Source organism: Pseudomonas sp. KU43P (genome assembly GCF_033095865.1).
Taxonomy (GTDB): Bacteria; Pseudomonadota; Gammaproteobacteria; order Pseudomonadales; family Pseudomonadaceae; genus Aquipseudomonas.
In genome coordinates, this window is the sequence record NZ_AP019365.1 from 2,477,887 (window position 1) to 2,534,501 (window position 56,615).

Annotated in this window: 49 protein-coding genes and 2 pseudogenes (2 of these 51 only partly in view); 19 read left to right on the forward strand and 32 right to left on the reverse strand. The window is 62.3% G+C overall.

Going from position 1 to position 56,615, the window contains the following annotated elements:
• On the reverse strand, window positions 1-795 hold the 5' portion of the coding sequence (locus KU43P_RS11190; RefSeq protein ID WP_317663079.1) for a zinc-dependent alcohol dehydrogenase family protein. Its footprint begins 213 nt before the window's first position; only the first 795 of its 1,008 coding nucleotides appear in the window; its start codon is at window positions 793-795; the stop codon falls past the left edge of the window.
• Between the two features lie 198 nt (window positions 796-993).
• Between KU43P_RS11190 and KU43P_RS11195 the strand changes: the two genes are divergently transcribed.
• The 4 genes and pseudogenes from KU43P_RS11195 (at window position 994) to KU43P_RS11210 (ending at window position 5,539) form a co-directional block, all read left to right on the forward strand.
• Window positions 994-1,752, forward strand: a complete 759-nt coding sequence (locus KU43P_RS11195; protein ID WP_317663080.1) for an SDR family NAD(P)-dependent oxidoreductase — start codon at window positions 994-996, stop codon at window positions 1,750-1,752.
• Window positions 1,753-2,106: 354 nt separating this feature from the next.
• Window positions 2,107-3,924: pseudogene (locus tag KU43P_RS11200) on the forward strand (phospholipase D-like domain-containing protein).
• A 107-nt stretch (window positions 3,925-4,031) separates the two neighbouring features.
• Window positions 4,032-5,183 carry a sel1 repeat family protein gene (locus KU43P_RS11205; protein WP_317663081.1) on the forward strand — a complete coding sequence of 384 codons (1,152 nt, stop codon included), beginning with the start codon at window positions 4,032-4,034 and terminating at the stop codon, window positions 5,181-5,183.
• Window positions 5,184-5,347: 164 nt separating this feature from the next.
• On the forward strand, window positions 5,348-5,539 hold the full coding sequence (locus KU43P_RS11210; protein WP_317663780.1) for an SDR family oxidoreductase: 192 nt from the start codon (window positions 5,348-5,350) through the stop codon (window positions 5,537-5,539).
• A 144-nt stretch (window positions 5,540-5,683) separates the two neighbouring features.
• Here the strand turns inward: KU43P_RS11210 and KU43P_RS11215 are convergent, their stop codons facing one another.
• Window positions 5,684-6,682: an AraC family transcriptional regulator gene (locus KU43P_RS11215; RefSeq protein ID WP_317663082.1), complete on the reverse strand. Its 999-nt coding sequence runs from the start codon at window positions 6,680-6,682 to the stop codon at window positions 5,684-5,686.
• A gap of 110 nt (window positions 6,683-6,792) precedes the next feature.
• Here KU43P_RS11215 and KU43P_RS11220 point away from each other — a divergent pair, with 110 nt between their 5' ends.
• The 5 genes from KU43P_RS11220 to KU43P_RS11240 all read left to right on the forward strand — a co-directional run bounded on the left by KU43P_RS11220 (window position 6,793) and on the right by KU43P_RS11240 (window position 11,770).
• Window positions 6,793-7,188 (forward strand): carboxymuconolactone decarboxylase family protein, encoded by a 396-nt coding sequence (locus tag KU43P_RS11220; RefSeq protein ID WP_317663084.1) that lies wholly within the window; start codon window positions 6,793-6,795, stop codon window positions 7,186-7,188.
• A 50-nt stretch (window positions 7,189-7,238) separates the two neighbouring features.
• Window positions 7,239-8,306, forward strand: a complete 1,068-nt coding sequence (locus KU43P_RS11225) for a 3-keto-5-aminohexanoate cleavage protein (protein ID WP_317663086.1) — start codon at window positions 7,239-7,241, stop codon at window positions 8,304-8,306.
• Window positions 8,307-8,407: 101 nt separating this feature from the next.
• Window positions 8,408-9,733 (forward strand): MFS transporter, encoded by a 1,326-nt coding sequence (locus KU43P_RS11230; RefSeq protein WP_317663088.1) that lies wholly within the window; start codon window positions 8,408-8,410, stop codon window positions 9,731-9,733.
• A gap of 11 nt (window positions 9,734-9,744) precedes the next feature.
• Entirely contained in the window at window positions 9,745-10,680 is a 936-nt protein-coding gene (locus KU43P_RS11235; RefSeq protein WP_317663090.1) for a 3-keto-5-aminohexanoate cleavage protein, read from the forward strand.
• A gap of 31 nt (window positions 10,681-10,711) precedes the next feature.
• Window positions 10,712-11,770 (forward strand): AraC family transcriptional regulator, encoded by a 1,059-nt coding sequence (locus KU43P_RS11240; RefSeq protein ID WP_317663092.1) that lies wholly within the window; start codon window positions 10,712-10,714, stop codon window positions 11,768-11,770.
• A gap of 252 nt (window positions 11,771-12,022) precedes the next feature.
• Here KU43P_RS11240 and KU43P_RS11245 read toward each other — a convergent pair whose 3' ends face one another.
• The 3 genes from KU43P_RS11245 to KU43P_RS11255 all read right to left on the reverse strand — a co-directional run bounded on the left by KU43P_RS11245 (window position 12,023) and on the right by KU43P_RS11255 (window position 14,515).
• Window positions 12,023-12,478, reverse strand: a complete 456-nt coding sequence (locus KU43P_RS11245; protein ID WP_317663782.1) for an REP-associated tyrosine transposase — start codon at window positions 12,476-12,478, stop codon at window positions 12,023-12,025.
• A gap of 193 nt (window positions 12,479-12,671) precedes the next feature.
• Entirely contained in the window at window positions 12,672-13,520 is an 849-nt protein-coding gene (locus KU43P_RS11250; protein WP_317663094.1) for a TauD/TfdA dioxygenase family protein, read from the reverse strand.
• Between the two features lie 14 nt (window positions 13,521-13,534).
• The gene (locus KU43P_RS11255; protein ID WP_317663096.1) at window positions 13,535-14,515 is read right to left on the reverse strand and encodes a quinone oxidoreductase family protein; all 981 of its coding nucleotides are present in this window, start codon (window positions 14,513-14,515) and stop codon (window positions 13,535-13,537) included.
• A 208-nt stretch (window positions 14,516-14,723) separates the two neighbouring features.
• Here KU43P_RS11255 and KU43P_RS11260 point away from each other — a divergent pair, with 208 nt between their 5' ends.
• Window positions 14,724-15,449, forward strand: a complete 726-nt coding sequence (locus tag KU43P_RS11260; protein WP_317663098.1) for a hypothetical protein — start codon at window positions 14,724-14,726, stop codon at window positions 15,447-15,449.
• Between the two features lie 198 nt (window positions 15,450-15,647).
• Here the strand turns inward: KU43P_RS11260 and KU43P_RS11265 are convergent, their stop codons facing one another.
• From KU43P_RS11265 to KU43P_RS11275, 3 genes are all read right to left on the reverse strand, one after another.
• Window positions 15,648-15,908, reverse strand: coding sequence for a hypothetical protein (locus tag KU43P_RS11265; RefSeq protein WP_317663100.1), 261 nt, complete (start codon window positions 15,906-15,908; stop codon window positions 15,648-15,650).
• 285 nt (window positions 15,909-16,193) lie between these two features.
• A complete protein-coding gene (locus KU43P_RS11270; protein WP_317663102.1) occupies window positions 16,194-18,047 on the reverse strand; it encodes an ABC transporter ATP-binding protein in 1,854 nt (617 codons plus the stop codon).
• A gap of 208 nt (window positions 18,048-18,255) precedes the next feature.
• Window positions 18,256-18,756, reverse strand: a complete 501-nt coding sequence (locus KU43P_RS11275) for a DUF4142 domain-containing protein (protein ID WP_317663104.1) — start codon at window positions 18,754-18,756, stop codon at window positions 18,256-18,258.
• A gap of 169 nt (window positions 18,757-18,925) precedes the next feature.
• Between KU43P_RS11275 and KU43P_RS11280 the strand changes: the two genes are divergently transcribed.
• From KU43P_RS11280 to KU43P_RS11290, 3 genes are read left to right on the forward strand one after another with little or no spacing between them, the layout of a single operon-like run.
• On the forward strand, window positions 18,926-20,260 hold the full coding sequence (locus KU43P_RS11280; RefSeq protein WP_317663106.1) for an iron-containing redox enzyme family protein: 1,335 nt from the start codon (window positions 18,926-18,928) through the stop codon (window positions 20,258-20,260).
• On the forward strand, window positions 20,260-21,213 hold the full coding sequence (locus tag KU43P_RS11285; protein WP_317663108.1) for a class I SAM-dependent methyltransferase: 954 nt from the start codon (window positions 20,260-20,262) through the stop codon (window positions 21,211-21,213). Before KU43P_RS11280 ends, KU43P_RS11285 begins: the two co-directional genes overlap by 1 nt.
• Window positions 21,214-21,220: 7 nt before the next feature.
• Window positions 21,221-22,336: a carboxylate-amine ligase gene (locus KU43P_RS11290; protein WP_317663109.1), complete on the forward strand. Its 1,116-nt coding sequence runs from the start codon at window positions 21,221-21,223 to the stop codon at window positions 22,334-22,336.
• An 82-nt stretch (window positions 22,337-22,418) separates the two neighbouring features.
• On the opposite strand, the gene KU43P_RS11295 is transcribed toward KU43P_RS11290, so the two are convergent.
• Window positions 22,419-23,747 carry a methyl-accepting chemotaxis protein gene (locus KU43P_RS11295; protein ID WP_317663110.1) on the reverse strand — a complete coding sequence of 443 codons (1,329 nt, stop codon included), beginning with the start codon at window positions 23,745-23,747 and terminating at the stop codon, window positions 22,419-22,421.
• 77 nt (window positions 23,748-23,824) lie between these two features.
• Window positions 23,825-24,535: a cache domain-containing protein gene (locus KU43P_RS11300; protein ID WP_317663112.1), complete on the reverse strand. Its 711-nt coding sequence runs from the start codon at window positions 24,533-24,535 to the stop codon at window positions 23,825-23,827.
• Window positions 24,536-24,886: 351 nt separating this feature from the next.
• On the opposite strand from KU43P_RS11300, the gene KU43P_RS11305 reads away from it, so the two are divergent.
• Window positions 24,887-26,089: an MFS transporter gene (locus tag KU43P_RS11305; RefSeq protein ID WP_317663114.1), complete on the forward strand. Its 1,203-nt coding sequence runs from the start codon at window positions 24,887-24,889 to the stop codon at window positions 26,087-26,089.
• 413 nt (window positions 26,090-26,502) lie between these two features.
• Window positions 26,503-28,011 carry an APC family permease gene (locus KU43P_RS11310; protein WP_317663116.1) on the forward strand — a complete coding sequence of 503 codons (1,509 nt, stop codon included), beginning with the start codon at window positions 26,503-26,505 and terminating at the stop codon, window positions 28,009-28,011.
• A gap of 51 nt (window positions 28,012-28,062) precedes the next feature.
• On the opposite strand, the gene KU43P_RS11315 is transcribed toward KU43P_RS11310, so the two are convergent.
• From KU43P_RS11315 to KU43P_RS11350, 8 genes are all read right to left on the reverse strand, one after another.
• A complete protein-coding gene (locus KU43P_RS11315; protein WP_317663118.1) occupies window positions 28,063-28,842 on the reverse strand; it encodes a cache domain-containing protein in 780 nt (259 codons plus the stop codon).
• 85 nt (window positions 28,843-28,927) lie between these two features.
• Window positions 28,928-29,677 carry a FadR/GntR family transcriptional regulator gene (locus KU43P_RS11320; protein ID WP_317663120.1) on the reverse strand — a complete coding sequence of 250 codons (750 nt, stop codon included), beginning with the start codon at window positions 29,675-29,677 and terminating at the stop codon, window positions 28,928-28,930.
• Between the two features lie 194 nt (window positions 29,678-29,871).
• Window positions 29,872-30,585, reverse strand: coding sequence for a substrate-binding periplasmic protein (locus KU43P_RS11325; RefSeq protein WP_317663121.1), 714 nt, complete (start codon window positions 30,583-30,585; stop codon window positions 29,872-29,874).
• Window positions 30,582-31,955 carry a glutamine synthetase family protein gene (locus KU43P_RS11330; protein WP_317663123.1) on the reverse strand — a complete coding sequence of 458 codons (1,374 nt, stop codon included), beginning with the start codon at window positions 31,953-31,955 and terminating at the stop codon, window positions 30,582-30,584. The genes KU43P_RS11325 and KU43P_RS11330 overlap by 4 nt, the downstream gene beginning before the upstream one ends.
• A 139-nt stretch (window positions 31,956-32,094) precedes the next feature.
• On the reverse strand, window positions 32,095-32,850 hold the full coding sequence (locus KU43P_RS11335) for a type 1 glutamine amidotransferase (protein ID WP_317663125.1): 756 nt from the start codon (window positions 32,848-32,850) through the stop codon (window positions 32,095-32,097).
• 30 nt (window positions 32,851-32,880) lie between these two features.
• Window positions 32,881-33,321: a flavodoxin domain-containing protein gene (locus KU43P_RS11340; RefSeq protein ID WP_317663126.1), complete on the reverse strand. Its 441-nt coding sequence runs from the start codon at window positions 33,319-33,321 to the stop codon at window positions 32,881-32,883.
• Window positions 33,318-34,595 (reverse strand): FAD-dependent oxidoreductase, encoded by a 1,278-nt coding sequence (locus KU43P_RS11345; RefSeq protein WP_317663128.1) that lies wholly within the window; start codon window positions 34,593-34,595, stop codon window positions 33,318-33,320. Before KU43P_RS11345 ends, KU43P_RS11340 begins: the two co-directional genes overlap by 4 nt.
• Before the next feature lies 1 nt (window position 34,596).
• Window positions 34,597-35,808, reverse strand: coding sequence for a cytochrome P450 (locus tag KU43P_RS11350; protein ID WP_317663130.1), 1,212 nt, complete (start codon window positions 35,806-35,808; stop codon window positions 34,597-34,599).
• 324 nt (window positions 35,809-36,132) lie between these two features.
• Here KU43P_RS11350 and KU43P_RS11355 point away from each other — a divergent pair, with 324 nt between their 5' ends.
• The 4 genes and pseudogenes from KU43P_RS11355 (at window position 36,133) to KU43P_RS11370 (ending at window position 40,410) form a co-directional block, all read left to right on the forward strand.
• A complete protein-coding gene (locus tag KU43P_RS11355; RefSeq protein WP_317663131.1) occupies window positions 36,133-36,813 on the forward strand; it encodes a type 1 glutamine amidotransferase in 681 nt (226 codons plus the stop codon).
• 69 nt (window positions 36,814-36,882) lie between these two features.
• Window positions 36,883-38,376, forward strand: a complete 1,494-nt coding sequence (locus tag KU43P_RS11360) for an aldehyde dehydrogenase (protein ID WP_317663133.1) — start codon at window positions 36,883-36,885, stop codon at window positions 38,374-38,376.
• Between the two features lie 68 nt (window positions 38,377-38,444).
• Window positions 38,445-39,857, forward strand: coding sequence for an aspartate aminotransferase family protein (locus KU43P_RS11365; protein WP_317663134.1), 1,413 nt, complete (start codon window positions 38,445-38,447; stop codon window positions 39,855-39,857).
• 290 nt (window positions 39,858-40,147) lie between these two features.
• Window positions 40,148-40,410: pseudogene (locus KU43P_RS11370) on the forward strand (DUF3077 domain-containing protein).
• A 47-nt stretch (window positions 40,411-40,457) separates the two neighbouring features.
• Here KU43P_RS11370 and KU43P_RS11375 read toward each other — a convergent pair.
• The 14 genes from KU43P_RS11375 to phnD form a co-directional block, all read right to left on the reverse strand.
• Window positions 40,458-41,258 (reverse strand): aminoglycoside phosphotransferase family protein, encoded by an 801-nt coding sequence (locus tag KU43P_RS11375; RefSeq protein ID WP_317663136.1) that lies wholly within the window; start codon window positions 41,256-41,258, stop codon window positions 40,458-40,460.
• The gene (locus KU43P_RS11380; protein WP_317663139.1) at window positions 41,251-41,658 is read right to left on the reverse strand and encodes an ASCH domain-containing protein; all 408 of its coding nucleotides are present in this window, start codon (window positions 41,656-41,658) and stop codon (window positions 41,251-41,253) included. Before KU43P_RS11380 ends, KU43P_RS11375 begins: the two co-directional genes overlap by 8 nt.
• Window positions 41,659-41,692: 34 nt before the next feature.
• Window positions 41,693-47,680 carry a putative Ig domain-containing protein gene (locus KU43P_RS11385; protein ID WP_317663141.1) on the reverse strand — a complete coding sequence of 1,996 codons (5,988 nt, stop codon included), beginning with the start codon at window positions 47,678-47,680 and terminating at the stop codon, window positions 41,693-41,695.
• A gap of 141 nt (window positions 47,681-47,821) precedes the next feature.
• A complete protein-coding gene (locus KU43P_RS11390) occupies window positions 47,822-48,334 on the reverse strand; it encodes a GNAT family N-acetyltransferase (RefSeq protein WP_317663142.1) in 513 nt (170 codons plus the stop codon).
• A gap of 8 nt (window positions 48,335-48,342) precedes the next feature.
• Window positions 48,343-48,882 (reverse strand): phage tail protein, encoded by a 540-nt coding sequence (locus KU43P_RS11395; RefSeq protein ID WP_317663143.1) that lies wholly within the window; start codon window positions 48,880-48,882, stop codon window positions 48,343-48,345.
• 38 nt (window positions 48,883-48,920) lie between these two features.
• Window positions 48,921-49,490, reverse strand: a complete 570-nt coding sequence (locus KU43P_RS11400; protein WP_317663145.1) for a phage tail protein — start codon at window positions 49,488-49,490, stop codon at window positions 48,921-48,923.
• A gap of 31 nt (window positions 49,491-49,521) precedes the next feature.
• Window positions 49,522-50,046 carry a phage tail protein gene (locus KU43P_RS11405; RefSeq protein WP_317663146.1) on the reverse strand — a complete coding sequence of 175 codons (525 nt, stop codon included), beginning with the start codon at window positions 50,044-50,046 and terminating at the stop codon, window positions 49,522-49,524.
• A gap of 329 nt (window positions 50,047-50,375) precedes the next feature.
• Window positions 50,376-51,236 carry a LysR substrate-binding domain-containing protein gene (locus tag KU43P_RS11410; RefSeq protein ID WP_317663148.1) on the reverse strand — a complete coding sequence of 287 codons (861 nt, stop codon included), beginning with the start codon at window positions 51,234-51,236 and terminating at the stop codon, window positions 50,376-50,378.
• Between the two features lie 107 nt (window positions 51,237-51,343).
• Window positions 51,344-52,171 carry a phosphonoacetaldehyde hydrolase gene (phnX, locus tag KU43P_RS11415; protein ID WP_317663150.1) on the reverse strand — a complete coding sequence of 276 codons (828 nt, stop codon included), beginning with the start codon at window positions 52,169-52,171 and terminating at the stop codon, window positions 51,344-51,346.
• 46 nt (window positions 52,172-52,217) lie between these two features.
• Window positions 52,218-53,510 carry an MFS transporter gene (locus KU43P_RS11420; RefSeq protein ID WP_317663152.1) on the reverse strand — a complete coding sequence of 431 codons (1,293 nt, stop codon included), beginning with the start codon at window positions 53,508-53,510 and terminating at the stop codon, window positions 52,218-52,220.
• 111 nt (window positions 53,511-53,621) lie between these two features.
• Window positions 53,622-54,713, reverse strand: a complete 1,092-nt coding sequence (gene psrA, locus KU43P_RS11425) for an iron-containing alcohol dehydrogenase PsrA (RefSeq protein WP_317663154.1) — start codon at window positions 54,711-54,713, stop codon at window positions 53,622-53,624.
• A 159-nt stretch (window positions 54,714-54,872) separates the two neighbouring features.
• A complete protein-coding gene (phnE, locus tag KU43P_RS11430; RefSeq protein WP_317663156.1) occupies window positions 54,873-55,691 on the reverse strand; it encodes a phosphonate ABC transporter, permease protein PhnE in 819 nt (272 codons plus the stop codon).
• 2 nt (window positions 55,692-55,693) lie between these two features.
• Window positions 55,694-56,482 carry a phosphonate ABC transporter ATP-binding protein gene (phnC, locus tag KU43P_RS11435; RefSeq protein WP_317663157.1) on the reverse strand — a complete coding sequence of 263 codons (789 nt, stop codon included), beginning with the start codon at window positions 56,480-56,482 and terminating at the stop codon, window positions 55,694-55,696.
• Window positions 56,479-56,615, reverse strand: the 3' portion of a protein-coding gene (gene phnD / locus KU43P_RS11440) for a phosphonate ABC transporter substrate-binding protein (RefSeq protein WP_317663158.1). Its footprint extends 733 nt past the window's final position; 137 of the gene's 870 nt are visible here — the last part of the coding sequence; its start codon lies off the right edge, out of view; the stop codon is at window positions 56,479-56,481. The genes phnC and phnD overlap by 4 nt, the downstream gene beginning before the upstream one ends.

Below are 56,615 nucleotides of genomic sequence, written 5' to 3' on the forward strand. Positions count from 1 at the left end.
GCCACTGATGCCCGTCAGCACGCCGATGAGGGCAATATGCCCGCCCGGCGCGCAGGCCCGGATGGAGTTGGGCAGGGTGCCGGGGCCGCCCACTTCCACCACGATGTCGGCGCCACGACCCTCGGTGGCGGCCAGCACCGCATCGCCCCAATCCGGCTGCTCACGGTAATTGATCACCAGGTCGGCACCCAGTGCCAGCAGGCGGGCCTGCTTGGCCTGCGACGAGGTGGTGGCAATGACCCGTGCGCCCATGGCCTTGGCCATTTGCAGGGCAAACACCGATACCCCTCCCGTACCCAGCACCAGCACCGTATCACCGGCCTGAATGCGGCCGTCCACCACCAGTGCGCGCCAGGCGGTCAGGCCGGCGGTGGTCAGTGTGGCGGCTTCCTCGTGGGAGTAGCCCTTGGGTGCATGGGTGAAGGCCTGGGCGGGCAGGTTGTCGTACTCGCGGGCGAAGCCGTCGACGCCGTCGCCAGGTACGGTCTTGAAGGTACTGGGCACGTTGCGCCCGGCCTGCCAGTGGGGAAAGAAGCACGACACCACGGCATCGCCAACGGCGAATTCCGTGACGTTGGCGCCCACGGCGGTGACCACCCCGGCGCCATCGGCCATGGGGATGCGTTGGTCTTCGACTTTCAACTGCCCGATGACCACGCCGAGGTCGTGGTAGTTGAGCGAACTGGCATGGATACGCACCTGTATTTCCCCAGGTTGCGGCGCGCCGGGCATGGGCAGTTCGACCAGGTGCAGCTGGTCCAGGCCGCCGGGCTTTTGCAGTTGGATGGCTTTCACGTTACGGGTCCTTTGCGACGGTTGAGGAAGTGTCCTGCAGGATGATAGACACGCGCATCGGGCGCGTTGTTGACCTGGGATGACAATCGATTTTCCTTTGGTGACAGGCCGCCCGCGGGTGTCCCAAAACGTCAACTTTCGCCCTGGCGCAATCCCTATAACTGCAAGCCCATTCACTTCTGTATTCGGACATCCGCCATGAGCAAGCAGTTTGAACAACACGTGGTCCTGATTACCGGCGCCACTGCAGGCATCGGTTACGCCACGGCCATCGCCTTTGCCCAGCAGGGCGCACGCCTGGTCGTTTCCGGGCGCAATACCCGTGCTGGGGAGCAGTTATTGGCCGAGTTGAAGTCGATCGGTGCGCAGGCCGAGTTCGTACAGGCGGATGTCAGCGATGAAGCGCAGGTGGCCAGGCTGGTCGAGCGTTGCGTGGAGCGTTTTGGCCGCCTGGATGTGGCAGTGAACAGCGCCGGTTATGAAGGCGCCCGTGGCTCGATTCGGGAGCAGACGGTGGAGGCCTACACGGCTGCGTTCAATGCCAACGCGCTGGGCACGTTCCTGTGCCTGAAGCACCAGATGCGGGTGATGGCCGAGCAGGGGTCGGGAGCCATCGTCAACCTGTCGTCGACCATGGGCAGCCGGGGCAATGCGCTGGCGCCGATGTATGTGGCCAGCAAGCATGCGATCGAGGGGTTCACCAAGTCGGCGGCGTTGGAAGCGTGCCAGTTCAATGTGCGGGTGAATGCGGTGGCGCCGGGGCCGATTGCTACCGAGATGCTTGAGCGTATTGCCGATGGGGCGGACAAGCTGCCGATGGTGGCCGCGACCATTCCGGCGGGGCGGATTGGCAGGCCGGAGGAGGTGGCGGATGCGATCTTGTTCGTGGCGTCGCAGCAGGCGAGCTTCATCACCGGGCAGGTGCTGCATGTGAATGGTGGCAAGACAGCTATGTGATGCAGGCTGTACCGGCCCCATCGCCGGCAAGCCGGCTCCCACAGGTACTGCGCAGGTTTCAAATCCTGCAGAAATCCTGTGGGAGCCGGCTTGCCGGCGATAGGGCAGGTGCTGGCGCTGCAAGGCGCTCAGGCATTTTGGCACCCCATAACTCCACTCCTTCGAGCCATTGCTCTAAAAGCTGGTCAACCACGAAAACGGGTATGCCCCGCGAATTTGCCAACTAAGAGTGCAAAATTTTTGTAGGCAAAATCCCCGTCAAATGTAGGAAGCGTCTATTTCCCCCGTGACGGATGGCCTGCCTGGGAAATGTGCGCCAAGGTTCGGGACTTCACTGCAGTGGAGTTTCGGAGAATGTCGCAAAGCGCCTTCAGCCAGTGTGAAACCGTTGTACCTATCGTGTTCCAGCACACCAATGAATGCACCTTTACTCCTCCCTGGTTCGTCGAGGAAACGGACTACGACCCCGCACTCGCCCGTTACACCCCGCTGGTCAACGGCGAAGAAACCTTCCGTGCCGTGCACCTGGCCATTGCCGCCGCGCAGAAGTCGGTCGACATCATCTGCTGGGGCTTCCAGCCCTCGATGTACCTGATCCGCGACGGCAGCGCCCCATGCCTGGACGAGTTGCTGCTGGCCAAGGCCCGTGAAGGCGTGCAGGTGCGCGTGCTGGGTTGGGAAATGCCGTTCAACACTGCCGGTTTCGCCGGCGAGGCCAACCTGCCGGGCAAGGGCCTGCTGCGTCTGAAGGACCGTGCCCTGCATAGCTCGGCCGAGGCGCAGTACGCCTTCGACCGTGACTGGTTCAAGTTGTGCGAGGCCGCTGACGGCAAGGCTGCTGCTCGCGTCGACAGTGGCTACCCGGTGTTCGTCAGCCGTGGTTTCAGTTGGCGTGAGCGCGCGGAAATTGCGTACCAGGCGAAACGCCACGGGCTCGATCCCTTTATCAGCACCGGCATGCGCCACACCTTGAGGCTGACCGCCACCCACCATCAGAAGAGTGTGCTGGTCGATTACGAACTACCCGAAAGCGCTGTGGGTTTCGTCATGGGGCACAACCTGCTCGACGAATACTGGGATACCGACGATCACTCGGCGCTCAACCGCAGTGAGCCTGACAAACCGGCGCCAGACCGTGGCCCGCGTGGAGTGCTGCCGCGCCAGGATATTTCCAGCCAGGTCAGTGGTCCGGTGCTCAAGTACCTGCACGCCAACTTTGCTGAGGCCTGGCACAAGGAAACCGGCGAAGACCTGTTGGTCATCCGGCAGGCAGACGTCGTGGCCGAGGCGCTGAACCTCAAGAGCGGAAGCGGCCAGCGGCTGATGTGCCAACTGCTGCGGACCCAGCGCAGCGGAGCATGAAGCGTGAAATCGAAGCGTTGTACCTGCAGGCAGTGAACAACGCCACCCAGTTCATCTACATCGAAAACCAGTACTTCCGTTGGCCACCGCTGGCCGAGGCAATCAAACAGGCCGCACTGGACCAGACCAAGTGCGGTCGGGATCCGGGCGTGCATGGGGCCTTGCACCTGTTTGTGGTCACCAATGCCACTGACGACGGCATCGGCGCAGGGACGGTGAACACCCAGCGGATGATTGAGGGCCTGGGACGCGCCGAGACCATCCCGCAGGTGACCAAGCTGCGGCGGATCGAGCAGGTGAAGAGGGCCGCGCCACCACGACCACGGCTGGACTCAGCGAATGACTACAGGGGGCGGCGTGCCCAGGAGAAGTGGCAGGCCGAGCTGGATGGGCAGATCAAGGAAATTCAAGAGAGCACGATCATGCCGGAAGAGATACCGGGGTTGAAGGTGCATGTGTGTTCATTGGTGGCGCCGGATTCCCCGGCGGGGCAGCCGTGGACGCCGGTGTATATCCACTCGAAGTTGATGATTGTGAACGATGTGCTCACCACCCATGGCTCGGCGAATATCAATACGCGAAGCATGCAGGTCGACCCACGAGTGGGCGAGTGAGACGCAGAAGTTGCGGCGGCGGTTGTGGGATCTGCATACGGGCGGGGAGGGGGTGCAGGACAAGCCTAGAGAGGCATTTGATGTATGGAGGGAATTAATTGATGAAAATAGACGCCATCAAAAAGACGGCGGGACGCCACGCTGTTCGCTTATTGAGTTTTTCTATGGTAAGGCAGTTTTAAAGGATCTTGATTAGTGCGTCTGTGTAGCCTGTTTTTATGCTTGCTAATTTCGGCCTGTAATGTGGTAGGTGTCCCTGACTCTAAAAATGGGAAAACAATGAATTCCTTGGGAGAAATTAATATGAAACTGGATTTCAGTTGCGCGCATGAGAAAATTCCAATTTCTTCAGATGAGGCAGATGTTCTTTTCCAATATGCACGTTGGTTGCAAAAAAATAATCAACTCAAACGAGATTCTGTGGTGAATGCCGAAGTTGAACGGCTATATCGCATCAGTGCTGAACACGACCATCACAAGGCTAACATAAACTTGCAAAATGGCGCGATGCGAGGACGTTTCAAACTACGCGGTTGGGAGCACCTACGATTGAGTGAGAAGCTGATTGATGCGAATGTCGCTACTGGGTACTTGTTCGTCGCGTATTTCCTCCAGCAGGGATCAGCGGGGCTTGAGCAAAATCCACAAATGGCGCTGCGTTATTATCGCAAGGCTGCTGACGAGGGGAATGCACAGGCTCAATATTACGTGGGTGATAAATTAGATTCCGTTACAATGGCTCCAACAGTCGCTACTGACATGTATCGTTGTGCAGCTGAGCAAGGACATGGAAAGGCTGCAGTTGCTTTAGGCATAATTTTTAGAGAAAAACGCCAGTACTCTCAAGCCCTCGAAGTTTTTCAGATGGGTGTGGCCGGTGGCTATGAGCATGCTGCCTCGCGGTTAGCTAATGCATTTCTTACACAGGCTGTCGAAAGCACTCGCTATTATGCTCAGGAGGTAGATCCTGCTCGTGCTGAACGTTACAAAGCAATCTGGAGTACACTTGCAGATTATTCTTACGCAGATCCTAAAGTTCCCGAGATCAACGAAATAGTGCCACTTCCTCCGGCCAAGCTGCCACCATGGGATGGCAAGCTCCAATGGTTGGAAGCACGGCTGGCAAACATTCCACCAGAGAAACCCAGTGAAGCCTTGATCCACAAACTGGCCAAGGAAAAAGTGCTTGACCCGGCAACGGGTAAACCAATGCCAGGTTCACCCGCCTTCAACAAGGCGGATTTTCCGCTAATGGTTTGTCGCAGTGGCGAGGCTTGCCCAGAAAGTGGCTACTGGAAGGCCATGGTCAATAGCTGGGAAGACCCTATTCAGTATTTCGAAGAAGGCGAAATGATGCCCACGTATCTGAGCGTCTGGACGGAATATCGACCCTGGCCGCTGCGGGACAAGATCATGCAACGCCAAGAGCGTGTCGAGTGGGGGTTGCTTGGATAAAAGGCCATGCACTGCGCCTGCACGCAAGTTGCACCACTGTCTGGTGCATGAGGGCAGGCGAAGACCTGCTCGTGGTAGTAGCCAACGGCTGATGTTCCAACTGTACCGGCTTAACCGTAAATGAGCATGGAGCATGAAGCCATCAATGCGGTGGCCCCGGGCCGATTGCAACGGAGATGCTCGAGCGCATCGCCGAGGGCGCGGACAAGCTGCCGATGTTGGCTGCGACTATTCCAGCGGGGCGTATTGGCAAGCCGGAGGAAGTGGCGGATGCCATTCTGTTCGTGGCGTCGCAGCAGGCAAGCTTGGTTACCGGGCAGGTGTTGCATGTGAATGGTGGCAAGACGGCGATGTAACGCCGCAGGTTCAATTGGGTTGGCTGTGCTGGCCCCATCGCCGGCAAGCCGGCTCCCACAGGTACTTCGCAGGTCTTGAGATGTGTGGCGATCCTGTGGGAGCCGGCTTGCCGGCGATGGGGCCCGAACAGTCACTTGACCCGCTCAGCCCACATGCCCCTTGCGCCATGCCCTCGGACTGCATCCGAATCGCTGGCTGAACCAGCGCGAAAACGCACTCAGGCAGGAAAACCCGAGCAACTCGGCAATCTCGCTGTGCGAATGCCGCGAATCGCGCAAATGCCTGACCACCTGCTCCTGGCGCACCTGATCCAGGATCGAGCTGAAACTCTCGCCATGCCGCAACAGCCGCCGGTGCACGGTACGCCGATCGACACCCAGCTGCTCCGCCACCTGTTCCACCGACAAACGCCCCGTCAGCAATAGCTGCCACACCAGCCGGCGCACCGTATCCACCACCGTTTCACTCACCGCCCCGCGAGCCTCCAGCTCCCGGCGCACAGACCGCGCAGCCACTGGGTCGCTGCCCGGCAGCGGTGCATCCAGCTCGGCCGAGCGGCAGACGATGCCATCCACCACGCTGTTGAACTGCACCCGTGTGCCGAACAGCCGCAGGTGCGTCGAACGGTCCTGCGGGGCGCTGTGGCGCAAGCACACCGAACGTGGCTGCCACTGCTCGCCGAGCAGGGTCTTCAGGGTGCGGTGGGTGACGCCGATCATCAGGTCGACCGACTGGCGTGACGGCAGCTGCCGGTGGGTGATCTGCTCGCCGCGGATCACTGCGATGCCGTCGCGCTCCTCGACCAGGATCAGGAAACCTTCATTGTGCAGGTGCAGGTAGCGTTGCAGGGTCTCCAGGGCCATGCGCAGGGTGCTTTCCTGGCGCATCACCTGGGCCAGCGTGCCGAGATTGGAGAGCTGGCGCTGCTCGGCCATGCGCAGGCCGAAGTCTTCCACGCCGGCCTGGCTGGCGGAGTTTTCCAGCAGGTGCCAGACGCTGTCGACGCTGATCTTGAAGTCGCTGCGCTCAAGGCAGGCGGGATCCAGCTGCACGGCCTGCAGCTGGGCGATCGGGTCCAGGCCGAAGGCGCGGGCGACGTCGGCGTAGTGGGTCAGGCAAGCGCTTACGACCATGTTGGCCATGCAGGTTTCACGTCCTTGAATGGGACGGTCTGGATGTCCCGAAAGGTTAAATATCGCCTGGCCTGTTTTAGCAGACTCAAGGGGTGTCGACAAACGCCAAGGAGATGCAGATGAACGCCACGCTCACCGAAGACTCGATGTCCGCCACACCGACCCTCGACCACCTGCGCGCCAGCGGCGGGATGAACCCGGCCTGGGACAGCTTCGTCAACCTCGACCCGCAATGGGCCGAGCAATTCCTGCACACCGCAGCGCTGCCGGTAAAGCGCGGCCTGATCGACCCCAAGACCTACGAATTCCTCGCCATTGCGGTGAACGCCTCGTGCACGCACATGTACAGCCCTGGCGTGCGCCGGCACACCCGCAATGCCCTGAAGCTTGGCGCCAGCCCCGAGGAAATCCTCGCGGTGCTGCAGTCGGTGGCCATGCTCGGGATCCACACCTGCAGCCTCGGCGCCCCGATCCTGCTGGAAGAAATGGCCAAGCTCGCCGCTGAAGCCCAATAGCCGTCGGCCTGTACCGACACCCCTCCAACAATCACAACAAGGAACACCCCATGAACTTCCTCGATGGCCACCTGTTCACCGAGAACCAGCAGCCGCTGATCATCACCGCAGCGCCCTATGCACCTTCCTGGGTGCCGTCCGACTTCCCTGAGGACATTCCGGTGACCATGGCCGAGCAGATCCAGAAAGCCGTGGACTGCTACAACGCCGGCGCCACCGTGCTGCACCTGCATGTGCGCGAGCTGGACGGCAAGGGCTCCAAGCGCCTGTCCAAGTTCAACGAGCTGATCGCTGGCGTGCGTGAAGCGGTGCCGGAAATGATCATCCAGGTAGGCGGCTCCATCAGCTTTGCCCCGGAGACCGAAGGCGCCGCGGCCAAGTGGCTGAGCGACGACACCCGCCACATGCTGGCCGAACTCGACCCCAAGCCCGATCAGGTGACGGTGACGGTCAACACCTCGCAGATGAACGTGGTCGAGCATTGGGGCTACCAGGACGTGCGCGGCACCTCGATGGAAGACCCGGCGGTCTATGAGGCTTACAAGGAAATGACCGTGCCGGCGCAGCCAGGCTGGGTCGAGGAGCACGTACGCCGCCTGAGCGCCGCCGGCATCCAGAGCGCCTTCCAGTGCTACAACTTGAACAGCTTCGAGTCGGTCGAACGCCTGATGCGCCGGGGTATCTACAAGGGCCCGTTGGTGATGAACTGGGTGGCCATCGGCGGCGGCATGGACGTGCCGAACATCTACAGCCTGGCCAACATCGTGCGGGCCGTGCCGGACGGCGCGGTGCTCACCGTGGAAAGCTCCATGCGCAACGTGCTGCCGATCAACATGATGGGCATCGCCATGGGCCTGCACGTGCGCTGTGGCATCGAGGACAACCTGTGGAACCAGGCGCAGACCGAGAAGATGTCCACGGTCCAGCAGATCGAGCAGCTGGTGCGCATCTCGCGCGAGTTCGGCCGCCCGATCGCCACCGCCAAAGAAGCCCGCGAGATCAGCAAGATCGGCGTGTTCTACGACACTGTCGAGGAAAGCCTTGCGGCCAATGGCTTTGCACCGAACCGCAACGGCGGCCAACAGGGCTTCCTGCGCAAGACCGCTGAAACCGCGTAACCCCGCCACATTCGACGTGCACCCCGCAGGGCGCAGTTGCCGCGCCGGCAGCCCTGCGGGCATCAGGCTCGATCCACAACAAGAATAATTGAGGATGCAGCATGGCCGTCTATCACCCGTGCCCCGACGAGGGCAATGACACGTCCGTGGGCATTCCCCGGCGCTATGCCTGGGTTGTCTTTGCCCTAACCTTCGGTCTGCTGATTTCCGACTACATGTCGCGGCAAGTGCTCAACGCCGTGTTCCCGCTGCTCAAGGGCGACTGGGCGCTGAGCGATGGGCAGTTGGGCCTGCTCAGCGGCATCGTGGCGCTGATGGTCGGCCTGCTGACCTTTCCGCTGTCGCTTTTGGCCGACCGTTTCGGACGGGTGCGCAGCCTGGTGTTGATGGCCATGCTGTGGAGCCTGGCGACCCTGGGCTGCGCCCTGGCGGAGAACTACCCGCAGATGCTGGTCGCACGTTTTCTGGTGGGGGTTGGCGAGGCCGCCTACGGCAGCGTCGGTGGGGCCGTGGTGATGTCGGTGTTCCCGCCGCACATGCGCGCCACTTTGCAGGGCTCGTTCATGGCCGGCGGCATGTTCGGCTCGGTGCTCGGTATCGCTTTGGGCGGGGCCATCGCCCAGCAGTTCGGCTGGCGCTGGGCATTCGCCGTCATCGCGCTGCTCGGCCTGATGCTGGCGGTGGTGTACCCGGCCATCGTCAAGGAAGCGCGGGTCTCGCCCAAGCGGCTGGCGGCGCTGGCCGACAAGGCCGGCTGTGCAGCCCAGCGCCCGTTACGCACGCTGTATGCCACCCGCTCGGTGCTGTGCGCCTACGTGGGCAGTGGCTTGCAGCTGTTCGTCGGCGGCAAGGTGATCGTCTGGATGCCCAGTTACCTCAACCGTTACTACGCCATGAGCACCGACCAGGCCGGCAGCGTGTCGGCTGTCATTCTGCTGTGCGGCGCGGTCGGCATCATCCTCTGCGGCATGCTTTGCGATCGGCTGTCGCGCACCCGGGCAGACCGCAAGGTGAGCCTGAGCATCGGCTACTGCCTGGGCAGTTGCCTGCTGCTGTCGCTGGCCTTCGCCATGCCCCATGGCGTGGCGCAACTGGTGCTGGTGTGCCTGGGCATGATGGTGGCGGCCGGCACCAACGGCCCAACCAGCGCCATGGTCGGCAACCTCACCCATGCCTCGGTGCATGGCACCGCCTTGGCCACCCTGACGTTGGCCAACAACCTGCTGGGCCTGGCCAGCGGGCCGCTGATCACCGGCAAGGTGTCCGACCACATCGGGCTGGACGCCGCCATGCAACTGGTGCCGCTGATCAGCCTGGTGTCCGCGGCGGTGCTGCTCTACGCCAAGCGTCATTACCACAACGACATGGCGCGCTCGCGCGTCGTGGCTGCGGGGTTGCCCCGCGAATCCGCCCAACCGATCAGCTGACTGGAGACCCCATGGCTGCCAAGCAGAGCAAAGTCATCGTCACCTGTGCCGTCACAGGTTCCATCCATACCCCCTCGATGTCGCCGTACCTGCCCGTTACCGCTGCGCAGATCGAAGAGGCCGCCGTGGGTGCGGCCGAGGCGGGCGCTGCCATCGTGCACCTGCATGCCCGCGACCCTAACACCGGCCAGCCTTCGCAGGACCCGCGCCTGTTCATGGAGTTTCTGCCCACCATCAAGGCGCGCTCGGACGTGGTGGTCAACCTCACCACCGGCGGGGCGCCGAACATGCTGGTGGAGGAGCGCCTGCAACCGGCGCTGCGGCTCAAGCCTGAGGTGGCGTCGCTGAACATGGGGTCGATCAACTTCGGCCTGTACCCCATGCTCGAGCGCTTCCACACCTTCCAGCACGACTGGGAGCGGCCGTACCTGGAGGGCTCGCGGGACCGGGTGTTCCGCAACACCTTCAGCGAGATTCAGTACATCCTGGAGTCTTGCGCCGACAACGGCACCCGGTTTGAAATCGAATGCTATGACATCGGCCACCTCTACACCGCCGCGCATTTTCTCGACCGTGGCATCGTCAAGGGGCCGCTGCTGATCCAGTCGGTGTTCGGCCTGCTCGGCGGCATCGGTGCGCATCCCGAGGACGTGTTGCACATGAAGCGTACCGCCGACCGCCTGTTTGGCGACGACTATTACTGGTCGGTGCTGGGCGCGGGCAAGCACCAGATGCCGTTGGCCACCCAGGCGGCGACCATGGGCGGCAACGTGCGCGTGGGCCTTGAAGATTCGCTGTGGGACGGGCCGGGCGTGCTGTCGCGCAGCAACGCCGACCAGGTCAGGCGCGTGGTGTCGATCCTGAAGGCGTTGAACCTCGACGTAGCCACCCCTGACGAGGCGCGGCAGATGCTCAAGCTCAAGGGTGCCGACCAGGTGGGTTTCTGAACCCTGGTCGGCCGCCTGAGGAGGGCCCTGCATGACCCTGCTGATTCGGGCTGGCGCCCTGACCCATTACCTGGAGGTATGCCAGCGGCTCGGGGTCGACCCGGCGCCGCTGCTGGCCGAGGTGGGCTTGAGCAAGGCCCGCTTGCAACATGCCGAGCACCGCCTGTGCGGCGAGGCGGCGGTACGCCTGCTGGAAAACACCGCGGCTGTCAGCGGCTGCCAGACCCTGGGCCTGAGCATGGCTGCGGCGCGGCAGCTCTCGGACCTGGGCGCGGTGAGCCTGCTGTTGTGCCACCAACGCTCGCTGCGCGATGCCTTGCAGGTGATGCTGCACTATCGGCATCTGATGAACGATACGGTGGCTATCCACCTGATCGAGGAGGGCGGTCGGGCGGTGATCCGCCAGGACGTGCTCACCCGCACCTCGCTGCCCAGCCGCCAGGCCAACGAGCTGGCCATGGGCGTGCTGTTTCGCCTGTGCGCTACCTTGTTCGGCAGGCATTGGCGGCCCTGCAGCGTGCATTTCACCCATTCGGCACCGGCCGATCTGCAGTTGCACCGGCGCCTGTTCGCTTGTGAGCTGGTGTTTGGCAGCCACTTCAATGGCATCGTGTGCCCCGACGGCAACTTGGAATTGGGTGGCGCTTGGGCGGACCCGGCGATGGCGCGTAATGCCCAGCGCTATTTGGTGCCGCTGCAGGAGGCGGGCGGGCCGTCGCTGGTTGAAGCGGTGCGCAAGGCGATCCGACAGTGGTTGCCTGAGGGGCGGGCATCCATCGAGCATGTTGCACAGCTCCAGGGCATGAACGTGCGCACGTTTCAGCGCCGGCTGGACGACCAGGGCCAGGTGTTCAGTGCGTTGGTCGGTGAGGTGCGTCGTGAGCTGGCCGTGCACTATTTGGGCAATTCCAATTATCCCTTGCAGCGCATCGCCGAGTTGCTGGGTTTCTCGGTGCCGACGTCGTTTACACGTTGGTTCATCGGACAGTTCGGCATGCCGCCTGCGGTTTGGCGGAAGGACAGGGGGCTTGTCTTGAGATGGGTGGAGGGGCGTAAATCGAGCGCCGCCCGCGCGGCGCATCGCGGATGAATCCGCTCCTACGTTTGTTGCAACGTGCCTATGTCTGACGGCCCATGGTTGACAGCCTCGGTGGCACGACGCGTTTTTGGCGTGGCTCGGGGGCTCGCCTGGATTTCTCGGCAGGCACCAAAGGCGGACAATTATGGCCTGACAGGCCATGGCACGTTGCAACAAACGTAGGAGCGGATTCATCCGCGATGCGCCGCGCGGGCGGCGCTCGATCTCGTGGTCGCCATCCATCCCCTGACGAGCACAGGGCCATCACACCCAAACCGCATCCCAATGCGGATAATCCCCCACCGTGTCCACCAACCCCGCTCTCAAGGGGTTGGCAATGATGTACCTGGCGGCCATCACCACATCCTCGTCCCGGCGCAAGGCGCGATCGTGATAGCCCGCCTGCCAAACAGGCAAGCTTAGACACCCGGCCCTGCGTAACACATGGCTGGATCGCGCCTTGAAGCGGCGCATCAAGGTACTTAGCGTTACATCTTTCAACTCGATCAGCCAATGAACATGGTCAGGCATGACCACCCAGGCCAGTGACTGGCAGCTGTTTTCTAGTTCCGCTTGGCGCAAGTGCCTTATCACTGCGCGTGCGTATCGCAAGTTGAGGAACAGGGGACGGCGTTGCTGTGTGACGGTGGTGAGCAGGTAGATTCTGCCGGGTTCGGAGCATCTGCCGCGACGGAGTAGGCAAACTTTTGGGCTGGGCATGAGTTCATCCATGAACGGGTTGTTCTGGAAAGCCTAGCGTTGGTGATTTGTGGGGAAGGGAGGGTTCTTTTTCAGGATGTGAGGGTTTGGCGTTGCCAGGTGTTCGGCGGTAGGGATTTTGTGTTCATGCAATCGAGCGCCGCTCGCGCGGCGCTCGATTTCAGGGGCGCCTGAATCGTCGTGGCAAGCCCCATCAATACGGCTTGTCACCAATGATGCCAGCGCGGTTCATCTTGCGATGGCAGGGCGGGTAGTCCATGACCGCGTAATGCTGGGTGCAGCGGTTGTCCCAGATGGCGATGCTGTTGGGCTTCCAGCGCCAGCGCACCTGGTATTCGGGGATCGTCGCCTGGCTGATCAGGTAACGCAGCAGCTCGGAGGCTCCGGGGTTGAAGTCCTGACCGAAGCGCACCCGCTCAGGGGTGTGGTAGTTGCTGAAGTGGGTGGTGAAGCTGTTGACGAACAGCACCTTCTCGCCCGTTTCCGGATGGGTGCGCACCACCGGGTGCTCGGCATCCGGGTAGCGCTCCTTGAGGGCCAAGCGTTTCTCGATCGGCAGGGCCGCACCGAAGCTGGCCTCGATGCTGTGCCGGGCGCGCAGGCCTTCGATCTTGGCTTTCACGTCCGTCGGCAGGCGCTCGTAAGCCACCACCATGTTCGCCCACACGGTGTCGCCGCCCACAGGCGGGCATTCCAGGCAGCGCAGCACCGCGCCCATCGATGGGTTCTCGCGCCAGGTGGTGTCGGTGTGCCAGGAATTCTCGTAGCGGTCCACCGGCGTTTCCGGCGACTTGTGGATCTGCACCAGGCCCGGGTAGTCCGGGTCGCTGCCGACCACCGGGTGGTCCTCCAGCTCGCCGAAGCGGCGGGCGAACGCCACATGCTCGGCGTGGCTGATGTCCTGGTCACGCAGGAACAGCACGCGGTGCTTGAGCAGCTGCTGGCGAATCTCGGCGAACAGCCCGTCGTCATGGATCGCCTCGGCCAGCCTGACGCCGACCAGTTCTGCACCGAGGGTGCAGGTCAGTTGTTCCACTTGCATGGTATGGGCCGCCCTTAGATGACGAAGATCGATGAGCCGGTGGTCTTGCGTGCCTCCAGGTCGCGGTGGGCCTGCACGGCGTCCTTGAGTTCGTACTGCTGGTTGATCTCGATCTTGATCCGCCCGCTGCCCACGTGGTCGAACAGCTCGCCAGACAGGTCGGCCTTCTCGGCCGGGTCGGCGATGTAGTCGGCAAGCGCCGGGCGGGTCACGAACAACGAACCCTTCATTGCCAGGATCTGCGGGTCGAACGGTTCGATGGTGCCCGAGGCGGTGCCCACGCAGACCATCAGGCCACGGCGCTTGAGCGAGTCGAGCGAGCTCATGAAGGTCGTGCGGCCGACGCTGTCGAACACCACGTTGACACCCACGCCACCGGTCAGCTCACGCACGCGTTTGGCCACGTCTTCGTGGCTGTAGTTGATGGTGTGGTCGCAACCATGGGCACGTGCCACTTCGGCCTTGGCCTCGGTGGAGACGGTGCCGATCACGGTCAGCCCGAGCAGCTTGGCCCATTGCGAGACGATCAGCCCGACACCGCCGGCCGCGGCATGCAGCAGGAGGGTGTCGCCGGCCTTGAAATCGTAGATGCGCCGTAGCAGGTACGACGAGGTCAGCCCGCGCATGGTCATGGCAGCAGCGGTTTCACAGCTGATGTTGGCCGGCAGCTTGATCAGCGGCGCGGCAGGGATGATGCGTTCGGTGCTGTAGGCGCCCAGGGTGTTGATGAAGCCTGTGTAGGTGACGCGATCGCCGACGGCGACGTTGGTCACGCCTTCGCCCAGCGCCATCACCACACCCGCCGCCTCGACGCCGATGCCGTTGGGCATGGGGATCGGGTAGGTGCCGTTGCGGAAGTAGGTGTCGGCGTAGTTCAGGCCGACGGCCTCATGGCGAAGCAGGACCTCGCCCGGGCCAGGTTCACCGACCTCGACGTCTTCGTAGCGAAGCACTTCGGGGGCACCGGTTTCATAGAAGCGTACGGCTTTGGCCATGAGTGTGTTCTCCAGTCTGCATTGTTGTTGTGAGTGTTTGGACACGCTGGAACAGACTGTAGGGCGCAGGCGAAGGTGGTGCTTCACATCGGGTGACAGGGGGCTGTCTTTTGATGACAGTCCATTGACCTGTGACGTTGACGGGCTCTGGTCGTTTCGCTCAGGCTCAAGGCTGTCACTTAACAGCGCTCGAGGGAATGAGTCGATCATGAAACTGGCAGAGTGGGCAGAGGTCCAGGAAATCTACAAACGCAGCCGTCGGCAACCGAACAAACGATTGTTCAACCGGGCCAATGCCCGCAGGTTGTGGCCGATGTGGGCAGGCTTCGCCTCAACGCTGATGCTGATCGCCTTTGTGCTGTGGGCCATGGCCAGGCCGGCCTTGCTGCCCTATGCCTGCATGGCGTTTCTGCCCTGGGGGCTTGCGCTTTACCTGACGCGCCTCAAGGGGCTGCGAACGATGCATGCGCAGGCATTCGCAGACCATGTGATCGACCGGCAGTCCATTCACCACCGGGAAAGCACCCTCTGCTACAGCTTTTTCCTGGAGAACCTGCGCAAGCAGGGATACACAGCGGCGAAGGCGCGCGAACTGTCGGCGTATTCGGACCTTATCGGCAAGCCCCCAAGGCCGCCGGTGTCGCAGAACATCGGCTTTGCGTCGCTGGTCGCCTTCATGATTGCCATCAGTACCGAACTCATCAAGAACCAGGCTGTGTTCACCAGCCAGGGCGCGGCGGTGGTGATGTTGGGTGTTGCCGCCTTGTTCATCTACTGGCTGGTGCTCGATGGCATCTACAGCGGGGCGTACCAGAAGGCCTGGATAAAACGCTACCTGGACATGGCGGCCTGGGACCTGGAACATTCGACGGCGTTTGACGATGAAGCAGCGCAGGCCTGGTCGACGACACGGGGTCAGACTGCCTCCAGCTAGCCCTCGCGGGTGGGGGCGGCAACGCATCGCCGGCAAGCGCGGCTCCCACAGGAACAGCGCAGGTCCGAAGATGTGCGGTACTTCTGTGGGAGCTGGCTTGCCAGCGATGAGGTCGGCACTGACAACAGTCGCTGGATCACAAGGACGTCCATGATTCCCGTCGAGAGCCGGTCATGTTGCTCGGCTAGATGATCTCACTCACTTGAGTTGTCCGCGACGCCACAGGCAGGCGCCGCCCAAGGCAAAGCAGCCGGCCACCAGGAACGTCCCTCGATTCAGCCAGCCAAGAACCACAAGCGTATCGGACACGCCCGACGCGTTGCTGCCGCCTATCCCGGCGCCACTGATGGCGAAGATGGCCAGTCCAACCAACGGTGCAGTGATCAGGTAGAGCCCGCCAAGAAAGAGCAGTCGCCGCCGCGTCAGAAAGGTCCGGATGTCCTCGGATCGCCGCTTCATGCCGACGATCTTGCACGGCAATGTGACAAGTGACCCGATCGCGTATAGCCACATGCCAAGAAAAACGATTGCTGCATATCGACGTATCGGTTGCCAACCTTGGACATCGTTGCCAGCGATGACGAGTGCATTGGGCCGAGCGCGATACTGATCCAGCGCCTGTTGTCAGTGCCGGCCTCATCGCTGGCAAGCCAACTCCCACGGGAGTACATCAAATCGTTGGACCTGCGCTGTACCTGTGGGAGTCGGCTTGCCGGCGATTGAGGGCAAAGCCCTCGCACAGGCCTACTCCATCGCTTCTGCCAACCCTTGATCCTCACCCAGAAAGCCCCCGCTCTGGTGCTGCCACAGCCGCGCATAAGTGCCGTTGCTGGCGAGCAGTTCGCTGTGCGTGCCTTGCTCGATGATACGCCCTTCGTCCATGACGATCAGCCGGTCCATGGCCGCGATGGTGGACAGGCGATGGGCGATGGCGATCACGGTCTTGCCCTGCATCATCTCGTCGAGGCTTTCCTGGATGGCCACTTCGACTTCCGAATCCAGGGCGCTGGTGGCCTCGTCCAGCAGCAGGATCGGTGCATTCTTGAGCATCACTCGGGCAATGGCGATGCGTTGGCGCTGGCCGCCGGACAGCTTGATGCCGCGCTCGCCCACCAGAGTGTCGTAGCCGCTGCGGCCCTGGCGGTCGCTGAGTTGCTGGATGAAACCATCGGCCTGGGCATTGACTGCGGCCCTGCGGATTTGCGCGTCGGTTGCCTCCGGGCGGCCGTAGGCGATGTTGTCGCGGATGGAGCGGTGCAGTAGGGAGGTATCCTGGGTGACCATGCCGATGGCGCTGCGCAGGCTGTCCTGGGTGACCTTGGCGACGTTCTGCCCATCGATGCGGATGGTGCCGCTGTCGACGTCGTAGAAGCGCAGCAGCAGGTTGATCAGGGTGGACTTGCCCGCACCGGAACGGCCCACCAGGCCGACCTTTTCGCCGGGGCGGATGTGCAGGCTCAGGCCATCGAGCACCTGGCGCTCGCCGTTGTAGTTGAAGCTGACGTTGTCGAAGCTCACCGCGCCGCCGCAGGTCACCAGCACCCCGGCATCCAGCGCATCCTGCACCTTTGGGCCGCGGGTGAGGGTGGCCATGCCGTCCTGCACGGTGCCGATATTCTCGAACAGCGAGGTCATCTGCCACATGATCCAGTGCGACATGCCATTGATGCGCAGGGCCATGGCGGTGATCGCCGCCACCGCGCCAGTGCCGACCTCGCCCTGGTGCCACAGCCACAGGGCATAGCCGCCGGCGCCCAGGATCAGGCCGACCACCAGCGCCTGGTTGACGATCTCGAACTGGCTGACCAGGCGCATCTGGCGAAAGCCGGTCTGCTTGAAGTCTTCCATTGCCGCCCGGGCGAAATGCGCCTCGCGTTTGGAGTGCGAGAACAGCTTCACGGTGGTGATGTTGGTGTAGGCATCGGAGATGCGCCCGGTCATCGAAGAACGGGCGTGGGCCTGCTCCTGGCCGACCCGGCCCAGGCGCGGTACGAAATACAGCATGGCCAGGCCGAACAGTGCGAGCCAGGCAATGAACGGCAGCATCAGTTTCAGGGCAAAGCCCCCGGCCAGGGCGATGATCGCGATGAAGTACACGCCGATGCCGGGGACAATCTCGATGATCGTGAACAGCACCTCACGCACCGCCAGCGCGGTCTGCATCACTTTGGTGGTGACCCGCCCGGAAAATTCGTCGGAGAAGAACGACAGGCTCTGGCGCAGCATCAGCCGGTGAAAGTCCCAGCGCAGCCGCAGCGGCAGGTTGATCGCCAGTACCTGGTGTTGCATCAGGGTGCGTAGCGCCACCAGGCCGATACTCGCCAGCAGCACCAAGCCGATGCCCCACAGCACGCGGGCTTCCTCGCCACTGGCCGCGCCACCCGACTGCCAGGTGGAAAGCAGGTCGACGACCTTGCCCAGGAAGGAGAACAGCCAGGCTTCGTAGATCGATACACCGGCGCTGAACAGCGCCAAAGCCAGGATGTAGCCACGGGCACCGCGGGTGCAGGCCCACATGAAGCGCAGCAGCCCGACCGGGGGCGGTGGGGCCTCGTCGGGCGGAAAGGGGTCGAGCCATCGTTCGAACACACGCAGCATGGTGAAGCTCCTAATGATCAAGTTCGCGCATGGGTGACACGATGCGCTGATCAGCTAACCATACAACACGTTCATGGGGGGCTGCTGCGTAGCCCAATCGCCGGCAAGCCGGCTCCCACAGGTACAGCAGCGCATTCGAGTATTGCGCTGATCCTGTAGGAGCCGGCTTGCCGGCGATCGGGCCGCAAAGCCGCCCCCGATCTCATACTTATTTGCCGTGCTTGGCCTGCAGCGCCTTGGCCTGCTCCAGGTGGTGCTCCAGGGTTGGCAAGGCATCGCTGGCAAAGGCTTTGAGCTCAGCCTTGTCGGAAGACGCCGCTTCCTTCCTGAACAGCTCCACCGCTTTTTCGTGGGCATCGACCTGGTTGTTGACGTAGGACTTGTCGAACGACTCGTCACGCCATTCAAGGATCATCTTCTTGACCTTGTCGGTCAGGGCCGCGTCATCGGGCACGCTGATGTCCAGCGAACGGGCGATATCACCGAGTTTTTGGTTGGCCTTGGTGTGGTCGGTGACCATCTGCTGGGCGAATGTCTTGATGCCAGCGTCCTGGGATTTCTCCATGGCCAGGTTGCTGGTCACCACCTCGGCGATTCCGGCCTCGGTTGCGGCATCGACGAAATCATTGGAGCTGGCGGCCATCACGTTGAATGAAGCCATGCTTGCCAACAACGAAACGCCGGCGAACTTGAAAAATGGATTGCTCATCTTTCACTCCTTAAGGGGCGCGACTTCGATGTCGCAATCGGTTGAGCGGCCCTGGCCGGCAAAGGTTTAATTTTTCTGCAGGCAGCACCGCTGGTCCCCTCGTTGCCCAGGTAAATCGAATCCCTGCCGGTTGCCGCACTCACACGCTGTAGTCACTGTGGAGGTGCCCATGACGGTGATCAGCCCTGTAACCACACGGCAACTGGCGCAATTGGCGGTCGATGACCCACAAACGCGCTACCAGGCCATGCTGCAAGGCCCCTACCCAGGGGGCCGCGAGTGGCTGGCGTGGCAGTTGCGCCGCACCGAAGCCATGGCGGACGACCTGCCCGACACGCCCGCCGGGCTTGCGCTGTGGGCCCATGCCCATGCCACCCAGGTGGCCCAGGAACACGCGGCCTACCTAAGGCGACGTGCGGATGGCGGGCCGCGCCGTTACTTTGCCAATCGCGCTCAAGCCTTGTGGTTTCTTCAACAGGTTGCGCCGACCAAACGGGTGGACGGTGCCTGGCTACATGCCACCCTGCGACATTGGCGCGACCCACGGTTCCATGGCCTGATCCGCACCTTTCTCGAAGAACTCGGCGATGGCGACCCGCGCTGCAATCATGTGCTGATCTACCAACGCCTGCTTGGCCGTCTCGGTTGCACCCAAGTGATGCCGCTGGACCCTGCGAGGTATCTGCAAGGCGCGCTGCAACTGGCGCTCGGCGAACATGGCGAGGATTTTCTGCCCGAGCTGATCGGTTACAACCTGGGCTACGAGCAACCTCCGTTGCACCTGTTGATCACTACTCACGAGCTGGCCGAACTGGGCATCGATGCCCATTACTTCCGGCTGCATGTCACCATCGACAATGCCGCCAGCGGCCACGCCCGCCGTTCGCTGGACAGCCTGCGCCTGCTGATGCCGACGCAAGATGCGCAAGCGTTCTATGGCCGTGTCAGGCAGGGCTATCGCCTGAACGATCTGGGCATCGATACACCGTCGCTGATTGCAGGCTTTGATCTGCAGGCCGAGCTGGCAGCAGCGCTGGAGCGTAAACGGGTGTTCGGCCAGTGCATGCATGGCGATCACTGCCTGCTGCAAGGCCGCACCATCAACCAGTGGCTCGCTGAACCTGCGGCGATGCCGGGCTTTTTGCGTGCCCTGGAAGCTCAGCGCTGGGTACGCCGGGGTGAAGACCCGCAGCACAGTCGGTTCTGGACTTTGATAGACGGCCCGGTTGCCGCCATGTTCGGCGTGTTCAGTGCTTACGAGAAACAGCTCTGGTACGACTGGATCGCCAACGACTGGCAGGGTGTGACCTATCGGCGCGTGGCGCCGGGGCAGTGGGAAAAGGAACTGTCGCTGGCGCCGGCGCACGACCCGGCGCAAGGCTTGCCTGGCGTCGAACGCCTGATCGACCTGATGGCGGCCGGCCGTCATGCGCAGCCGGAAGGCCTGCGCGCCACCCGCGATTACATCCGCGCCACCGGCCTGGCACAGGGAGGACCGCACTGATGTTGCTCGACCAACAGCAGGCCCAGGCCGACCACGCGCTGTTGCAACTGGGCCGCCGCCTGCAGGCTGATGGTTATCGCTTTACCTGCGTGACACCCGCCACCCAAGGGCGAGTCAATGCCAGGCTGGAGGCGAAACAGGCTCACGATCTGCGTGGTGTGTTTGGCTGGAGCCGGCCATTCTCGCCCGCATTGATCAGCGCCGATGAACTGCAGCAACTGACCTGCGCCGGCGTGCTCAGGGAGGAGGGCGATCTGCTGCGCAGCACGGTGCGCTGGTCGAGCCTCGACGACCTGTTGCTGGTGCATTCGGCCTGGCCGACCGACAGCCCCGACGCTGTATTTTTCGGCCCCGACAGCTACCGTTTCGCCCAAGTGATCCGCGACCATCTGCAGCATCGCCCGCACCCTGTGCAGCACGCTGTGGACATCGGCTGCGGCAGCGGGATCGGTGCGCTGCTGGTCGCCCGGGCAGCACCCCACGCGCAGGTCAGCGCGGTGGACATCAACCCCATGGCCCTGCGTTATACCGCCATCAATGCGGTGCTGGCGGCAATAGCCAATGTGTCGGTGGAACCCAGCGATCTGCTGGCCGGCATCACCGGCACGTTCGACCTGATCGTGGCCAATCCACCGTATATGCTCGATGCCGGCAGGCGTACCTATCGGCATGGCGGCGGCCCCTTGGGTGCGGAGCTGTCATTGCGCATCGTCGAGCAGGCGTGCGAGCGCCTGGCGGTGGGCGGCACCTTGCTGTTGTACAGTGGCGTCGCCGTCGTCGAAGGCCGCGATACCTTGCTTGAAACGGTGCACCAGCGTTTGCATGGATCGGACTTCAGCTGGGCCTACCGTGAGGTGGACCCCGATGTGTTTGGCGAGCAACTGCTGGAGCCTGGCTATGAGCAGGTCGAACGCATCGCCGCCGTCGCCTTGACCTTGACCCGCAACGGCTGAGCGGGCCATGGCCGCAGCCTGCACGTTCGGTATCGAGGAAGAATACCTGCTGGTCGACCTTGCCAGCGGCCAGGTCCAGGCCAGGCCGTCCAGAGCTGTGGCACGTTGTTGCAGGGAGGTAATGGGCGAGCATCATGCCGAAGAGATGTTCTGCAGCCAGATCGAACTCGTCTCCCCGATATTCGACAACCTTCACCAGGCGCGCAGCTTCTTCACTCAATACCGTCAGCGCCTCAACTGCGCCCTGGCCGAGCAAGGGCTGGGCCTGTATTGCGCCGCCAGCCACCCCGGCGCCCAGTGGCGCCGCCAGCAGCCACGCCGCACGCCCCACTACCGACAGCTGTTCGACGACTACCAGGCGGTAGCCCGGCGCAGCCTGTTGTCGGGGTTGCATGTGCACGTCGGCGTGCCCGCCGGGTACGACCGCATGCAACTGATCAATCGCCTGCTGTACTGGCTGCCGCTGTTCCTGGTGCTCAGCACCTCGTCGCCCATGTGGTGCGGCCAGGTTACCGGCTACCGGAGCTATCGCCGGGTGGTGTGTGGCGAGTGGCCGCACATGGGGCTGCCTGAAGCGCTGCCGGATTGGACTGCCTACCTGCGCTATCGCGCCCTGCTGCAGCGCACCGGCGCGTTGGATGCGCAAGGTGATTTCTGGTGGGCACTGCGGCCGTCGCGGCGGTTTCCAACGGTGGAACTGCGCATTTGCGATGCGTGCCCGCGGCTGGAGGACGGCTTGGCCATTGCGGGGTTGTTTCGGCATCTGGTCGAGCATGAATTGCAGAGCCGACCTGGTGTGCGGCGGATGAATCGGGAGCTGCGCTGGGTCACTCAGGAGAACTACTGGCGGGCTTGTCGGTATGGGCGGCAGGGGACGTTCATCGGGGTGCGTGACGAGCAACCGGTGAGCGCTGCGGGGTGGCTGGCGCAGTTGGAAGCACTGGTGCCGGCGGTGACCGTGGATGCCGAGCGGTCGTTCAGGCACGCCGCACGCATCGTGAGTGAAGGGACCAGCGCCGAGCGTCAGTTGGCAGTTTTCGAGCAGGCCCGTGCGCAAGGTTGCGACTTGCGCGGGATGTTGCGGGCGGTGGTTCTGCAGGTGTTGCGAGAGGCGAGAGATTAGCTGGCGTTGCACTGCACCTGTAGGAGCGGGCTTGCCTGCGATCACCGGCAGAGCTGTTGCCATGTGCGCAGACCAGTTTGCCTCACGCCTTGAATTGCGCCATCAGCGCTTGCTGAAGATCGGCCGTCTGGTCAAGCTCCTTACCTACCTGCGCGGCGCTGTGTGCCTGGGTTGCAAGCCCTTGAGTAATCGCCTTGATGCCGGTGATGTTGCGGTTGACCTCTTCTGAAACGGCACTCTGTTCTTCCGCAGCACTGGCTATCTGCATGTTCATGTCATGAATGACACTGACTGCGTCACTGATCTGTTTCAGCCGCTGCGTGGCTTGGGCAACCTGAGCCACGCTGCCCTGGGCTGAATGGCGATTCTGCTCCATTGAAGCCACCACATCCTGAGTGCCTGCCTGCAAGGTTTCGATCACGTGCCTGATTTCGGATACGGAGTCCTGGGTCCTGCGGGCCAGGTTCCTCACCTCATCGGCAACGACTGCAAACCCTCGGCCTGCCTCGCCTGCACGTGCCGCCTCGATCGCTGCATTCAAGGCCAGCAGATTGGTTTGATCAGCAATGGCGCGAATGACATCGAGCACCGAACCTATCTCTTCACTGTTGGCGGCCAGCCGTTCAATCAGCGCTTTGGACTCGTCCATGTCGATGCTCAATCGGTTCATGGCACCCGAGGCATCGTCGATCACGGCGAGGCCATCACGCGTTGCCACCTCTGCTCCATGGGCGGCCTGCGCAGCATGTGCAGCAGACGCAGCCACGCCATGGGCCGTGGCGCTCATCTCTTGAGAAGCCGTTGCCAACTGCTCGATCTCGCGAAACTGCTCTTCCATCTTTGCATGGGTTTGCTCGGAGAGCTTCGCTGATTCCGACGCCGCTCCTTTGGCACGCGCCGTGGCTGCCTTGGCCTCATGGATCACAGGTTGCAGCTTGTCGAGAAATCGATTGAACCAGTTTGCCAGCGTGCCCAGTTCATCGTGGGTTGCGCACTTCAACCGCCGAGTCAGGTCGCCTTCGCCCGAGGCAAAGTCTCTGAGCATCTCACTGAGTTTGACGATGGGCAGGCTCACGGTGCTTGCCGTGAACCACATGGCCAACAAACCCAATGTTGCCATGAGCACTCCAGCGCCGATGAGCCATGCGGTACTGCTCAGGCGCTGTGACTCAAGCACGCTACCGAGCTGGATTGCCGGTTGGCGCATCACCGCCAGGGGCACCTCGATGGAGATCTGCCAGGGTTCGGCCCCTGCCAGCACGACCGTAGCCTGTGTAGCGCGAAGCGAGTGCCCAGCTTCGGTGATTTGAACGGACTCCACGGCAGCCGAGCGAGGCGTTGCGCTGCTGCGCTGGCCCAAGTGTTCGGGCTGTTGGCTGTCCGAGGCGATGATGCCGTTGGGGCTGATCATGCTGATGCGGCTGTTGCCGTCGTAGAGGAGGGCGCCTGCCTTGGTGACCGACGCCTGAAGCGCGTCCAGCGCCAGGTCTACCGCAACGACCCGATCGTACGGCCCTGCAGGGTGATGGGAAACGCCACGCTGGTCATCAGCACCTGATGGCCGTCGAGTTCGAAAACATAGGGGTCGAACGCACAAGCGCGGCCTTGGTCGACAGGGCATCGGTACCAGGCATTGTTTGCCATTGCGCTGGCATTGGGCGTGGCGTCTGCGATGGCAGCCTCCGTCAGGATCTGCTGTTCAAGGCCCTTGGCACTGCGCGCCCAGTACACGGAGAACCGGCCCGCATCGTTGCTCCCCAGCGCAGCTTGATTGATGAATCCAGCATCGCGCCCGTCAAAAGCATCAGGTTCAAAGGCGACGAATAGGCCCAGTACATCTCGATTGGCCTCTACCGCCCTGAATATGTCCCGGTTCAACTGATCCCGAGCTACGGCGGCGGGCAGGTGCTGGGCATCGGCAAACGACTTGAAGCCCGACGCCTGAAGCGCAAAGCCGGCGCCCAGGTCCACCGCCTTCTGGAACCGTTTCCTCAGCGCTGCGCTCTGGACTTGCAGCTGGGTATCAAGCTGATGCCTGGCGGCGACGTCAAGCATCTGTGACGCCGTCCCAGTGACCAAGACGGAGGTATCACGCAGCAGATGGACTGACATGGTGACGAGGATGCTCACGATGACGACCAGGCTGACGCCAGCCAGTAGCGTGAGTTTCCAGCGAATCGTTAGACGGTTGAGCAGCATTGGCAGTCTCCAGGTCTTGTTCTTAGATATTAAAACTATACATATATGTTTTGTTATGCGTCATCTCCTTACGGCGATGCGGTTCGTTGCAGGCCTTCATCGTGACAAGCGGGTGGAGGGAGATCGGCTCGGTACTCGATAACGCATGTATTCCCGGCGTTACCCGCTGTTACAAAACGAAGCATGCTGTGAATTCTCGCCCCATGGCGGAGCAGTGTGGGGAGGGGCACCGGGTCGGGGAGGGCTCAAGATCAAAGATATAAGATCATATGTATAATGGCATGATCTGTGCTGAGGCTAGGTAGCCGCACCCATCGCGGTAACCTTGCTATGCACAGGATCCTTGAACTGATGAAAAAGCAGCATGTGCTAATCCCTGAAAACTGGGGCCTGGTGGTGTCTTCATTCGCATCCGCCTACGGGGTAGGCCTCATTGCGTTGTTGGCGCTGCCATACCTCATAAGCGCAATCATGAACGACCTGGGCCTGGATGCCGCACAAGCCGGCATGCTCATGTCAGCCGAATTCGTTGTGACGATGGTCGCATCGCTGGCCCTGGCTCCGGTCATGGGGCGGGCGCCGCGCCGTACCATGGCGCTGCTGGGGGCTGCACTGGTGACGATTGCCAACGGCGTTTCTGCACAGGTGTCGGATATCCAAACCTTGGTTGCCGCGCGCTGCCTAGCCGGCATCGGCGCAGGCATCTGCCTTTCCTGCGGCAACGCGTCTATTGCAGGCGCCCGGGATCCAGACCGGGCGGCGGGGCAAATGAATGTACTGTTCGTTGCGCTGATGGCCATCGTGATGATCGCCTACGCCCGCGTGATGGGCAGCTTTGGCCTCAAGGGCCTGTACCTGGCGATTGCAGCCACGACGCTGGTGATGCTCGGGCTGATCGCGCTGATGCCGCAACAGCGTGTTGAGTGCGCCTCGCCAGACACTGGCAGCGCCTTCGGGGCGAGCTCACAGAGGCTGGTTTCCATGCCGGCCCTTTTCATGATGGCTGCGATGTTCCTGTTCTCGATGAGAGACACGATGGGCTGGGCCTTCGTGGAGCAGGTCGGCGTGCGGGTGGGTTACAGCGGTGACGAACTGGGCCGCCTTTTTGCCTTGCAGTCGCTGCTGGGGCTTTCCGGGCCCCTGATCGCATCGATATGTGGGCGCCGCTTCGGAATATGCCTGCCTGTGCTCATCGGTGTGTTGTCGTCTGGCGCCGTCGGCATTGGCTACGTGATGGGCGAGCACTCGCAGATCATCTACACGATCTCGGTGATGCTCATCTCCACCACCTACTTCTATGCCTTGGCTTATCTCACAGGCTTGGCCGCATCGCTGGACAAGCAAGGCAGGGTCGCTGCAGCAGCGGGATCGTTCCTGACGTTGGGTATAGCAGTAGGGCCCATGCTCAGCGGTTTTCTCGCTGATCGAGGAGGCTTCCCGCTGGTTGGCTGGGGCATCGGCATAGGGGTTCTGGCGACGTTGATCGCGGTCTGCGTTCCGCTTGGCATCTCGCGGCGCCAAGCCTTCACTCCCCAGTTGCTTGCGGCCAGCTGACCAGGCCCTGGCCTTGCTGCCGCCCGACTACGGCGGCGGCAAGGCGGCCGTTTCATACCGCTAGCGCGCGCACCGCGAGCACGCCAATCAGGACGCTGATCGCTGTCGACCAGAAATCAGGTTCATGGCGTAAGGCAATAGCGCTCGGCTGCTGTTCTGGTCCCATGTCGCTAGCTCCGTATTTATTCATATTTTTCAATTGGTTGATGGTTATTCAATGGCCTTCGACGTAGGCGTTTGGTGGTCGCCTGGAAAAAGAACGGAACCCCGAAAAGTATAGAGATATTTCCTTTGACTTCATATGTATTAGGGGGTATTTCTAGAATGGTCGAGCGGGAGGCTCAGACTGTGAAGGGGCTTGGGATGGCTGCGTTTTCATGTAACTGCCAACTGCAAAATAATTACGAGGTAGCATGATGAACAACCATGTTGAGTCAGCGAGCGGTGACGATGCCGCGCGCTTGGAGTCACTGGGATACAAGTCTGAATTTCGGCGGGACATGAGCCTCTGGGCCAACTTCGCTCTGGGTTTCACGTACCTCTCGCCTGTTGTCGGCATCTACACTGTATTCGGCATGGCACTCGCTCTGGGCGGGCCGCCTATGATCTGGGCCTTGCTGATTGCGGGGGCCGGGCAGCTGCTTGTGGCGCTGGTGTTCGGCGAAGTCGTATCGCAATACCCGCTGGCAGGTGGCGTCTACCCTTGGGCTCGCCGGCTTTATGGCCGCAAATGGGCGTGGCTTACGGGGTGGGTCTACCTGATGGCACTGTTTTCCACCATTGCAGGTGTGGCTTACGGTGCGGCGCCTTATATCGGCTCTTTCCTGGGGTTCGAGCCAGGCGTGCTATCCACCGTTGTCTGTGCGCTGGGCGTGCTGGTGCTGGCCACGATGATCAATTTCATGGGCACCAAGGTCCTTGCCCAGGCGGCCATCATTGGTTTCCTCGCTGAAATCATCGGCGCACTGGTGGTGGGCATCTACCTCATCGCGTTCCATAAGCACCAGGACCTGAGCGTGCTGTTCAGCACCTTTGGCGCTGAAAAGGACGGCTCCTACCTCGCCGCGTTTTGTGCAGCCAGCCTGATCGGCGTCTTTCAGTACTACGGCTTCGAGGCCTGTGGCGACGTCGCTGAAGAAGTGCCGGACCCTGGCCGGCGTATTCCCAAATCCATGCGCAGGACCATCTACATCGGGGGAGCTGCGGCGACCTTCGTCTGCCTCGCGCTGACCTTGTCTGTGGTCGATTTCGCAGCAGTCATCAACGGCACCCATACAGACCCTGTATCGAGCATCTTGACCTCGGCGTTCGGCCCGGTCGGCGCGTGGGCAGTCATCGGCGTGGTGCTGATCTCGTTCCTGTCCTGCGTGATGAGCCTGCAGGCTGCCGCGAGCCGCCTGGTCTATGCGTATGCACGTGATCGGATGATTTTCTGCAGCAGCCTGCTTTCGAAGTTCTCCCACGAAAAGTTCGTTCCGCCTTATGCGCTGCTGCTTTCGGCAGTGGTGCCCGCCGCCGTGGTGATCGGCTCGATGATCTCGACCGGTGCCCTGATGAAGATCATTGCTTTCTCTTCCGTAGGCATCTACATCGCCTTCCAGATGGTTGTCTTCGCTTCGGTGCGTGCGCGCCTCAAAGGCTGGGTGCCCAGTGGCGAGTACCGGCTTGGCAAATGGGGAATGCTGGTGAATCTGGGGGCATTGGCGTATGGCGTGGTGGCTATTCTGGTCATCGGCTGGCCGCGTACACCCGATGTCGCATGGTATGACAACTGGATCGTCCTGTTGTCTGCCGGCCTGGTCATCGGTGCTGGCCTCCTTTACATGGTGATCGCCAAACCCCATTTGCGTAGCGATGCGCCCTATGCCGACGCCGTCAACCAGGTTGCCTCGCAGCCCTGTGCCGCTCGCTCCATTGCTTGATCCATGGCAATAAAAAAACGCCCCGCTGGGGCGTTTTTTATTGTCTGCACTTCAAGCTGCTCGCTTGACCGGCCGAGCAATGAGCGACCAGTGTGCACTCGAGCTGCCGAGCTCGACTTGCTTGCACTCATTCTCCAGGCGATTGAAGGCATGCCGAGCCATGTCCCCCACCAGCCAGTTGGCTGTGTTCGACGCGATGACGCGGCCTTCCTCGGAGACGATCAGTGCTTCGTTCTCCAGCTTCATCAGGTCTGCCAGAAGCAGCCGTTCAAATCGATTGAGAGCGATATCGGCGCCCGCGATACCGATGAAGCGGCCCTGTACCAGGATGGGAGTGGCGAAGGTGAGGATGTACATGTCTGCGCCATACAGATCGACGTAGGGCCCTATTACCACGTTCTGGTTGGTCGCCTTCGGCTGGTTGAACCAGGGCATGTTCTGGTAGTTGTAGAAACTCTCGCTGCGCTGGTTGAAGTTCAGCGTGAGGGGGGCCGTACGATTGGGCGCTGCCACGCGCAGCCACTCGAGGTACATGCCGGAGTCTTCAAGCGCACCGGGCTCAAGCACCACGCCGGTGCCCTGGATGCAGGAGTCCGGTGCAAGCAGGTAGCTATCGATGAGCACGCGCAGCGGGCTGAGGTCCTTGGACGAAGGCGCTCGGCCTTCTGCTTCGGCGGCTTCCCAAATCTTGACCAGGGTCGACGCCAGGGTTTCAAGCTTGAGGAAGATATTGCTGATCGTGGCGTCGATGTGAGATGCGCAAACATCGACGTCGGATGGAAAATCGACAATGGACATGATCGTAATGCCTCGCGGTGTAGCTGCACGCATGCTCAGCAGTCCGGAAGCCGGTGAGGGTTACCTTTTCCCGCGACTGCTACTGTTTTTTTTGTAGTGCAAGGCTTGTACCAGAAGGTCAAGCCAACTCGCTGGCAACCAAGGCCAGCCGGATATCGATCAGGCGCTTGATTCCACGATTTACGTGTGCCTCGGCCAAAGCGCCGGCGAGCGTCGAATCGCCTGCAGCGATGGCATCGGCAATGGCTTGGTGCTCGTTGAAGATCGCGGTGGTGTTGACCGGATCGTTGGGAGCATCCACCCACAGCAGTTCGCCGATCTGGGTCTGGAGATTCATCTCGGCATGGGTCAGGCGAACGGACTGAGCCGCCACGGCAATCTCGATGTGAAACCTGGCATCGGCCCGCCGGCGTTCAGTACGCGAGTCGGCCGTGACCAGCGCGTCGACATAATGCTGCAGCCGATCGAGGTGTTCCGGGCTCGCGCGTTTTGCCGCCAGTCGGGCAGCAGCCCCTGAAATGGCCGAATGCTCATCGGCGAAGTCACGAAGCTCCAGGGCACTCATGTCCTGGATCCGCTTCAGCAGATGGGTTGCGGGTAGTTCGACATAGGGGCAAACGAAGCTGCCGCCGTTGCGGCCGCGCCGGGTTTCGATAAGGCCACGCTCGCGCAACAGCGCCAGCGCTTCGCGAAGGGTCACGGTGGCCACGCCGAACTGCATGGACAGCTCGGTTTCACTCGGCAGCTGCTCGCCCTCGGCAAACAGGCCCAGATCGATGACTTCAATGAGTCTGCGGACGACTTCCTCGGTACGGCCTTCTTGGCGCAAACGCATGAAGGAAGCGGTGCTGGCGCTGGTGTCGTTCATCTTTAGCATTGGCGCACCGTGGCCTCTGTGCCGGGGTGCTGCCGCGCCTCCTGAAAGTGTGAGGGTCTGTATTTACCAGATTGGCCCACCTTACGAGATAATCCTTAGTTTTTAAAGGTAAAAAAGGGCCGTTTCCGAGGAAACGGCCCACAACGCCCGTGTGGTGAGCGCGGGCAGCTAGGTGAGGGCAGCCGTCAGCTGAATGGGTACTCCAGGGCCGGCATCCACTTTTCCCAGGTGACTTTGAGCTTGCCGGTGGATTTCAGCATGGCCAGGGCTTCATTGACCTGCGCAAGCCAGGCAGGGTTACCCTTTTTCACCGCCATGCCCCATTTGTTCTGGGTCTTGACGACGAAGGCGAGCTCCAGATCTGCCTCGTCTGCCAGTGGCACCAGCGCAACGTCGTCGTCGACAAACGCATCGATCTTGCCTTCGCGCAGGGCATTGACCATATCGGCCAGCACGTCATCGGTGTCACCGCCAAAGGGGACGCAAATGCAGCCTTCGAACGTTTCCGCCAGCGCCATGTTGATGCTCTTGTCGATGGCGCCTACACGTTTGCCTGCCAAGTCCGCAGCAGACGTGATGCCTGACCCGGCCAGCACCATCACCGCCTCGTCAAAGATGGCGTAGGGCTCGGTGAAGTCCGCCAGGGTCTTTCGATAGGCGGAAATACCTTGCCCGCACAGGATCACTTCGCCCTTGCCGGCATCCAGCGCGGGATAGAAGTCGCCCCAGTTCTGATATTCGAACTTGAACGGTAGCTTCAGGGCTTCCGAGAGCTGCCGTGCAACATCCGACTCATAGCCGTGACGGTATCCGTCCTTGTCTCGCCAGAACAGCGGCGGTGCAGGCAAGTCGGCACAGATCACATGGAATCGCGCAGGTGTGCAGTTGGATTCGGTCATGGCAGGTAGTCCAGGTACATTTTGCGTTCCCAATCAGTCACGACGCCGCAAGAGCGGGCCCACTCATCGGCCTTGAGTTCCCGGTACAGCCGGGTCAGTTCGGCGGGGAAAGCCGATTGGACAATTTCGTCCTTGTCGAACGCTGTAACGGCTTCGCCCAGCGTGAGGGGAATGCCCACGGACTTGGCGTCGTCGGCGTAGCTGTCCTTGGACTGGGACGCGCCGGGGTCGATCTTGTTGCGCAGGCCGTCCAGCATGCCGGCGAGCAGGACCGTATGGGACAGGTAGGGGTTGACGCTGGCATCGGGGAGCTTGTATTCGAGGCGGCCGTTTGCCGACAGGCGCACGGTGCAGGTCTTGTTGTCCATGCCCCAGTTGATACGGTTGGGGGCAAATTGACCGATGTCCCAGAATCGTTTGTACGAGTTCACGGTGGACGCCATGATCATCATCGAACCGGGCGCGTGCGCGAGCATCCCGCCCAAGGCATGCAGGCCCGTTTCGGTCAGGTGCAGTTCACGACGGCCAGGTTCTGCCAGAACGTTTTCGTTGCCTCTCCACAGGCTGACGTTGTGATGGCAGCCGTTGCCCATGCTGCCCGTGCTTGGCTTGGGCATGAAGCTGGCCTTGACGCCGAATTCGCTGGCGACCTGACGGCAGATGAGGCGATAGGTCATCAGGCGGTCGGCCGTCAGTTCGCACGAGTCGAACATCCAGTTCAGTTCGAGCTGGCCCGGGTCCTCGTAATCACCCTCAATCATGTCCAGGCCCATGGCTTGGGCGTATTCCATGACTTTCTTGAAGATCGGGCGCATCAGCTCCAGGTTGCCAAGGTGGTAGGCAGGGCTGGCACCCGGGCGCACGTGGACCTCGAGCTTGTCGCCAAACCAGGTCATCTCAGGTTCGCATCCCGACTTCATGCGCAGGCCGGTTTCCTTGATGAAGGCTTCGTGGCTGCGGATCAGGTGGCCGCGTGCGTCGGTGGCCAACGGCTCGCCGCCGTTTCCGACGCGGTGGTCGGGTTCATAGAGGCGGCAATAGAACGAGCCGATGGTGCGGTCCCAGGGCAGGACATTGAAGGAATCGATATCGGGGATAGCGGTGAACTCAGCCGCGTTCGCGCCGCCACCCAACAGTTCGCCGGTGCGCGAAGTCTGCAAATCCGAAATGGCGGTACGGTGGAATTGTACGCCCTTCTCCAGGTTGCGAATAAGGTGTTTGGCCGGAACTACTTTGGCGATCACGCGCCCGGAGAGCGTGACCACTTGATAGTAAAGATACTCCACGCCGGACGCTTTTATCTTATTCGCCAAGTCTTGCGACTTCTGCGAGCTGGTATTGAGCTCGCGGTGCAGATCGAGAGCAGTCATTTGAGTATTCCTCGTGCTTATTGATTGAGGTCTTGAATGGCGGCAACACTCGGGTGTCGTGCGCTTCTCGCCTCACGGTTGTTGTTAGTGCGTGACTGTGGTTGCTCGTGCTGAGCAGTTGGGTATCGACAGGTATTATTTATGATGCATAGGGTTCACCAAGGCTGGCATGGCGGTTGAAAGATCTGACGTGACTTCGGAAGAACGCAGCGGCCCATTCGGCAATACCGTGAGCGTCAACCGCCAGTCGGTCGATTGAGCTTAATGCGCTGGCGGACACGGAATCCGGCAGCAAGTTGCCACGGAACTTTCTGGCGAGTGCGGTGATGTACGCGGCGCTGAATTCCGGGTGGTACTGGACTGACAGGGCAGGGAATGCGTATTCGAACACCCCATGTGGGCAATGCAGTGAGCCACCGATCACTGTGGCTTCCGGCGGTACTTTGTTCACTTGGTCCTGATGGAAAATGAACGAGGAACACTGTGCCGGAAGGCGCTCGGTCTTGTACTCGTAGAGTTGGGCGCCCACCCCCCAGCCACGCACGCATTTTTCAGTAAGACCACCAAATGCGTCCGCCATGATCTGGTGGCCGAAACAGATCCCGAATACCGGGATCTTCTCGGCTCGAAGTTGCTGCAGGAAGACAATCAGCGCCAGCATCCACGGGGTGCGCTCATAGGTGCTGAACTTCGAGCCCGAGAGGATGTACCCATCGTATTCATAAGGTTTCGGCAGCTTTTCGCCGGCGACGGGCGAAACGAACGTGAATACTGCCTCAGGAAGTGCGGGCCCGATCCAGGCGGAGATCATTTCAGGGTACGAGCCGAATTGATCGATCAGGTCGTCCGGCGTTCTGCCGTTTTCAATCACACAGATTTTCAGCGACGTGCTCATGGTGCACCTTCAAGGTTCAGTTTGCCGGGGTCACAGCTGGGCCAGGACCTGTTTGGCCCAGGGCAGGGCCGCGTCACCTGGCAATGCCCCGGTGCTGGCATCGTGAAGACCACGCTCGCCTACCTGGACGGCGCCCAGGTCGGCAAATGCTTGGGCCATGATCTCGCTACCTTTGTTGTAGGTGGCGTAGAACGAATCGCCCAGGCCGAAGATGGCAAACCTGACGCCGGCAAGGTCTGGTTTGTATTGTTCCAGGCTCTGGAAAAACGGCTGGGCAGAGTGTGGCAATTCGCCGTCGCCGTACGTGGAGCAGATCACGAAATAGAAAGTGTCAGCGGTGATGTCGGAAACGGAAAGTTTCGACATGTCCGAACTTTCGATCGAGCAGTCATCGCTCAGGGCTTCGACGATGTCATCAGCAACCATTTCGGCATTGCCCGTTTCAGTTCCGTAAATGACCTTGAAGTTCATTGTTGTTCTCCGGAGGTAAGGGGGGTGGCAAATTTCAGCATGCTCGGAATGTCACGAAACTTTCGGCGTTGTCTACCTTCCGCTGCATTGTCAAGTTCGGCTTTGTCGATCAATTGCCAGTGCGCATAACTGACGGTATTGCACAGTGAAGAAACAATCGAGGCCAGGCCCGCTCGGGTCGAAACGTTATTTGCCCAGTCAGCAACGATATACGCTGCAACATGCTTGGCATCGCTGCGGTTTTCAGGAATTGTTCCGGTCGGCCCGCGTCGATACCAACCGGCACAATAAAGGCCGATATCCAACAGGCCTTTTTCAATGTCGACGAGGGTTCCCGCAACTTGCGCTCTGCTCAGTTCGGCGGCGCATTGTTCCTGGAAACCAACGGCGGTAATGATGCTGCTGGCGAGCAGGGTCTTCTTGCCGCCGGCGCCGTTGGAAACTTCGAGGCCTGTGGCTTTCCCCTCTGCAACACTGACGCAGTGGGGTGCCCAGCCAAAATGGAATACCACCTCTCGACCTGCGTTGGCGCGGTGGCGATCTGTCAGTTCGAGCAAGGCTTCAAGCTTGGTAACTTCGGCGGCGCTAGTGGCCTCGCCCAAGGCTGAGTCTTCGCTGATCGTGAAGCGAACGTCTTGCAGTTTGGTCAGTTCACGGATCATGACCGTGTCGAACTTGGCCAGTACGGCGGGCGACCGACCCACAATATGCAGTTGGTCGATTTCATGCGTTGCCAGTTGCGCCAGCGACTCCGGCGACAGTTCGGATCCGTGGAAATCAACTGCAGATTTTGCCAGGAGCCGAAGCACATCGATGGCCACATTGCCATTGCCCACGATTAGGGGGCACTTGCCGAAGGCCGGTGCAAAGCAGGCTTCATCGGGGTGATCGTTGAGCATCCGGGTAACCTGGCCGGCACCGTAGATGTTCTCGGCATCCTCGCCCTGGATCGCCAGCGGCCGGTCCCCATGCAGGCCCGTAGCGATGACCACGATGTCAAAGGCCGCGCGCAGGTTTGCCAGCGAAATTGCCTTGCCGATCTCGGCATTGCCGACAAAGTGGATGCGATCGCGTTCGAACATGCGCTCGAACTGGCGCGTTACGGCTTTGGTGCCCGGGTGGTCGGGCGCTACGCCATACCTCACCAGGCCGTACGGGACAGGCAGGCGGTCGAAGATCACGATTTCGGCGTCGGCCCAGTGCTTGCGCAGGGCCTGGGCCATGTAACAGCCGGACGGCCCTGAGCCGATGATGGCGATGTTAGGGGCGCTCATCTCAGCGCTCCGGGTCGAACGTGATTGGCATGGCGACAGGGCCGGTATTGCCGCTGTCCGGCAGCCACGTTACCGGGCCACCGAACCGTGGGTTCTTGATGCGTTGCGCTAGCAGGGCGAGCGCTTCGGTCATGTCGCCGCGGGCGATGAAGTGGCCTATGCAGTGGTGTGCACCGGCACCGAAGCCGAAGTGAGCCTGACGTTTCGCCGTGATGTCGAAGCCTGGGGTCTCGAACACGCTCGGGTCGGTGCCGGCAGCCTGGCTGAACAGGTGCACGGTTGTGCCTTTCTTGATGTCCAGGCCCTGGTAGTTGAAGTCTTCGAGTGCTTCGCGGGTAACCCAGGTGACGGTGGGGCGCACACGCATGATCTCTTCGACAGCGGGGCGAGCCAGCTCTGGGTCTTCCCCCAGCAGGTGCCACTGATCCGGGTGTTCGACAAACTGCTCCATGCCCAGCGCAAGCTGGTTGCGCGTGGTATCGATCCCGCCGAAGATCGCCAGGATGATCATGTCATAGAGCTCTTGATCACTCAGGGCGGACTTGTCTTCTTCGTTGGCCTTCACCAGCAGGCTGAGGAAGTCTTCGCCCAGCCCATTCTTTTTCAGGTTTTCGACGGCCGCCCTGGCGTAGCCAAACATCTTGTCGGTGGCTTCGTTGATCTTGGCCTCATCCTGTTTGAACGTGACCCCCAGTGCCAGGCCCATGTCTACTGCCAGCGCAGCTAGATTGCGCCATTCGCTGCGCGGCAGACCCAACAGGGCGCAGATGACCTGGGTGGCGTAAGGCTCGGAGAACTCGGCGACGAATTCGCAAGACCCCTTACTGGCAAATTCATCGATCAGCTCATTGGCCATTTCCTGGAAGACAGGGGTCATTTTCCTGACCAGCTTGGGTGCGAAAGCCGGGTTGGCAAGGCGGCGCAGGCGCGAGTGGTCGGCACCTTCACGGCTCAGCAGCATCCTCATCCACCATTCGGCGAAGCTGCCGACGGCTTTGTTGTGGGCTGGCCAGGCGTAGCTACCTTGACGCAGGCGCTGATCGCGAATGAGCGCGTTCACCTCGTTATAGCGAATCACCGCAATGCCGTAAGGGGTACGGGCGAACCAGCTTTGAGCCCTCGCGTCCTGCACTTCCTTCGAGCGAATGGAAAACGATGGGTTGGAAACGTCGAGGTAGGGGGCTGCTTCGAGCGTGCTGAGCGGGGAGGACATGGCAACACCTTCTTTTTGTTGGTTGTGGGGCGGCTCCGGTAGCAGGCGTTCATTTACCCGACAACTCCGGGACCATCTGGCCCGTGTGATAAGACATTAAAATATGGTTTCATATCTTTCAAGTGGTTTTTTTTGGACTTCGATACCGCCGCTCGTCACCTCGATTCATCCTTCTTGCGCTTTAAAGCTACCGGTATCCCCCATTCACCGCCAAGAAACAGGCAAATTTACCCACGGATAGGCCATCGAGCAGAACTGCTTGGCCGTTAAACAAATATAAGATATGTTCTTATAGGTATTAGGTTGCAGCTAGGGAGACTGACCGTGAAACCTGCTCGAATCGTTGCCGTTGTCCATTCCGATACCGATGTGCCCGGGAGCCTGCCGGAGCTGTTTGCCGAGCAAGGTGTGGAGCTTGAGGTGCGCTCCATCACGCGCCCCCTGATCGCGCCAGAAATGCTCGATGGCCTGGTGATCATGGGCAGCCCGGAGTCGGCCTATGACAGCCGCCTGCCTTGGCTGGATGCGGAGCTTGAATGGTTGAAAGAGGTTCAGTGCAGGGGCGTGCCGAGCTGGGGGATCTGTTTTGGCAGCCAGCTGCTGGCCAGAGCGCTGGGTGGGAGCGTCCATCGCAATGCCCACGTGGAAATTGGCTGGACCCCGCTGACCACCTTGCAGAACGACTGGCAGCATGTCGGGCCGTGGCTGAACTTCCATTTCGACGCTTTCACCCTTCCGCCGGACGCCACCTTGCTGGCGAAGACCAATCTTGCGCTGCAGGTTTTCAGGCAGGGCAAATCGATCGGCATGCAGTTTCACCCTGAAATTGACCCGGCGATGTTCGACACCTGGACCCGTTATTGGCGTTCGACGCAGGAGGGCAGGCGGTTTCTCGAGACGGCTGGCGATCTTCCTGAACGTATGCGCGCAGAAATACAGGATCGACAGCCTGCCAACAGGGAGAACTGTCGACACCTCGTGAAGGACTTCCTGAACCAGATCTGAAGCCTAACCCGGCCACGGTTCGAGGCTGCCCTTGTGTGAACAAAACGAAGCATTCCCGGAGATAACAAGATGAGTCACTACTCACTCGGCTACTGGCAAGACAAAGCGGCAAACCTGCAGATTGAAGGTCGCGCCTTCATCGATGGCCACTACCTGCCTGCAGCAGATGGCCAGACATTCCAGTGCATCAGCCCGATTGACGGCAGCACGCTCACCCAGGTTGCCAGTTGCGGCCCGGCAGATGCTGACCTTGCGGTCGCTTCAGCAAGACGCGCGTTCGAAGCCGGCGTGTGGTCGCGCATGGCGCCTGCGGCCCGCAAGGCCGTGATGATTCGCTTCGCTGAACTGATCGACCAGCATGCTGAAGAGCTGGCCCTGCTCGAAACCTTGGACATGGGCAAACCCATCAGTGACGCCTTGTACGTCGACGTTGCCCTGGCTGCTCAAGCATTGCGCTGGAACGGTGAAGCCATCGACAAGGTGTACGACGAAGTCGCGCCGACGCCGCATGACCAGCTGGGGTTGGTGACCCGTGAACCGGTGGGCGTGGTGGCGGCCATCGTGCCCTGGAACTTCCCCCTGATGATGGCCTCCTGGAAGCTGGGGCCAGCACTGGCAACCGGCAACTCGATCATTCTGAAGCCATCGGAAAAGTCGCCGCTCACCGCCATTCGCGTCGCCCAGTTGGCGGTCGATGCCGGCATTCCAAAAGGCGTCTTAAACGTATTGCCGGGGTATGGCCACACCGTCGGCAAAGCGCTGGCGCTGCACATGGACGTGGAAACCCTGGTCTTCACTGGCTCGACGCGAGTCGCCAAGCAGCTGATGGTGTATGCCGGCGAGTCGAACATGAAGCGGATTTGGCTGGAGGCGGGTGGCAAGAGCCCCAACATCGTGTTCGCTGACGCCCCAAACCTTGCAGAGGCAGCCGAATCCGCCGCCGCCGCGATTGCCTTCAACCAGGGCGAGGTGTGCACCGCGGGCTCCCGCTTGCTGGTGGAACGAGGGGTCAAGGAAAGCTTCCTGCCATTGCTGCTCGAAGCCCTTGCACAATGGAAACCTGGCCATCCGCTCGACCCCGAGACCAAGGTTGGCGCGTTGGTCGACAGCCAACAACTCGACACGGTTCTCAAGTACATCGAGGCGGGGCATGCCCAGGGCGCGAAGCTGCTGGCTGGCGGCAAGCGAACCCTTGAAGAGACGGGCGGCGTGTTTGTACAGCCGACGGTTTTTGATGGGGTCAGCAACGCGATGAAGATTGCCCAGGAAGAGATTTTTGGCCCGGTGCTTTCGGTCATCGAGTTCGACACGTTCGACGAAGCCATCGCCATCGCGAACGATACCCCGTATGGCCTCGCCGCTGCTGTCTGGACGTCCGATATTGGCAAAGCCCATCGGGCAGCCAAAGCGCTGCGGGCAGGGAGTGTCTGGGTCAATCAATATGACGGTGGAGACATGACGGCGCCGTTTGGCGGCTTCAAGCAATCGGGGAACGGGCGCGACAAGTCACTGCACGCCTTCGACAAGTACACCGAGCTCAAAGCCACGTGGATCAAGCTGTAAGGGCAAATCGTGGTGGTCGACCTTTGGTTCGATCAATCCAGTGGATCCTATGATTTGAGAGTGAGCAGATGAACACTTATAGCGCTACCTTGGCCAAGTCGGATGTCCAGCATCATCTTCATCCCTATACCGATGCCCGTCAGCACGAGCAAGTTGGCCCGCTCATCATTGAGCGGGGTGAAGGGATTCACGTTTATGACACTGCGGGCAAGCGGTACATCGAGGCCATGTCCGGCCTCTGGAGTGTTGCCTTGGGCTTCAACAACCGCCGGCTGATCAAGGCTGCCACGGACCAGCTCAACACCTTGCCGTTTTATCACCTGTTCTCGCACAAGGCACATGCTCCGAGCATCGAGCTGGCCGAGAAACTGGTGCAGATTGCACCGGTGCCGATGAGCAAGGTGTTCTTCACCAATTCAGGTTCGGAGGCGAACGATACCGTTGTCAAAATGCTCTGGTATCGCAACAACGCCCTTGGCAAACCCGAGAAGAAGAAAATCATCAGCCGGATCAATGCCTATCATGGCATCACCGCAGTCAGTGCAAGCCTGACTGGGTTGCCGGCAAACCAGCGGGGGTTCGATGTACCACTGCCGGGTTTCCTTCATGTCGGTTGCCCGCATTTCTACCGCAATGGGCAAGCTGGCGAAACCGAGGCAGCGTTCACTCAGCGGCTGGTGCAGGAACTTGAGGACATGATCCTCCGTGAGGGCCCCGGCACCATTGCCGCATTTTATGGGGAACCGTTGATGGGCGCTGGCGGGGTGATCGTGCCGCCCGAAGGTTACTGGGCAAAGATCCAGGCCGTGTGCCGCAAACATGACATTCTCGTCGTGGCCGATGAAGTGATTTGCGGTTTTGGCCGTACCGGTAACATGTTCGGCTGTGAAACCTTTGATATTCAGCCGGACATCCTGGTTACGTCGAAGCAGCTGTCATCGTCCTATCAGCCGATCGCAGCGATCATGCTCAACGAAAAAGTCTACGAGGGTATTGCCGACCAGAGCCATGCCCTCGGTACGCTGGGGCATGGTTTCACGGGCAGTGGGCACCCAGTGGCCGCTGCAGTCGCACTTGAAAACGTGCGGGTGATCGAGGAGGAAAAGCTCGTTGAACACGCAGCCGAGATCGGACAGTACCTTCAGAAGCGCCTGCGTGCCTTGGCTGGGCATCCATTGGTGGGTGAGGTGCGGGGTGTCGGCTTGATTGCGGCAGTCGAGCTGGTGATGAATCAGGCGACGAAAGCGCCCTTCGGTACCACCGGCCGTCTAGGCAAGTATCTGGCAGGTCGAGCACAACATCACGGCATGATCACGCGGGCCATGGGGGATGCCATTGCGTTCTGCCCACCGTTGATCTCGCGCATGGAAGATATCGACCGCATCGTCGAGATCTTCGAAGTGTCGTTGGAAGACACCTACCGCTGGGCTTCGGCGCAGGAAGATTTCGAGCACACGGCCAGTTTCCAGAGCGTGCGCTGATCGATAGGCCAGTAAAGGGGGACGCAACTGGTCACGCTGGTGCCGCATCGGCCTGGCCAGCTTGCAGCCCGTCAAAAATCTCCGCAATCATCGGCCGGTTACGCCGCGTCTCCAGGCAATGTAGTGGGGAGTGCTTGGGGCTGGGCTTGAGTGATGTGTTGTCTGGGCTGGCCCTATCGCCGGCAAGCCGGCTCCCACAGGGGTCTTCAGCGACCACGCGCTCGGTGTAGGAGCTGGCTTGCCAGCGATAGGACCAGCCCAGGCAACGGAAAATTCAGGGAGATCCAACAATGACTACAGACATCACCCAATCCACCGTCGGTAAGACCACCTTCTTCCAGGGCGATAACCAGACCCACCCACTGTTCCGCATAGAACCTGGCATCCCTTGCCGGAATGCCCGCGAGCAGGCCTCGGAACTGATGGGCTATGTACGAGAACTGACCATCATCGGCCAGATGGACGAAAAACCCATGATGATTTGGGCCGCACACTACTTGAGTGCCATGGCCAGGCCCTGATGGATGATGCCGAGCTGGGCATGCTGCACTGAGTGATCTGTTGCCTGAGATGGCCTCTGGCGGATCAGCGCCTGCGTTGTTAAATGCCGATATTGACTGCCGCCGCTGCCAATTTCGCCACCTCGAGCCGGCAGCCCGTCTCAGCGCCGTCTTCGAGCATCCAGGCTGCCGACAATCCTGCCCAGGCAAGCACCCATTGCAAGAGGCGTTGTCGATCAATACCGGATGCCTCGCAGATGAGTGCCACTCGCCGTGCAAAACGTCCCGGCACAAGCGCGTTGGCATCGTCCGGGTTGCAGAGAATGTTCGCGTAATCAAAGCCGCGCTCGCCGCAGAGCCCCTTGGGATCTATAGCGAGCCACCCGTCCGGGCCGAAATCGAGCACATTGCCGTGATGGATATCGCCGTGAAGCGCCACAACGTCACGCCGAGTCGCCAGAAGCTCGCTTGCAGCCCGAGCGCTGTGCTCAAGAATGCCACCATGATTTGCTGCAGCGCTCCACAGGGCTTCGAACCAGTGCTCAAGTGGCACCAATGCGGGGAGTGGCTTGGTATGGGGGCGGTGAAGGCGGGCCGCTACTGTACAGAGGATGCGTGTGGCATCGTCATCCCGGCCACATTCAACCATCTGTGCAAGTGACGCCGTGCCTTGCGCGCGCAGCATCAGCAAGGCGCCGCCTTCATGAGCCAGCACGGGCGCCGCCCCATCGCCGTCCCACCAGGCCATGAGCGCGTTGCCTGCCAACTCTTCTGGCGACTGCGAGACCTTCAGCATGGCGGGTACATCGCCCAGGCGAACGGGCAAGAGGTGGCCATTGAGCGAGGCAAACGCCTCACCGTCGAGGGTCAGTGCCCAGCGTTTCAGGTATTCATCAAACATCCCAGGCGAAATCCACTTCATATATTCCGCGGGCCGCCCGCACAGGCATGGCCCCATCGAGGGGCCTGACGTCACTCAACTCCCATGCCAGCCAGCCTTCTTCAAAGTAGCTGGCACAGGCCGCCTGCACGTCCGCGTGCACAAACGGCCGAACCGCTTTTACGCGGACAATGGCCACGGCGATACCGTCTGCATCTTCATCGCCTTCGGCATGCAGAAAGCGGCCGTTTTCCACGATCAGCAGGTCTTCGGAAGGGGCGAGGCCTGCGGGCCAGCGCCGTACTTCCAGGATTTTCTCGCCAGCAGCGATACGGCTGCCACTGGGGCGCACGATTGATAACGCTTTGATGCTGCTCTCCTTGATCGAGCGGTTGGCCAGCCTGGCTGGGTCAGCGGACATGATCCAGCCAGATCTGTTTCATTGCAAAACCACATCAGAACCTACCCTCCAACCCGAGGCGGAACATCTCGCTGCGCTCGTCGCTGCCAAGCGCGGTCTTGTACGAGAATCCAACGCGCCAGGCGCGACCCAGGCTCAGGTCCAGGCCGAGGTCCAGGTCAATGAAATTGCTGTCCTGCGGGTCGGGCGACAGCCGATAGAGCAGGCCGTCGCTGCCCTGGTCCGTATAGCGCATGCGGTAGTCTTCGTTGCGCTCGAAGTTGTGGCCCCAGGCCAGGCCCACCCGAGGCGTCAGGACGCCCACGCCGGTTTGGAAGTCGTAACCGGAGCGCACGCCCAGGAACGAGGTCACGTAGCGCAGTTCCTGTTCGTCGTAGGACAGGCCGTAGATACCACCGCCGCGTTCGCTGTAGGCGTCCAGGCGGGTGTAGCTGGTATTGACCCGTGCATAGGGCGCCAGCGAAAGGCCTCCCTGGCGGTACTCGTAGCTGGCGGTCAGCGAGGCGAACAGCTGGTCGGCGTCCCGCGAGCCATGGGCGTAGCCCTCGGACGGGTTGGCGGTGACGTAGCGGCGCGAATCGAAGCGGATGCGGTTGTAGCCCAACAGTGCATCGACGTACATCTCTGATAACGGGTTGACGGAAAGGTACGCCGCCAGGCCCAGGGCGTCGCCCTCGCTGCGGCTGTCCTGCTCGCCGACGTCGGTGCGGTCATTGCCGTAGCCGATACCGACGCCGACCACCGCGCGGGGTGACAAGCGATAGTCCATGCCCGCGCTCAGGCCGAAAGTGGTGAAGCTGTTGTCCTTGGCGCCACGGGCGCGGTTGGAGCCGGTATTGACGAAACCATCGGTCCAGAAGGCCAGGGCCTCTTCGCGGCATTCGCCGGAGGTGGCCTGGGCGCTGTCCTTCTCCTGACGACGCCGTTCGTCCTCCTGGCCTTTGCCGTTGCCATCGAGTTCGTCGCGCAGGGCCTTGCCGAGGCTGCCGAGGCTGACGTCGTCACGGCCATGGCGCACGTTGGCATTGAACGAATCACGATCACAGGTGGGGCGGTGCAGTTGTTCCAGGCGGCGGTTGAAGTTGTCCATCTGGGTGCTGGCGAAGCGCTCGGCGGCGCGCGACTGGGCGTTGAGCAGGCCGATGACTTCGGCGTCGCGGGTGGGGTCGGGGCGAGCTTGTACGGTGAAGGTCACGGTGCTGCTGGCGCTGTTGCCGCCGATGTTTTCCAGGCTGAAGGCCACCACGGCGGTGCCGGCGAAGGCGGCAGCAGGCGTGAAGTTCAAGGTGAACGGGCCGCTGAGGCTGGCTGAGCCCGCTCCCGCCGGGCTGACCGACAACAGCCGCGCCCGCAGGAACGGGCCGCCGCTGGCGCCGCGGGTCAGGTCGATTGTGGCGGCCTGGCCGGGCGTCAGTGTCTCGCTGGACGGTGGCACCACCACGGCCTGGGCGGCGGTCGTCAGGTTGTATACCTGGCTGCCGGTGGCGCCATTGGCGTCCGTCACGCTGATGGTGAAACGGTTGTCACCCACCGCCGTCGGTGTGCCGCTGACACTGCCGCTGGCGCTGTCGAGGGTCAGCCCGGCTGGCAGCGTGCCGGCCACGCTGTAGCGGTAGGGCGGCGTGCCGCCGCTGGCCCCGAGGCTTGCACTGTAGGCCAGGCCCTGGGTGGCGGGCGGCAGGTTCGGTGTGGTCGGGGTAATGGCCAGTGTCGGTGCGCTCACCGTGATGGTCACCGTGGCCGGTGCCGAGGTGCCACCTGGGCCGCTGACCGTGTAGGCGAAACTGTCGCTGCCCGAGTAGCCGGCCCTCGGGGTGTAGCTGAGGGTGAGCCCGCTGACGGAGGCGGTACCGTGGCTTGGCGCGGTGCTGACGGCGATGCTGCTGGCCGCACCGCCGTCGAGGTCAAGGGCGATGAGGGTTGCCGCGCTGTTGGCTGCGATCGACGCACTGACCGCGCCGGCCACCGGTGCCTGGTTGGCGATCGCCAAGCTGAAGGCTTGTGCGCCGCTGAAACCGGTGTTGTCGGTGGCGGTGACGGTGAAGTTGAAGCTGCCGGCTGCCGTCGGCGTACCACTGAGCACGCCCGCCGCAGACAGCGTGATACCGGCTGGCAGGGTGCCGGTGGCCAGGCTGTAGGTATAGGGAGCATTGCCGCCGCTGGCGGCCAGTGTCGCCGAGTAGGCCGAGGCCACGGTGGCGCCGGGGATGCTGGACGGGGTCAGCACGATGGTCGGTGCGGTGACGGTCACGCTCACGGTCGCGGTGTTCGACGTACCGCCCGGGCCGGTGGCGGTATAGGTGAAGCTGTCGCTGCCGGCAAAGCCTGGGTTGGGCGTGTAGGTGATGCTGGTGCCGCTGGCGCTGGCCACGCCGTTGCTGGCATTGCTCGCCACGGCCACCGACGCCGCCGGGCCACCGCTCAGGCTCAAGGTGACCGGGTTGGCGCTGCTGTTGGCGGCGACGGTGAGGGTCAGGTTGCCGGCCACCGGGGCGGGCTGGCCAACGCTGAAGCTGTAGGCTTGTGTGCCGCTGAAGCCGGTGTTGTCGGTGGCGGTGACGGTGAAGTTGAAGCTGCCGGCTGCCGTCGGCGTACCACTGAGCACGCCCGCCGCAGACAGCGTGATGCCGGCTGGCAGGGTGCCGGCGCTCAGGCTGTAGGTGTAAGGGGCAATGCCGCCGCTGGCGACAAGCGTCGCCGAGTAGGCCGAGGCCACGGTGGCGCCAGGAATGCTGGTGGGCGTCAGCACGATGGTCGGTGCGGTGACGGTCACGCTCACGGTCGCGGTGTTCGACGTACCGCCCGGGCCGGTGGCGTTATAGGTGAAGCTGTCGCTGCCAGCAAAGCCTGGGTTGGGCGTGTAGGTGATGCTGGTGCCGCTGGCGCTGGCCACGCCGTTGCTGGCATTGCTCGCCACGGCCACCGACGCCGCCGGGCCACCGCTGAGGGTCAGGGTGACCGGGTTGGCGCTGCTGTTGGCGGCGACGCTGACACTCAGGTTACCGGCCACCGGTGCGGCCTCGCCAACACTCAGGCTGTAGGCTTGTGCGCCGCTGAAACCGGTGTTGTCGGTGGCGCTGAGGGTGAAATTGAAGTTGCCGGCCGCCGTCGGCGTACCACTGAGCACGCCCGCCGCAGACAGCGTGATACCGGCCGGCAGGGCGCCGGTGGCCAGGCTGTAGGTATAGGGCGCACTGCCGCCGCTGGCGGCAAGCGTCGCCGAGTAGGCCGAGGCCACGGTGGCGCCAGGAATGCTGGTGGGCGTCAGCACGATGGTCGGTGCGGTGACGGTCACGCTCACGGTCGCGGTGTTCGACGTACCGCCCGGGCCGGTGGCGGTATAGGTGAAGCTGTCGCTGCCGGCAAAGCCTGGGTTGGGCGTGTAGGTGATGCTGGTGCCGCTGGCGCTGGCCACGCCGTGGCTGGCGTTGTTTGCCACGGCTACCGACGCCGTGGGGCCACCGCTCAGGATCAGGCCGACCGGGATGGCGATGCTGTTGGCGCTGACGATGAAAGTGATATTTCCGGCCACGGGAGCGGCCTGGCCAACGCTGAAGCTGTAGGCTTGTGTGCCGGTGAATCCGGTGTTGTCGGTGGCGGTGACGGCGAAGTTGAAGCTGCCGGCCGCCGTTGGCGTGCCACTGAGCACGCCCCCCGCAGACAGCGTGATACCGGTCGGCAGGGCGCCGGAGGTCACGCTGTAGGTATAGGGCGCACTGCCGCCGCTGGCGCCGAGCGTCACTGAGTAGGCCGTGGCCACGCTAGCGCCGGGAATACTGGCGGGTGTCAGCACGATGGTCGGTGCGGTGACGGTCACGCTCACGGTCGCGGTGTTCGACGTACCGCCCGGGCCGGTGGCGGTATAGGTGAAGCTGTCGCTGCCGGCAAAGCCTGGGTTGGGCGTGTAGGTGATGCTGGTGCCGCTGGCGCTGGCCACGCCGTTGCTGGCATTGCTCGCCACGGCCACCGACGTCGCGGTGCCGCCGCTCAAATTCAGGGTGACCGGGTTGGCGCTGCTGTTGGCGGCAACGGTGAGGCTCACGTTACCGGCCACGGGGGTGCCCTGGCCCACGGTGCCGCTGTAGCTACGTGAGCCAGCGAAGCCCATGCTGTCGGTGGCGGTGATCGTCAAGGTGTAGGCCCCGCTCGTGGTCGGTGTGCCGCTCAGGGCTCCAGTGCTGCTCAGCGTGATGCCGGCGGGTAATGCACCGCTGGTAATGGCGTAGGCGTACGGGGCAGAGCCGCCGCTGGCGCTGAGGGTCTGGCTGGAGGCCGAGCCGACCTGCATTGGGGCGAGGGTGGTGGGCGCAAGGATGATGCTCGGTGCGCCAACCACCAGGCTGTAGCTTTGCGTGATGCTCATGCCGTTGGCATCCGTGCTACTCAGCGAGAAGTTGAAAGTACCCGCCGAGGTCGCTGTGCCGCTGAGTACGCCAGCGGAGGTCAGGCTCATGCCGCTGGGCAGGCTGCCGGAGGTTATGGAGTAGCTGTACGGCCCGATGCCGCCACTGCTGCTGAAGGCCTGGCTGTAGGCGGTGCCGGCGATGCCATTTGCCAACGAGATCGGTGACAGGCTCAACGTCGGGCTGGCGATCGGCATTGTGTAGGCCCGCGTGCCACTGAAGCCGTTACCGTCGGTGGCCCGCAGGGAGAACGAATAGCTGCCAGCGTTCGCCGGCGTACCGCTCAAGGTACCGCCGCTGCTCAGGCTCAGGCCGCTTGGCAGGCTCCCCGCGATCACGCTGAAGCTGTAGCTGCCGATGCCGCCCGTTGCGCTGATGGTCTGGCTATAAGGGGCGCCATACGTGCCAGCGGGCAGCGTGAGAGGCATTACGTCGATGACCGGCGCGGCGACGCTGAGCGTGTAGTTGACGGTGCCCGTGGCGCCGTATTGGTCGGTGCTGCGAACCGTCAGGTTGAAGGTGCCGCTGCTGCTGGGCGTACCGCTGAACACGCCCGCGCTCGAGAACGTCATGCCTGCGGGCAGCGCGCCCGAAATCAGTGCATAGGTGTAAGGCGCGCTGCCATTGGCGCTGCTCAGTGTCTGGTTGTAGGCAGTTCCTGCCGTTGCGTTTACCAGTGAACCCGGGGTGATGGCCAGGCTGGGGGGCGACACGGTCACGGTCACGGTGGCCGCAGCCGAGGTGCCGCTGGCGTTGGTGGCGGTGTAGGTGAAGCTGTCCGAGCCGGAATAACCCGCTGTTGGTGTGTAGCTGATGCTGGTGCCGCTGGCGGTGGCCGTGCCATGGCTTGCCTGGCTGGCGACGGCCACGCTGGTGGCGGCGCCACTGAGGTTCAAGGTGATCGGGTTGTTGCTGCTGTTGGCGGCCACGGTGGCGCTCACCGGCCCGGCGGTGGGGGGCGCGGTGTAGCTGTACTGGCTGGCGGTGCTGGTGGGAGATACACCGCCTGCAGTCGTCACCACGACGTCTACTACGCCCGCAGACCCGGATGGCGCGGTGGCCGTGATCTGGGTGCTGCTGTTGACCGTGAAGGCCAACGCCGCTTTCGCGCCGAAACGCACAGCGCTGGCGCCGGTGAAGCCGGTGCCGGTGATGGTCACGGTGTTACCGCCGGCGGTGCTGCCGGACGACGGGCTGAGGCTGGTCAGGGTCGGCCCTGCGCCGGTGATGGTGATGCTGTAGGGCACGATCTCCCAGGAGGAGTTGTCGAACACCGTGATCATGAAGTTGTAGGTGCCGGCCTGCACGTTCGGCACGCCGTGGATGGTGGTGCTGGTGCTATTGAGCGACTCTTCGATGACCAGGCCGCTCGGCAGGCAGTTGTTCAGATTGAACGCGTCGCAGTCGTACCAGCCGGTCATCGGCAGGTTTCCGCCGCTCACGCTCAGCGGGATGCTCAGGTTCTGGCCGGCAGGGAAACTGCCCAGATTGCTGCCGGCGGGGGGGCTTACGGTCATCGCGCTGGCCTGTGCCGGCAGGATCAACGCCAGGGCCAGTAGCCACAGGCAGCAGAGCAGGGTGTACAGCGGGGAACGCGGGAGCACGCGGGAGCGAGTCATGGGAGGCTTCCTGCCATATGCCGATCGGCGATCGTCTACGGTGTCAAAGTGAATCGACCGCTGGCATGGCCAGCGATGCTTGGGTAACCGAGGTGAGGCAGGTGGCTAGCTGTCCATGTGCGTGGTCCGTCACGTTGTTATTCAGGGCCGGGCAGGCATCGGTGGCCGGCGCATCTGCAGGTACAGCCCAGGGTCGGCGCCGGCGTCGAAACCCAGACGTCGGTACAGCGCTCGTGCCGGGTTGGCCTGGTCCACGCTCAGCGTGCAGGCCTTGCCATGCTGGTCTGCCCAGGCCAGCACCGCGTGCAGCAGGCCGCTGCCGATGCCTTTGCCTTGCCAGGCGGGCAGCAGCGCGATGTCGACCACCCGCAACTCGTCTGCGCCTTCACTCACGCAAAGCCGCCCGATCGCCTGGCTCTCCTGTTCGATGATCAGCATGCAGGCGTGCACGTAATGCTGTGCGTAGTGGCGGCTTTGCAGGTCGGCCTGGGCGTGCAGGAAGGCTGTGCGCTCGGCATCGCTCCAGGGCATCGCGGCGAACTCCGCAGCGCGCCGGGCGACGAACAGGGCGCGCAGCAAAGCCACGTCGGCCTCAGCCTGCGGGCGCAGGCTGAGGCTGGCGTGGGTATTGGCCTGCAAGTGCGCTATCAGCATCGCGTCGTTCAAGGTTTTTGCGGGAAAATCCCGTCCAAGCAGATGCAGTACGCAAAGGTCAGGTAGGGCTGCTGGTTCGAGCGCAGGAAGACTCCGTCGTTGCTGCCGGTCACACCGACGCTGGCGTCGGCCAGGGTGTACTCCGGGTTGCCCGCGCTGGTGCTGTACAGCAGCGTGGTGCGCGGTTGCGAGAGGAATGCCGAATTTGACGGTACGTCCACACCCTCGCTGAAGCTGTTGCCCGGTTGAGCCTTAAGCTCATGGGTGTGTAGGGCAAAGTTGGCAGGCGCCAGCTCAACTGAGGGGGCACCCACAACGGAGCCGAGTTCGCGCGGGGTCAGGCCCGGCCCCGCGCCTACACCCATGGCCACTTGGCCGATGAGATTGGGCACGTTGAAGGTGACGCCGTTGCCGCCGTATTTGTTGCCAATCACTGCGTACAGACCTGGGTAAGACTGCACGGCTATCGATGTTCCATCGCATACCTTCCAGCCTTGGGGAACGTAATTGTAGGGGAAGAGCCTGATTTCGCCGAAGAATGCGTCCATGAATGGTTTCCTGGAAGTGGGCGGGCAAGTGCGCGGTGTCAGCCTTGGCTCGGATAGAGCCCTTGGACGGCGATGATGTAGTTGATGGCGCATGAGCGCATCATGTTGTTGTGCGGCGCGCCAGAACCGCCCGCCTTGACCAGGGCGCCTGGGTTAAGTGCAACGGCCTTGCTCGCGCTGCTGGTGCTGTATAGCCCCGAGACCGCGCCTTGCTTGGTGAAAGCACCGAACGTGCGAATGTTGGTGGCCGACGGGCCCGCTGCTTCGGCACTGTTGGCGGGGCTGTTGGTGGCATTGAAGGCATGGGAGTGCGAGGGTGTGTTGGTGGGGGTCAGGGCCACCTGCTCGGTGCCCATGATCTGCCCGATCGATCGCGGCGTCAGCGCGCCGCTATCGCTGGTGCCCGTGCCGGTGCCCACGGCAACCCGGCCACGCAAGTCAGGCACATTGAAGGTCGTTTGCCCGTCGCCGCCATAGGTAGTACCGATGAGCGAGTACAGGGCTTGGTAGTCGTTGATCTGTAACGGCCGGCCGTCGCAGACGACAAAGTCGACGGGTGCATAGTCGCCTGCGAACAGGCGGATTTCGCCGATGAAGTAGTCAGTCATGGGGTGCCCCTGGCAAGGTTGAGTGGATGCGTTACTGGTGCGAAGGGTAGAGCCCCATGGTCGCGATGCAGTAGCTCAGGCAGATCGAGGGCTGCATGTTCGGCACTGGCGTCTGGGCCGGGGTGCTGGCGATGGTGTCGGGGTGAAGGGCCACCAGTTTGCTGGTGTCGGCGTTGACATAGGTCGGCTGCGCAGGGGTGCTATTGGTGCTGCTGACGTTGGTTGCCGGAAAGCGGCCTGCCGGAGCGCCATTACCCATGGTCGAGTTGCTGACCTGCACGGTGTGGGAGTGCGCCGGAATCGCTGTAGCGGGCAGCATGACCGTCTCCGAGCCGCCTTTCTGGGTGGGTGAAGACGGACTCTTAGCCATGGCGACTCGGCCCCGCAGGTCGGGAAGGGCAAATGTGGTCTTGCCGTCACCGCCGAATTGCGTCCCCAGCAGCGAGTACAACGCGGCGTAGGTCTGGATAGGCAGTACCTGGCCATTGCACGGTAGCCAGCCTTTGGGAATGACGGTAAAGCTGAACAGGCGGATCTCGCCCAGGAAGTTATCCATGCTCTCAATACTCCATGACTCGAACTGCGCGCACTGTGATACCCACCTCAACGCGCGAGGCAGGCGACGGTTACAACCAAACATAAGCATGAGGAGATAGCGTCTTGGCTGGGGAAGCCGAGTACAACAGTCCATGTTGTGGGGGTGAGTTCCTTCCTTGTTGCCGGGGGAGGTATGGCTTGGCTAGGCCCAGGCAATACGGGCGAGTGCCGTGGGAATGATCGAAGCCTAGCTCAGCATAGTGCTTAATTGCCATCATTTTGTAGGGCCAAACGACGGATTGCATCTAACAGGTATTTGATGCGGCTTTTTTGGCCGTTTTGCCCTGTTTATGGAAGGCCGTCGAAGATCTCGGCAATCATCGGCCGGTTACGCCGAGTCTCCAGGCAACATAAGTAATAGCTGATATGAAAAGGCTGTTCGACAAAGTCGATCGCCTTTGTACCTGGCCGGTCCGCATATTCCACTGCCGAAACAAAGCCCACGCCAATGCCCTGTACCACCGCATGCACGATGGCCTCGCGGCTGTTGAGCTGCATCTTGCAATTGAGCTTGATGCCATGGGCGGCGCAACCTTCCTCGACCAGTTGCCGGGTGCGCGAGCCTTTCTCTCTCAGCACGACCGGCTGGCCGACGATATCCGCCACGCTCACCTGCGCCTGGCTGGCCCAGGGGTGGTCGTCGCGCACCACGGCGAGGATGGGGCAGGTGCGGTAGAGCTGGGTATTGAGCCGTGGATCGAACGCCGACAGCGCCAGGATCGCCAGGTCGATATCGAAGTTGTACAGCCGTTCGAGGGTGCCGGTTTCGCTGGTGAAGGAGGTTTCCACATCGATGTCGGGATAGCGCTGCATGAGCGCGTAGGTGAGGCTCATGGCGATGGGCGGGGACACGGCGCCGATGCGCAACATGCCGTGCTTGCGCTGGCGGAAACTGCGCAGTAACTGGATCGCTTCGTCTTCCTGGCCGAACAGGCCCTGGGTAATGTCGTGGAGCTTGTGGCCCGCGGCAGTGAGTTCGATGAAGCGCCCGCGCCGGTGAAACAGTTCGACCGAAAACGTCTTCTCCAATGCGCTGACCTGCTCGCTGATGGTGGGCTGGCCGATGTTCAGCAAGGCGGAGGCCTGGGTGAAGCTGCCGGTGCTGGCCACCGCATGAAACGAACGCAGCCACTTGTGGTACTGGTACATGCAGGGCAGCTCCGGAAGGCGTCAAGAAGGCGGCCAGCATAGTGCATCAGCCTGGCCGCTCGCCATCGACCAACCCTCATGGGCGAGGGCTGGTCGATCCAGCCTGCTTAGCAGCCCTGAGGCATCTCACCGCGTGCCAGGCGCTGGTTGATGTCCTCGATCACCGCCGGCAGCTCGGCGATCGTGTCGATCAGGTAATGCGGGCGTGAGCCCTCGAAGGTCTGGCCGATGCGCGAACGGGCCTGTTCGAGCGCGGCCGGCGACAATGCCCTGTACTGTTCGTAGGTAAGGCCCAGCGCGTTGCCCGAGCAGGTCAGCGCCACGGTCCACATGCCTGCCTTGCGCCCTTCGAGAATGCCCGGCCAGGTATCGTCGACCTTCACGCAGGCGGCCACATCGTCGACTTCCAACGCGATCACGTTGGCCAAGGCCTGGGCTGGGTAGGGGCGGCCATTAGGCACTTCGTCGGTGGCCACGACATGGTCGGCGACGTAGCCATTCTCGCGTGCCAGTGCAACCACCTTCTGCATGACCACGGCGGGATAGCCGGAGCACGAACCGATCTTCAAGCCTTTGCCGCGCAGGGCGGCGATGGCCTCCAGGGCGCCGGGTATCAAGGCCGAATGCAGGGCGATCTTTTCGATCTGCAGGGGCATGAAGCGTTCGTAGATCGCGGTTACGTCATGGTCGGTGGGCGTGCGGCCAAACACGGCGTGATAGCGCTCGGCGATCTCCGGCAGGTCGCACAGGGTGCGGATATGGTCCCACTTGCCCATGCCCATCGGGCCGCGGGCTTCTTCCAGGGACACTGCGACGCCAAATTCGGCAAAGGCTTCCACAAAGATCTGGGTGGGCGCGAAAGAGCCGAAATCGACGACGGTGCCGGCCCAATCCAGAACCACCGCTTGAAGCCGTGCAGGTTGCTTGTAATGCATGGTGATACTCCACTTGATGACAGGTAGGAAGTCGGGTGAGGGCGGCCTAGCGCCGTATGAACAAGGCGACGGCGGCGCTGGAGAGGCACGCAGCGGTCACCACGACGAAGATCAGCGAGGTGTTGCCGGTGCTGTCGAGCATCGAGCCAATCAGCGGCTCGGCCAGGCCCGCGAACAGATAGGATGAGAAGTTCATGATGCCGGTGGCGGTGCCAGCGCGCTTGGCGCCGACCAGGTCCGGGCACAGCGCCCAGAAGCTGGAAGCCGGGCCGTAGACGAAGAAGCCGCAGAGAAACAACGCCACCAGGCCGATCGCGCTGTGGGCGGGCAGGCTCCACATCCACAGGCTGGTGGCGGCGCCCAGCAGCATGTAGAGCATGATGGCGAGGTAGCGCTTGGAGCCGAACAGACGGTCGGACACCCAGCCGTTGCTCAGGGCGCCGATGGCCATGCCCACGGGCAGCGCGACGGTGATCCACTTGGGGTCGATGAAGCCGTCGCCGTGCTTCCAGTCCGCGCCGAGGAAATGCACCGGTACCCAGACGATCAGCCCGTAGCGTGCGGCATTCTGGAAGCCCAGCGACAACGCCGCGATGATCAGCCGGGCGTTCTTCAGCACGGCCTTGTAGCGTTGCAGGGAGGTTTCCTGTTCGCCGACGGCTTCCTGGGCCTTGTCATTGGCGTTGGCGACGCCGGTATCTGCCAGGGGCTCGAAGCCCATGTCCTGGGGGCGCTCACGGGCAATCAGGTAGAACAGGATGCCGCCTGCGAGCATCAGCAGCACCGGCAGGCGGAAGATCCAGCGCCATTCCAGTTGCAGCACCTCCAGCACCACGATCGAGGTGATGTACGACAGGATCGACGCGCAGCCCGCCGCAAACACATAGAAGCCATAGACCTTGCCGCGTTCACCGGCGCTCCACCAGTTCGACAGCAGGCGGCTGCCCGGCGCCCAGCCCAAGGCCTGGAAATAGCCATTGAGGCCCCATGGCAGGATCAGGCTGGCAAAGCCGCCGGCGAAACTGGTGACCCAGTTGGCGGCGCACGACAGCACGGCGCCCAGGCTCATGATGCGTCGGCCGCCGAACTTGTCGGCGAGGTTGCCGTTGATGGCCTGGCCGATGGCATAGGCCCAGAGCATGGCGGCCGAAGCCCAGCCCAGGGTCTCCTTGCTCAGGCCGAACTCGGCCTGGATGCCGGGGATGGCAAAACCGAAGGTCTGGCGCCCGGTATAGAAGAACAGGTAGCAGAACATGGCCGCCAGCAGCATGCGCCACTGGGCCACACGAAACGATGATGCGGGTACGGCAAGGCTTGAATAGGTTTGCGCACGGTTCATGGTGTTTTCCTTCTTGTTCGTTCCCGCAGGCCTTGGGCCGGGCGGGTTGGCACTCTTTTGCGGTGCATCAGGAAATCGCCACGGCGGGCCGTGGCGGCGGGTTGCCTTGCCTCAAGCGGCCTGTGCGCCGATGAAGTTCTTGCCGCGCGCACCTTGCAGGGCATAGGCGATGATCTGCTCGGCTTCTGTCGCCGACACGCCGTAATCGGCAAAGTCGGTCTTCACCTCAAGCCCGTGAAGAAAGCTGCGCAATTGCATCTGGGCCAGGGCCAAGTCATCGCCGAACACCTGGCGCAGGGTGCGGTCGCGGGTTTCGTCGCGCCCCCAGGCCAGGCCCAGCACCAGGGGCAGGATGAAGGAGCAGGCGATGCCATGGGGCAGGCCGTGGCGCAGGGTCATTTCGTAGGAGATGGAATGGGCGAGGGCGGTCTTGGTGTTGGAAAACGCCATGCCGGCCTTGAGCGCCGCCAGTGCCATGCGTGCGCGCAGTTCCGGGTTGCCCAGGTCGCCGCGCAGCGTTGGCAGGCATTCGAGAATGTCGCGGATCGCGGAAATGGCGAAGCTGTCGGAGATCGGGTTGGCATTGATGTTCCAGATCGACTCCAGGGCATGGGACAGGGCGTCCAGGCCTGTGGACACGGTTACGCTGGCAGGCACGGTGAGCATCAGCTGCGGGTCGATGATCGCCACTTTCGGCCAGGTGCACGCCAGGTGCAGGGAGTACTTTTTCTGGTTGGTGCTGTCCCAGATCGTCGCCCACGGCGTCACTTCGCTCCCGGTGCCGGCGGTGGTGGGGACGGCGATGAGGCGCTTGCAGCGGGCAGGCTCGAACGCCATGCCAGAGGACAGCCCGCGCAGCAGTTCGTCGAAGCTGCCATTTTCGGTGCCGACGATCAGCGCCTTGGCCGTGTCGATGGCGCTGCCGCCGCCGACGGCAATTACGGTTTCACAGCCGCCAGCCTCACGCCAGAAGCGCTCGTAGGTGCTGCGCAGCTGGGCGACATCAGGGTTGGGCTGAACATCCTCGACGATGTAGGCAAGGCGCTCGCCGAGCAGGGCCTGGATGCGCGCCAGCAGGCCCAGGCCGCGGGCCTCGGGGAAAATCACCAGCGCGACCTGTTGCCCTTCGGTGAGGTCAGCCAGCTCCAGCAGGCTACCGTGGCCGAAGCGCGTATCGACCGGGTTGTGGAAACGAGCAGTCATGGCGACTCCTTGGTTTTTGTTGTTGGAGGTTGTCGCTATCGTCGGGGCCGCTGCTGCATAGCTCAAATCGATTGTTTGCAGGTATTCATCGGCTGGGCCGATAGAGGGAAACACAGGGCGTCTATCTAGCGGTAGTGGGGTCATGATGAGGGCACGAAATCAGTGACGGGCAGTGCCCTGGATGGCGTAGCGCAGGCGGCCGGAGAGCAGGTCGGCGAGCACCACCATGAGCGTGATGACCAGGATGCAAGTCGCGGTTTCCTGGTACTTGAACAGCTTCAGACTGCTGACCAGTTCAAAGCCCAGGCCGCCAGCGCCGACCATGCCCAGCACCGTGGCCGAGCGCAGATTGACCTCGAAGCGGTACAGCACCACGGCAATCCAGGCGGTGACCACCTGCGGCAGCACGCCGAAGGCGATCACCTGCAAGGGGTTCGCACCGGTTGCGCGCAGGGCTTCGATCGGCCCTTGGTCGATCTCCTCGATGCTTTCGGCAAAGAATTTGCCGAGCATGCCCACACCATGCAGCGCCAGGGCCAGCACCCCAGGAAACGGCCCGAGGCCCACCGCCGAGACGAACACCAAGGCGAGGATCAGTTCATTGATGCTGCGGATCACGTTGAGCATCTGCCGAGTGCCCTGGTGCAGCCAGCGGTTGCGGTGCAGGTTGCGTGCGGCGAGAAACCCCAAGGGTACGGCGAGCAGGATCCCCAGCAAGGTGCCCCACAAAGCGATCTGCAGGGTTTCCAGCGCCGGGTGCCAGAGGCTGGGCAAGATGCTCAGGTCGGGTGGCAACGAGCGGCCGAGGAAGTCGCCGATCTGTGGCAGGCCGCTGGCCAGGTCGGCCCAGCTCAGCTGCGCGCCTTCGGCACTCCAGTGCAGCACGCCGAGTACCAGCAACAGTAGCGCCCCGCTGCTCAGCCAGCCGCGCATGCTGCTCGGGGTCTTGACCAGCCATTGATGACTTTGCAGGTTCATGTTCAGGCTCCTGCACGGGCGCAGCGGGTGCTGGCCGTTACGGGTGGCAGCGGCTCGCTCGCCGCCGGGTTGTCGTAGATGCGCTGCAGGGCAATGTCGTCCAGTTGATCCGGGCGGCCGTCGAACACCAGGCGCCCGCTGGCGAGCCCGATGATGCGGTCGCCGAATTCCTTGGCCAGGTCCACCTGGTGCAGGTTGCAGACCACGGTGATCCCCAGGCTCCGAGCGGCGTCGCGCAGGTAGTGCATCACCAGGTGCGCGGTCTTCGGGTCCAGGCTGGCCACCGGCTCGTCAGCCAGGATCACCTTGGGCCGCTGGGCCAAGGCCCGGGCGATGCCGACCCGCTGCATCTGCCCACCGGACAGCGAATCGGTGCGTGCCAGTGCCTTGTGCTCAAGCTCTACCCGGCGCAGGCAGTCTCTGGCCAGTGCCACGTCTTCGCGGCGAAACAGTTGCAGCAGGGAGGCGAGGGTATTGCTGTAGCCGAGGCGGCCGGTGAGCACGTTCTTCAGCACCGAGAGGCGCGGCACCACGTTATGGTGCTGAAAGATCATCGCCACACGCCGGCGCAGTTCGCGCACGTCGCGAGTGGCCATGGCGTCTATCCCGGCGACCTGCAGTTGGCCAGCGTCAGCCTGCGCCAGGCGATTCATGCAGCGCAGCAAGGTGGACTTGCCGGCGCCGGAGCGGCCGAGAATGACCACGAACTCCCCGGCTTGCACCTGCAGGTCGATGCCCCTGAGCACCGGGTTGTCGACGTAGCCCTTGGTGAGGCGCTGGATGCGGATCATTTCAGGCTCCGCAGGTTCAGGTCGAGCACCTTGGCGGTATCGCGCACCACGTTGTAGGCGGCATCGCTGGTAGGTTGGAAACCGTTGAGCATGCCCTGGTCGCCCCAGGGTACGTCCTTGATGGCGGCGAAGG

What these genes read in the sequence shown, in the direction of transcription:
- KU43P_RS11300 (WP_317663112.1), bottom strand. Translation starts at nt 24,535, where the DNA reads ATGCTGCTCAACCGTCTAACGATTCGCTGGAAACTCACGCTACTGGCT.
- KU43P_RS11325 (WP_317663121.1), bottom strand. Translation starts at nt 30,585, where the DNA reads ATGACCGAATCCAACTGCACACCTGCGCGATTCCATGTGATCTGTGCC.
- KU43P_RS11395 (WP_317663143.1), bottom strand. Translation starts at nt 48,882, where the DNA reads ATGGACGCATTCTTCGGCGAAATCAGGCTCTTCCCCTACAATTACGTT.
- KU43P_RS11220 (WP_317663084.1), top strand. Translation starts at nt 6,793, where the DNA reads ATGAACGCCACGCTCACCGAAGACTCGATGTCCGCCACACCGACCCTC.
- KU43P_RS11330 (WP_317663123.1), bottom strand. Translation starts at nt 31,955, where the DNA reads ATGACTGCTCTCGATCTGCACCGCGAGCTCAATACCAGCTCGCAGAAG.
- KU43P_RS11380 (WP_317663139.1), bottom strand. Translation starts at nt 41,658, where the DNA reads ATGTCCGCTGACCCAGCCAGGCTGGCCAACCGCTCGATCAAGGAGAGC.
- KU43P_RS11260 (WP_317663098.1), top strand. Translation starts at nt 14,724, where the DNA reads ATGAAACTGGCAGAGTGGGCAGAGGTCCAGGAAATCTACAAACGCAGC.
- phnC (WP_317663157.1), bottom strand. Translation starts at nt 56,482, where the DNA reads ATGATCCGCATCCAGCGCCTCACCAAGGGCTACGTCGACAACCCGGTG.
- psrA (WP_317663154.1), bottom strand. Translation starts at nt 54,713, where the DNA reads ATGACTGCTCGTTTCCACAACCCGGTCGATACGCGCTTCGGCCACGGT.
- KU43P_RS11295 (WP_317663110.1), bottom strand. Translation starts at nt 23,747, where the DNA reads ATGATCAGCCCCAACGGCATCATCGCCTCGGACAGCCAACAGCCCGAA.
- KU43P_RS11360 (WP_317663133.1), top strand. Translation starts at nt 36,883, where the DNA reads ATGAGTCACTACTCACTCGGCTACTGGCAAGACAAAGCGGCAAACCTG.
- KU43P_RS11315 (WP_317663118.1), bottom strand. Translation starts at nt 28,842, where the DNA reads ATGCGTGCAGCTACACCGCGAGGCATTACGATCATGTCCATTGTCGAT.
- phnE (WP_317663156.1), bottom strand. Translation starts at nt 55,691, where the DNA reads ATGAACCTGCAAAGTCATCAATGGCTGGTCAAGACCCCGAGCAGCATG.
- KU43P_RS11265 (WP_317663100.1), bottom strand. Translation starts at nt 15,908, where the DNA reads ATGAAGCGGCGATCCGAGGACATCCGGACCTTTCTGACGCGGCGGCGA.
- KU43P_RS11335 (WP_317663125.1), bottom strand. Translation starts at nt 32,850, where the DNA reads ATGAGCACGTCGCTGAAAATCTGTGTGATTGAAAACGGCAGAACGCCG.
- KU43P_RS11245 (WP_317663782.1), bottom strand. Translation starts at nt 12,478, where the DNA reads ATGCCCAGCCCAAAAGTTTGCCTACTCCGTCGCGGCAGATGCTCCGAA.
- KU43P_RS11345 (WP_317663128.1), bottom strand. Translation starts at nt 34,595, where the DNA reads ATGAGCGCCCCTAACATCGCCATCATCGGCTCAGGGCCGTCCGGCTGT.
- KU43P_RS11285 (WP_317663108.1), top strand. Translation starts at nt 20,260, where the DNA reads ATGTTGCTCGACCAACAGCAGGCCCAGGCCGACCACGCGCTGTTGCAA.
- KU43P_RS11320 (WP_317663120.1), bottom strand. Translation starts at nt 29,677, where the DNA reads ATGAACGACACCAGCGCCAGCACCGCTTCCTTCATGCGTTTGCGCCAA.
- KU43P_RS11195 (WP_317663080.1), top strand. Translation starts at nt 994, where the DNA reads ATGAGCAAGCAGTTTGAACAACACGTGGTCCTGATTACCGGCGCCACT.
- KU43P_RS11410 (WP_317663148.1), bottom strand. Translation starts at nt 51,236, where the DNA reads ATGTACCAGTACCACAAGTGGCTGCGTTCGTTTCATGCGGTGGCCAGC.
- KU43P_RS11350 (WP_317663130.1), bottom strand. Translation starts at nt 35,808, where the DNA reads ATGTCCTCCCCGCTCAGCACGCTCGAAGCAGCCCCCTACCTCGACGTT.
- KU43P_RS11400 (WP_317663145.1), bottom strand. Translation starts at nt 49,490, where the DNA reads ATGACTGACTACTTCATCGGCGAAATCCGCCTGTTCGCAGGCGACTAT.
- KU43P_RS11310 (WP_317663116.1), top strand. Translation starts at nt 26,503, where the DNA reads ATGATGAACAACCATGTTGAGTCAGCGAGCGGTGACGATGCCGCGCGC.
- KU43P_RS11215 (WP_317663082.1), bottom strand. Translation starts at nt 6,682, where the DNA reads ATGGCCAACATGGTCGTAAGCGCTTGCCTGACCCACTACGCCGACGTC.
- KU43P_RS11205 (WP_317663081.1), top strand. Translation starts at nt 4,032, where the DNA reads ATGAAACTGGATTTCAGTTGCGCGCATGAGAAAATTCCAATTTCTTCA.
- KU43P_RS11235 (WP_317663090.1), top strand. Translation starts at nt 9,745, where the DNA reads ATGGCTGCCAAGCAGAGCAAAGTCATCGTCACCTGTGCCGTCACAGGT.
- KU43P_RS11375 (WP_317663136.1), bottom strand. Translation starts at nt 41,258, where the DNA reads ATGTTTGATGAATACCTGAAACGCTGGGCACTGACCCTCGACGGTGAG.
- KU43P_RS11365 (WP_317663134.1), top strand. Translation starts at nt 38,445, where the DNA reads ATGAACACTTATAGCGCTACCTTGGCCAAGTCGGATGTCCAGCATCAT.
- KU43P_RS11240 (WP_317663092.1), top strand. Translation starts at nt 10,712, where the DNA reads ATGACCCTGCTGATTCGGGCTGGCGCCCTGACCCATTACCTGGAGGTA.
- KU43P_RS11420 (WP_317663152.1), bottom strand. Translation starts at nt 53,510, where the DNA reads ATGAACCGTGCGCAAACCTATTCAAGCCTTGCCGTACCCGCATCATCG.
- KU43P_RS11305 (WP_317663114.1), top strand. Translation starts at nt 24,887, where the DNA reads ATGAAAAAGCAGCATGTGCTAATCCCTGAAAACTGGGGCCTGGTGGTG.
- phnX (WP_317663150.1), bottom strand. Translation starts at nt 52,171, where the DNA reads ATGCATTACAAGCAACCTGCACGGCTTCAAGCGGTGGTTCTGGATTGG.
- KU43P_RS11340 (WP_317663126.1), bottom strand. Translation starts at nt 33,321, where the DNA reads ATGAACTTCAAGGTCATTTACGGAACTGAAACGGGCAATGCCGAAATG.
- KU43P_RS11270 (WP_317663102.1), bottom strand. Translation starts at nt 18,047, where the DNA reads ATGCTGCGTGTGTTCGAACGATGGCTCGACCCCTTTCCGCCCGACGAG.
- KU43P_RS11280 (WP_317663106.1), top strand. Translation starts at nt 18,926, where the DNA reads ATGACGGTGATCAGCCCTGTAACCACACGGCAACTGGCGCAATTGGCG.
- KU43P_RS11390 (WP_317663142.1), bottom strand. Translation starts at nt 48,334, where the DNA reads ATGCTGATAGCGCACTTGCAGGCCAATACCCACGCCAGCCTCAGCCTG.
- KU43P_RS11250 (WP_317663094.1), bottom strand. Translation starts at nt 13,520, where the DNA reads ATGCAAGTGGAACAACTGACCTGCACCCTCGGTGCAGAACTGGTCGGC.
- KU43P_RS11255 (WP_317663096.1), bottom strand. Translation starts at nt 14,515, where the DNA reads ATGGCCAAAGCCGTACGCTTCTATGAAACCGGTGCCCCCGAAGTGCTT.
- KU43P_RS11225 (WP_317663086.1), top strand. Translation starts at nt 7,239, where the DNA reads ATGAACTTCCTCGATGGCCACCTGTTCACCGAGAACCAGCAGCCGCTG.
- KU43P_RS11275 (WP_317663104.1), bottom strand. Translation starts at nt 18,756, where the DNA reads ATGAGCAATCCATTTTTCAAGTTCGCCGGCGTTTCGTTGTTGGCAAGC.
- KU43P_RS11405 (WP_317663146.1), bottom strand. Translation starts at nt 50,046, where the DNA reads ATGGATAACTTCCTGGGCGAGATCCGCCTGTTCAGCTTTACCGTCATT.
- KU43P_RS11385 (WP_317663141.1), bottom strand. Translation starts at nt 47,680, where the DNA reads ATGACTCGCTCCCGCGTGCTCCCGCGTTCCCCGCTGTACACCCTGCTC.
- KU43P_RS11230 (WP_317663088.1), top strand. Translation starts at nt 8,408, where the DNA reads ATGGCCGTCTATCACCCGTGCCCCGACGAGGGCAATGACACGTCCGTG.
- KU43P_RS11290 (WP_317663109.1), top strand. Translation starts at nt 21,221, where the DNA reads ATGGCCGCAGCCTGCACGTTCGGTATCGAGGAAGAATACCTGCTGGTC.